This window comes from Streptomyces sp. NPDC005820 (assembly GCF_040630255.1).
Taxonomy (GTDB): domain Bacteria; phylum Actinomycetota; class Actinomycetes; order Streptomycetales; family Streptomycetaceae; genus Streptomyces.
In genome coordinates this window covers 164,943-220,579 of record NZ_JBEXXE010000007.1, presented here as the reverse complement: position 1 = coordinate 220,579, position 55,637 = coordinate 164,943, and the positions used below count along the sequence as shown (strand labels likewise).

General features: G+C 71.0%; 55 protein-coding genes (2 of these 55 cut by a window edge). 30 read left to right on the top strand and 25 right to left on the bottom strand.

Translation table 11 applies throughout. The features are described 5' to 3' along the window. Positions 1–1,210 carry the 5' portion of an alpha/beta hydrolase gene (locus tag ABZ464_RS11285; protein WP_359274238.1) on the bottom strand. The gene continues 392 nt to the left of window position 1, outside the view, so the window shows 1,210 of its 1,602 coding nt (coding positions 1–1,210); it begins with the start codon at positions 1,208–1,210; the stop codon falls past the left edge of the window. A 297-nt stretch (positions 1,211–1,507) separates the two neighbouring features. On the opposite strand from ABZ464_RS11285, the gene ABZ464_RS11280 reads away from it, so the two are divergent. Beyond that, positions 1,508–2,638, top strand: coding sequence for an NAD(P)/FAD-dependent oxidoreductase (locus ABZ464_RS11280; protein WP_359274235.1), 1,131 nt, complete (start codon positions 1,508–1,510; stop codon positions 2,636–2,638). 98 nt (positions 2,639–2,736) lie between these two features. On the opposite strand, the gene ABZ464_RS11275 is transcribed toward ABZ464_RS11280, so the two are convergent. The 3 genes from ABZ464_RS11275 to ABZ464_RS11265 all read right to left on the bottom strand — a co-directional run bounded on the left by ABZ464_RS11275 (position 2,737) and on the right by ABZ464_RS11265 (position 6,117). Continuing rightward, the gene (locus ABZ464_RS11275; protein ID WP_359274233.1) at positions 2,737–4,257 is read right to left on the bottom strand and encodes a cellulase family glycosylhydrolase; all 1,521 of its coding nucleotides are present in this window, start codon (positions 4,255–4,257) and stop codon (positions 2,737–2,739) included. A 147-nt stretch (positions 4,258–4,404) separates the two neighbouring features. Further along, a complete protein-coding gene (locus ABZ464_RS11270) occupies positions 4,405–4,956 on the bottom strand; it encodes a hypothetical protein (protein ID WP_359274231.1) in 552 nt (183 codons plus the stop codon). Between the two features lie 150 nt (positions 4,957–5,106). Further along, on the bottom strand, positions 5,107–6,117 hold the full coding sequence (locus ABZ464_RS11265) for a WD40 repeat domain-containing protein (protein WP_359274228.1): 1,011 nt from the start codon (positions 6,115–6,117) through the stop codon (positions 5,107–5,109). 89 nt (positions 6,118–6,206) lie between these two features. Here ABZ464_RS11265 and ABZ464_RS11260 point away from each other — a divergent pair, with 89 nt between their 5' ends. From ABZ464_RS11260 to ABZ464_RS11250, 3 genes are all read left to right on the top strand, one after another. Then, complete coding sequence (locus ABZ464_RS11260; protein ID WP_359274225.1) at positions 6,207–6,881, top strand: GDSL-type esterase/lipase family protein; 675 nt, start codon at positions 6,207–6,209, stop codon at positions 6,879–6,881. 97 nt (positions 6,882–6,978) lie between these two features. Beyond that, complete coding sequence (locus tag ABZ464_RS11255; RefSeq protein WP_359274222.1) at positions 6,979–7,566, top strand: Uma2 family endonuclease; 588 nt, start codon at positions 6,979–6,981, stop codon at positions 7,564–7,566. A 48-nt stretch (positions 7,567–7,614) separates the two neighbouring features. Then, on the top strand, positions 7,615–8,604 hold the full coding sequence (locus tag ABZ464_RS11250) for an aldo/keto reductase (RefSeq protein ID WP_359274219.1): 990 nt from the start codon (positions 7,615–7,617) through the stop codon (positions 8,602–8,604). Between the two features lie 214 nt (positions 8,605–8,818). Here the strand turns inward: ABZ464_RS11250 and thpR are convergent, their stop codons facing one another. After that, positions 8,819–9,391, bottom strand: a complete 573-nt coding sequence (thpR, locus tag ABZ464_RS11245) for an RNA 2',3'-cyclic phosphodiesterase (protein ID WP_359274216.1) — start codon at positions 9,389–9,391, stop codon at positions 8,819–8,821. Positions 9,392–9,442: 51 nt separating this feature from the next. Here thpR and ABZ464_RS11240 point away from each other — a divergent pair, with 51 nt between their 5' ends. After that, positions 9,443–9,961 (top strand): GNAT family N-acetyltransferase, encoded by a 519-nt coding sequence (locus ABZ464_RS11240; protein ID WP_359274213.1) that lies wholly within the window; start codon positions 9,443–9,445, stop codon positions 9,959–9,961. A gap of 45 nt (positions 9,962–10,006) precedes the next feature. Here the strand turns inward: ABZ464_RS11240 and ABZ464_RS11235 are convergent, their stop codons facing one another. Together ABZ464_RS11235 and ABZ464_RS11230 are read right to left on the bottom strand one after the other, a co-directional pair. Further along, positions 10,007–11,356, bottom strand: coding sequence for an MFS transporter (locus tag ABZ464_RS11235; RefSeq protein ID WP_359274210.1), 1,350 nt, complete (start codon positions 11,354–11,356; stop codon positions 10,007–10,009). A 27-nt stretch (positions 11,357–11,383) separates the two neighbouring features. Beyond that, positions 11,384–11,821: a MarR family transcriptional regulator gene (locus tag ABZ464_RS11230; protein WP_359274207.1), complete on the bottom strand. Its 438-nt coding sequence runs from the start codon at positions 11,819–11,821 to the stop codon at positions 11,384–11,386. Positions 11,822–11,971: 150 nt separating this feature from the next. On the opposite strand from ABZ464_RS11230, the gene ABZ464_RS11225 reads away from it, so the two are divergent. Then, entirely contained in the window at positions 11,972–12,154 is a 183-nt protein-coding gene (locus ABZ464_RS11225; RefSeq protein ID WP_133912014.1) for a ribbon-helix-helix protein, CopG family, read from the top strand. A 22-nt stretch (positions 12,155–12,176) separates the two neighbouring features. Here ABZ464_RS11225 and ABZ464_RS11220 read toward each other — a convergent pair whose 3' ends face one another. Further along, the gene (locus ABZ464_RS11220) at positions 12,177–13,628 is read right to left on the bottom strand and encodes an NCS2 family permease (RefSeq protein ID WP_359274204.1); all 1,452 of its coding nucleotides are present in this window, start codon (positions 13,626–13,628) and stop codon (positions 12,177–12,179) included. 117 nt (positions 13,629–13,745) lie between these two features. Here ABZ464_RS11220 and ABZ464_RS11215 point away from each other — a divergent pair, with 117 nt between their 5' ends. After that, positions 13,746–14,039, top strand: a complete 294-nt coding sequence (locus ABZ464_RS11215; RefSeq protein ID WP_359274202.1) for a DUF2530 domain-containing protein — start codon at positions 13,746–13,748, stop codon at positions 14,037–14,039. 126 nt (positions 14,040–14,165) lie between these two features. Next, positions 14,166–16,532: an HAD-IC family P-type ATPase gene (locus ABZ464_RS11210; protein WP_359274199.1), complete on the top strand. Its 2,367-nt coding sequence runs from the start codon at positions 14,166–14,168 to the stop codon at positions 16,530–16,532. 57 nt (positions 16,533–16,589) lie between these two features. On the opposite strand, the gene ABZ464_RS11205 is transcribed toward ABZ464_RS11210, so the two are convergent. The 3 genes from ABZ464_RS11205 to ABZ464_RS11195 form a co-directional block, all read right to left on the bottom strand. Next, entirely contained in the window at positions 16,590–17,387 is a 798-nt protein-coding gene (locus tag ABZ464_RS11205; protein ID WP_359274196.1) for a hypothetical protein, read from the bottom strand. Positions 17,388–17,543: 156 nt separating this feature from the next. Continuing rightward, positions 17,544–18,356 carry a hypothetical protein gene (locus ABZ464_RS11200; protein ID WP_359274193.1) on the bottom strand — a complete coding sequence of 271 codons (813 nt, stop codon included), beginning with the start codon at positions 18,354–18,356 and terminating at the stop codon, positions 17,544–17,546. A gap of 41 nt (positions 18,357–18,397) precedes the next feature. Beyond that, complete coding sequence (locus tag ABZ464_RS11195) at positions 18,398–19,336, bottom strand: hypothetical protein (RefSeq protein WP_359274190.1); 939 nt, start codon at positions 19,334–19,336, stop codon at positions 18,398–18,400. Positions 19,337–19,531: 195 nt separating this feature from the next. Between ABZ464_RS11195 and ABZ464_RS11190 the strand changes: the two genes are divergently transcribed. Continuing rightward, positions 19,532–19,768 carry a hypothetical protein gene (locus tag ABZ464_RS11190; protein ID WP_359274187.1) on the top strand — a complete coding sequence of 79 codons (237 nt, stop codon included), beginning with the start codon at positions 19,532–19,534 and terminating at the stop codon, positions 19,766–19,768. 22 nt (positions 19,769–19,790) lie between these two features. Here the strand turns inward: ABZ464_RS11190 and ABZ464_RS11185 are convergent, their stop codons facing one another. Both ABZ464_RS11185 and ABZ464_RS11180 read right to left on the bottom strand, forming a co-directional pair. Next, the gene (locus ABZ464_RS11185) at positions 19,791–22,916 is read right to left on the bottom strand and encodes a molecular chaperone Hsp90 (protein WP_359274184.1); all 3,126 of its coding nucleotides are present in this window, start codon (positions 22,914–22,916) and stop codon (positions 19,791–19,793) included. Between the two features lie 80 nt (positions 22,917–22,996). Then, positions 22,997–23,923, bottom strand: a complete 927-nt coding sequence (locus ABZ464_RS11180; protein WP_359274182.1) for a DUF3027 domain-containing protein — start codon at positions 23,921–23,923, stop codon at positions 22,997–22,999. A gap of 304 nt (positions 23,924–24,227) precedes the next feature. On the opposite strand from ABZ464_RS11180, the gene ABZ464_RS11175 reads away from it, so the two are divergent. From ABZ464_RS11175 to ABZ464_RS11160, 4 genes are all read left to right on the top strand, one after another. After that, positions 24,228–25,670 (top strand): MFS transporter, encoded by a 1,443-nt coding sequence (locus ABZ464_RS11175; RefSeq protein WP_359274179.1) that lies wholly within the window; start codon positions 24,228–24,230, stop codon positions 25,668–25,670. Between the two features lie 62 nt (positions 25,671–25,732). Continuing rightward, a complete protein-coding gene (locus ABZ464_RS11170; RefSeq protein WP_359274176.1) occupies positions 25,733–26,221 on the top strand; it encodes a DUF2771 domain-containing protein in 489 nt (162 codons plus the stop codon). Beyond that, a complete protein-coding gene (locus ABZ464_RS11165; protein ID WP_359274173.1) occupies positions 26,191–26,943 on the top strand; it encodes a futalosine hydrolase in 753 nt (250 codons plus the stop codon). The genes ABZ464_RS11170 and ABZ464_RS11165 overlap by 31 nt, the downstream gene beginning before the upstream one ends. Further along, positions 26,933–27,811: a 1,4-dihydroxy-6-naphthoate synthase gene (locus ABZ464_RS11160; RefSeq protein ID WP_359274170.1), complete on the top strand. Its 879-nt coding sequence runs from the start codon at positions 26,933–26,935 to the stop codon at positions 27,809–27,811. Before ABZ464_RS11165 ends, ABZ464_RS11160 begins: the two co-directional genes overlap by 11 nt. A gap of 4 nt (positions 27,812–27,815) precedes the next feature. Here the strand turns inward: ABZ464_RS11160 and ABZ464_RS11155 are convergent, their stop codons facing one another. Beyond that, on the bottom strand, positions 27,816–28,199 hold the full coding sequence (locus ABZ464_RS11155) for a cold-shock protein (RefSeq protein ID WP_189942254.1): 384 nt from the start codon (positions 28,197–28,199) through the stop codon (positions 27,816–27,818). A 179-nt stretch (positions 28,200–28,378) separates the two neighbouring features. Between ABZ464_RS11155 and ABZ464_RS11150 the strand changes: the two genes are divergently transcribed. Then, the gene (locus ABZ464_RS11150) at positions 28,379–28,636 is read left to right on the top strand and encodes a hypothetical protein (RefSeq protein WP_359274166.1); all 258 of its coding nucleotides are present in this window, start codon (positions 28,379–28,381) and stop codon (positions 28,634–28,636) included. On the opposite strand, the gene ABZ464_RS11145 is transcribed toward ABZ464_RS11150, so the two are convergent. After that, complete coding sequence (locus ABZ464_RS11145) at positions 28,624–29,247, bottom strand: haloacid dehalogenase-like hydrolase (protein ID WP_359274163.1); 624 nt, start codon at positions 29,245–29,247, stop codon at positions 28,624–28,626. The genes ABZ464_RS11150 and ABZ464_RS11145 overlap by 13 nt on opposite strands. Before the next feature lie 39 nt (positions 29,248–29,286). Further along, positions 29,287–30,231 carry a hypothetical protein gene (locus tag ABZ464_RS11140; RefSeq protein WP_359274160.1) on the bottom strand — a complete coding sequence of 315 codons (945 nt, stop codon included), beginning with the start codon at positions 30,229–30,231 and terminating at the stop codon, positions 29,287–29,289. Between the two features lie 94 nt (positions 30,232–30,325). Between ABZ464_RS11140 and ABZ464_RS11135 the strand changes: the two genes are divergently transcribed. Continuing rightward, positions 30,326–32,872, top strand: a complete 2,547-nt coding sequence (locus ABZ464_RS11135; protein WP_359274157.1) for a helicase-associated domain-containing protein — start codon at positions 30,326–30,328, stop codon at positions 32,870–32,872. Positions 32,873–32,979: 107 nt separating this feature from the next. On the opposite strand, the gene ABZ464_RS11130 is transcribed toward ABZ464_RS11135, so the two are convergent. After that, entirely contained in the window at positions 32,980–33,519 is a 540-nt protein-coding gene (locus tag ABZ464_RS11130; RefSeq protein ID WP_359274155.1) for a hypothetical protein, read from the bottom strand. 129 nt (positions 33,520–33,648) lie between these two features. On the opposite strand from ABZ464_RS11130, the gene ABZ464_RS11125 reads away from it, so the two are divergent. Beyond that, positions 33,649–34,269, top strand: a complete 621-nt coding sequence (locus ABZ464_RS11125) for a hypothetical protein (RefSeq protein ID WP_359274152.1) — start codon at positions 33,649–33,651, stop codon at positions 34,267–34,269. 105 nt (positions 34,270–34,374) lie between these two features. On the opposite strand, the gene ABZ464_RS11120 is transcribed toward ABZ464_RS11125, so the two are convergent. Together ABZ464_RS11120 and ABZ464_RS11115 are read right to left on the bottom strand one after the other, a co-directional pair. Continuing rightward, positions 34,375–34,740, bottom strand: a complete 366-nt coding sequence (locus ABZ464_RS11120) for a hypothetical protein (RefSeq protein ID WP_359274149.1) — start codon at positions 34,738–34,740, stop codon at positions 34,375–34,377. 14 nt (positions 34,741–34,754) lie between these two features. Then, positions 34,755–36,008, bottom strand: coding sequence for a helix-turn-helix transcriptional regulator (locus ABZ464_RS11115; protein ID WP_359274147.1), 1,254 nt, complete (start codon positions 36,006–36,008; stop codon positions 34,755–34,757). Between the two features lie 407 nt (positions 36,009–36,415). Here ABZ464_RS11115 and ABZ464_RS11110 point away from each other — a divergent pair, with 407 nt between their 5' ends. The 4 genes from ABZ464_RS11110 to ABZ464_RS11095 all read left to right on the top strand — a co-directional run bounded on the left by ABZ464_RS11110 (position 36,416) and on the right by ABZ464_RS11095 (position 39,227). Then, positions 36,416–36,745, top strand: coding sequence for a hypothetical protein (locus ABZ464_RS11110; RefSeq protein ID WP_359274144.1), 330 nt, complete (start codon positions 36,416–36,418; stop codon positions 36,743–36,745). 238 nt (positions 36,746–36,983) lie between these two features. Continuing rightward, positions 36,984–38,108 (top strand): radical SAM protein, encoded by a 1,125-nt coding sequence (locus tag ABZ464_RS11105; protein ID WP_359274141.1) that lies wholly within the window; start codon positions 36,984–36,986, stop codon positions 38,106–38,108. After that, complete coding sequence (locus ABZ464_RS11100; protein ID WP_359274138.1) at positions 38,105–38,269, top strand: hypothetical protein; 165 nt, start codon at positions 38,105–38,107, stop codon at positions 38,267–38,269. The genes ABZ464_RS11105 and ABZ464_RS11100 overlap by 4 nt, the downstream gene beginning before the upstream one ends. An 88-nt stretch (positions 38,270–38,357) precedes the next feature. Next, complete coding sequence (locus ABZ464_RS11095) at positions 38,358–39,227, top strand: GNAT family N-acetyltransferase (RefSeq protein WP_359274136.1); 870 nt, start codon at positions 38,358–38,360, stop codon at positions 39,225–39,227. Between the two features lie 496 nt (positions 39,228–39,723). Here the strand turns inward: ABZ464_RS11095 and ABZ464_RS11090 are convergent, their stop codons facing one another. Both ABZ464_RS11090 and ABZ464_RS11085 read right to left on the bottom strand, forming a co-directional pair. Beyond that, positions 39,724–40,809 carry a recombinase family protein gene (locus tag ABZ464_RS11090; RefSeq protein WP_359274134.1) on the bottom strand — a complete coding sequence of 362 codons (1,086 nt, stop codon included), beginning with the start codon at positions 40,807–40,809 and terminating at the stop codon, positions 39,724–39,726. Then, the gene (locus ABZ464_RS11085; RefSeq protein ID WP_359274131.1) at positions 40,716–41,363 is read right to left on the bottom strand and encodes a recombinase family protein; all 648 of its coding nucleotides are present in this window, start codon (positions 41,361–41,363) and stop codon (positions 40,716–40,718) included. Before ABZ464_RS11085 ends, ABZ464_RS11090 begins: the two co-directional genes overlap by 94 nt. Positions 41,364–41,391: 28 nt before the next feature. Here ABZ464_RS11085 and ABZ464_RS11080 point away from each other — a divergent pair, with 28 nt between their 5' ends. After that, positions 41,392–43,032: a DNA repair helicase XPB gene (locus ABZ464_RS11080; RefSeq protein WP_359274128.1), complete on the top strand. Its 1,641-nt coding sequence runs from the start codon at positions 41,392–41,394 to the stop codon at positions 43,030–43,032. 4 nt (positions 43,033–43,036) lie between these two features. On the opposite strand, the gene ABZ464_RS11075 is transcribed toward ABZ464_RS11080, so the two are convergent. Further along, positions 43,037–43,219 carry a hypothetical protein gene (locus ABZ464_RS11075; protein WP_359274125.1) on the bottom strand — a complete coding sequence of 61 codons (183 nt, stop codon included), beginning with the start codon at positions 43,217–43,219 and terminating at the stop codon, positions 43,037–43,039. Between the two features lie 292 nt (positions 43,220–43,511). On the opposite strand from ABZ464_RS11075, the gene ABZ464_RS11070 reads away from it, so the two are divergent. The 3 genes from ABZ464_RS11070 to ABZ464_RS11060 all read left to right on the top strand — a co-directional run bounded on the left by ABZ464_RS11070 (position 43,512) and on the right by ABZ464_RS11060 (position 49,894). Beyond that, positions 43,512–45,560 carry a UvrD-helicase domain-containing protein gene (locus tag ABZ464_RS11070; RefSeq protein ID WP_359274123.1) on the top strand — a complete coding sequence of 683 codons (2,049 nt, stop codon included), beginning with the start codon at positions 43,512–43,514 and terminating at the stop codon, positions 45,558–45,560. Positions 45,561–45,689: 129 nt separating this feature from the next. After that, complete coding sequence (locus ABZ464_RS11065; protein ID WP_359274120.1) at positions 45,690–46,061, top strand: hypothetical protein; 372 nt, start codon at positions 45,690–45,692, stop codon at positions 46,059–46,061. Beyond that, positions 46,058–49,894, top strand: a complete 3,837-nt coding sequence (locus tag ABZ464_RS11060; RefSeq protein WP_359274117.1) for a WD40 repeat domain-containing protein — start codon at positions 46,058–46,060, stop codon at positions 49,892–49,894. The genes ABZ464_RS11065 and ABZ464_RS11060 overlap by 4 nt, the downstream gene beginning before the upstream one ends. A gap of 28 nt (positions 49,895–49,922) precedes the next feature. On the opposite strand, the gene ABZ464_RS11055 is transcribed toward ABZ464_RS11060, so the two are convergent. Then, the gene (locus tag ABZ464_RS11055) at positions 49,923–50,603 is read right to left on the bottom strand and encodes a copper homeostasis protein CutC (RefSeq protein WP_359274114.1); all 681 of its coding nucleotides are present in this window, start codon (positions 50,601–50,603) and stop codon (positions 49,923–49,925) included. A 107-nt stretch (positions 50,604–50,710) separates the two neighbouring features. Between ABZ464_RS11055 and ABZ464_RS11050 the strand changes: the two genes are divergently transcribed. From ABZ464_RS11050 to ABZ464_RS11040, 3 genes are all read left to right on the top strand, one after another. After that, positions 50,711–51,358: a hypothetical protein gene (locus ABZ464_RS11050; protein ID WP_359274112.1), complete on the top strand. Its 648-nt coding sequence runs from the start codon at positions 50,711–50,713 to the stop codon at positions 51,356–51,358. Beyond that, positions 51,355–51,864 (top strand): GNAT family N-acetyltransferase, encoded by a 510-nt coding sequence (locus ABZ464_RS11045; RefSeq protein WP_359274110.1) that lies wholly within the window; start codon positions 51,355–51,357, stop codon positions 51,862–51,864. Before ABZ464_RS11050 ends, ABZ464_RS11045 begins: the two co-directional genes overlap by 4 nt. A 108-nt stretch (positions 51,865–51,972) precedes the next feature. After that, the gene (locus ABZ464_RS11040; RefSeq protein WP_359274108.1) at positions 51,973–52,725 is read left to right on the top strand and encodes a hypothetical protein; all 753 of its coding nucleotides are present in this window, start codon (positions 51,973–51,975) and stop codon (positions 52,723–52,725) included. Here the strand turns inward: ABZ464_RS11040 and ABZ464_RS11035 are convergent. Both ABZ464_RS11035 and ABZ464_RS11030 read right to left on the bottom strand, forming a co-directional pair. Continuing rightward, complete coding sequence (locus tag ABZ464_RS11035; RefSeq protein WP_359274105.1) at positions 52,715–52,996, bottom strand: DUF4031 domain-containing protein; 282 nt, start codon at positions 52,994–52,996, stop codon at positions 52,715–52,717. The genes ABZ464_RS11040 and ABZ464_RS11035 overlap by 11 nt on opposite strands. A gap of 10 nt (positions 52,997–53,006) precedes the next feature. Continuing rightward, positions 53,007–53,399, bottom strand: a complete 393-nt coding sequence (locus ABZ464_RS11030; protein WP_359274102.1) for a hypothetical protein — start codon at positions 53,397–53,399, stop codon at positions 53,007–53,009. Between the two features lie 54 nt (positions 53,400–53,453). Between ABZ464_RS11030 and ABZ464_RS11025 the strand changes: the two genes are divergently transcribed. From ABZ464_RS11025 to ABZ464_RS11015, 3 genes are all read left to right on the top strand, one after another. Further along, on the top strand, positions 53,454–54,371 hold the full coding sequence (locus ABZ464_RS11025; RefSeq protein ID WP_359274098.1) for a MurR/RpiR family transcriptional regulator: 918 nt from the start codon (positions 53,454–53,456) through the stop codon (positions 54,369–54,371). Positions 54,372–54,432: 61 nt separating this feature from the next. Further along, a complete protein-coding gene (gene murQ, locus ABZ464_RS11020; protein ID WP_359274095.1) occupies positions 54,433–55,368 on the top strand; it encodes an N-acetylmuramic acid 6-phosphate etherase in 936 nt (311 codons plus the stop codon). A 16-nt stretch (positions 55,369–55,384) separates the two neighbouring features. Next, a protein-coding gene (locus ABZ464_RS11015; RefSeq protein ID WP_359274092.1) for a PTS transporter subunit EIIC crosses the window boundary here: on the top strand, positions 55,385–55,637 show its start. Its footprint extends 1,430 nt past the window's final position; the window shows 253 of its 1,683 coding nt (coding positions 1–253); the start codon lies at positions 55,385–55,387; its stop codon lies off the right edge, out of view.

Sequence of the window (55,637 nt, the reverse complement as noted above, 5' to 3'; positions counted from 1 at the left end):
CGCACGGCGCGTTGTACCAGGCGTTGTTCCAGGCCATGAACGGGGCCTTGGAGTACACGGCCCAGTTGTCCTTGCGCCACTGGTTCCAGTCACGCGGCCAGGAGGCGTCACGGCACTGCACGGCGGTGTAGACGCTGTAGCCGTTGTCGCCGGAGGCGTCGATGGCGGCGATGCCCTCGTACGCCTTGACCAGCGGGGCGTCGTTCTTGTCGTTCACGTAGGAGGCGAACGCCGAGGCGAGGATCGGCCAGTAGCCGTTGTAGTAGCCGCCCGGGATGAAGGTGTCCTCCAGCTCGGAGGCGCCCACCTCGCCGCCGGCCGGCTTCTTGGCGAGTTCGGCCCGCATCGCGTACCACTTGGCCTCGATCGCGGCCGGGGAGGTGCCGAGCTTGTACGTGCCGTTGTACTTGGCGATCCACGCCATCAGCGCCTTGTGGCGGGCGTCGAAGGCGTAGTCCTGGGAGATGTTGGCGTCGTACCAGACCCCGCCGGGGTCGACGATCGAGTCCAGGACCAGCCGGCGCACCCGGGTGGGGTAGAGCTTGGCGTAGACCTGGCCCAGGTAGGTGCCGTACGAGTAGCCGAAGTAGTTGATCTTCTTGGCGCCGAGCGCCTTGCGGATCTGGTCCATGTCCTTCACGGCGTTGACCGTGTTGATGAAGGGCAGGACGTCCGCGTACTTCGTGCCGCAGGCCTTGGCGAAGGCCTTGGCGCGGGAGAGGTTGGCCTTCTCGATGGCGGAGGTGCTGGGCACGGAGTCCGGGCGGACCGGGTTGAAGTAGCCCGGCTTGCAGTCCAGCGCGGGCTTGGACTTGCCGACGCCGCGCGGGTCGAAGCCGATGACGTCGTACTGCGACGCGACCGCCTTGGGCAGCGAGGACGCCACGAACCCGGCGAGGGTCAGCCCGCTGCCGCCGGGACCGCCGGGGTTCACCAGCAGGGGACCCTGGTACTTGCGCGCGGTGTGCGGGACGCGGGACAGGGCCAGGGTTATCTTCCGGCCCTGCGGCTTGGCGTAGTCGAGCGGGACCTTCACCGACGCGCACTGGAGCGTCGGGTAGTCGTCCGTCGCGCACTTCTTCCAGGTGACCTTCGCCGCCTGGGCCGCTGGCTGCGCGGACTGCGACGAGGCGGCCTCGGCCGGGACCGCCGTGAGCGACCCGGCCAGCACGACGGTCGCGCCACAGAGCACGGCTGTGCTTCTTCTCATGAAGTTCCTTCACACCATGGGGGGTTGGGCAGGACCGGAAAAGTTCACGATCCTGGCGGGATCTTTCCGAAGAAGCACGCCCACAAGAAGCGTTTCGCCCGAAAATTTGGAACTCATTTGGCTCAGAGGCGTCTCACAGCCCCCGGAAAGCTGTCACCACGTCATGGCTGAGGCTGACGCCACCAGTTGAGCGGGAGGGCTGTCGGTCGGTTGTAGGCCGACTGTCGGTGGGGTTCGGCACCTTTTCGGGGACGGCCGGCCGGAGTTCGCCGGGCGGCCCGATCCCGAGGAGCCTTCATGCACACCCCCGTCACGATCATCGGCGCCGGACTCGGCGGCCTCACCCTCGCCCGTGTCCTGCACGTCCACGGAATCCCGGTCACCGTCCACGAGGCGGAGCCCTCCGCGTCGGCGCGCACCCAGGGCGGGATGCTCGACATCCACGACCACAACGGGCAGCTCGCCCTCGGCGCGGCCGGCCTGATGGACGCGTTCCACGCCATCGTCCCGGAGGGCCGCCAGTCGATGCGGGTCCTCGACCCGGCCGGGACCGTCCTGATGGACAAGGCCGACGACGGCACCGGCGGCCGCCCCGAGGTACAGCGCGCCGAACTGCGGCGGATCCTGCTCGACTCGCTCCCGGCCGGAACCGTCCGCTGGGGCCGGCGGGCCGACGCCGTCCGCGCCCTCGGCGAGGGCCGCCACGAGGTGACGTTCACCGACGGCACCACCGTCGTCACCGGCCTGCTCGTCGGCGCCGACGGCGCCTGGTCACGGGTCCGGCCGCTGCTCTCCCCCGCCGTCCCCGAGTACACCGGCACGTCGTTCGTCGAGACCTACCTGTACGACGCCGACACCCGGCACCCCGCCGCCGCGCAGGCGGTCGGCGGCGGGTCGATGATCGCGCCCGAGCCGGGCAAGGAGATCTTCGCCCACCGCGAGAGCGGCGACACCCTGCACACCTATGTGGCGCTCACCCGGCCGCTGGACTGGTTCGCCGCCGTCGACTTCACCGATCCCGCCGCGGCGACCGCGCGGATCGCGGCCGAGTTCGACGGCTGGGCGCCCCAGCTCACCGCGCTCATCACCGACGGCGACACACCGCCGGTGCTCCGCCCCCACTACGCCCTGCCGACCGGACACCGGTGGGACCGGGTGCCGGGGGTGACCCTGCTCGGCGACGCCGCCCACCTCGCCGCCCCGAACGGCGAGGGCGCCAACCTGGCCATGCTCGACGGCGCCGAACTCGGCGAGGCCCTCGCCGCCCACCCGGACGACGTGGAGGCCGCGCTCACCGCGTACGAGGAGGCCATGTTCATCCGCAGCGCCGAGGCCGTCACCTTCGAGGGCGCCGAGCTCCAGGGGATCGACGCCGAGGGCAACACGGCACAGGACCTGATCGACCTGATCACCGGGGACGGCGGATGACGCCTGGGCCATCTGTCCGGCTGCGGGGCCCTCGTGGCCAGCGTCGAGCGAAGCGGGCGCCCGGGCTCTCCGAGGGCCGGGCGCCCGCCCCGCCGGGGTCAGGTCGCCGTACAGGTCACGGTCGGTGCCGTCCCGCCTCCGGGGGCGCCCCCGAAGCCGAGGCTCGCCGAGGCGCCCACCGGGATCGTGCCGTTGTGGGAGGCGTTCACCACAGTCACGGTCGTGCCGGTCTGGGTGTACGAGGCGTTCCACATGTTCGTGATCTGCCGGCCGCCGCTCCAGCTCCAGGTGACCTTCCAGGAACCGATCGCGGTCGTCCCGGTGTTGGTCACCTTCACCTCGGCGTTGAAGCCGCTGCCCCAGTCGCTGGTGACCGTGTAGGCGGCGGAACAGGCGGCCGTGCTCCCGCCGCCGCCCCCGCCCCCGCCGCCCGTCCCGGTGCCGGGGAAGCCCGGCGCCTTGACGCTCGCGAGATAGCCGTCCTTCACGGTGTCCACGGTCTGCCAGTCGTCCTTGAGGATCCCTCCCGTGTCACCGGAGTTGGGGTTCCAGGACCAGAAGGTCCAGTGGAAGGAGTCGGCGCCGTACGTCGACGTCGGGCGCAGATAGCTCACCAGGGCCGCCAGCCACTGCTGGTCGACCGTCGCGGCGAGCGTCGTACCGAACTCCCCCACCCACACCGGCGCGATGTTCTGCTTGAAGATGTAGCCCCAGTACTTGTCCCAGATCCCCGGCATGTTGGCGGGGAACGTCGGATCGCCGAACCAGCTCTGCTGGGCCACGCTGGTGGCGTAGTCGTGCGCCGAGTAGACGACCCGGTTCGCCACGCTCAGCTGCACCGGGTACTGCGCGACCCCCATCAGGTTGCCGCCCCACCAGCCGGAGACGCCGTTGAAGGTCTGCACGCCCTCGACGAAGATCAGCAGGTCGGGATTGACGGAGAGGACCGCGTTGCCGGCCCGCTGGGCGGCCAGCCGCCAGTCGGTCGCGGTGTCGCCGCAGCCCCAACAGGCCGGGTCGTGGGGCTCGTTGTGCAGATCGATGCCGACGACCGTGGACTGGCCCGCGTAACGGGTCGCCAGGGACTTGAGGTTGGCGATCCACGTCGACTCGGGGACGGCCGAGGTGTACCAGAGGGCCGACTGGCCGCCGGCGTCCGGGCGGTGCCGGTCGAGGATCACCTTGAGGCCGTCCTGACCGGCGTACGAGACGATCTTGTCGAGGATGCCCAGGGAGTTCAGCCCCTGCAGATCCGCGTTCTTGCCGCTGCTGAAGTCGATGCTGTTGGGGACGGTCGAGCTCTTGAAGATGTCGTCGCTGTACGGGATGCGGATCGTGTTGTAGCCCAGCGACTTCATCTGGTCGATCATGCTCTTGTAGTCGCGGGACCACAGGCCGTGGACGACGTAGTTGCCGGTCTCGAAGCCGAACCAGTTGATCCCGGCGATCCGGACCGGCTGCCCGGCCGCGTCGAGGATCTGCCGGCCGCTGGTGTGCCAGTAGCCTGCACCGGCGTCGGCGGCCGTCGGTGCCGCCTGGGCGGACTGCGCGCCCGCCGCCAGGGGGAGCAGCAGGGCCGCGGCGGCGGCGCACAGCGCTCTGCGGAGGTTGCGGAACATGGCGTTGCTTCCTCTCGGGGCGGCGCGGGCCCGGAACATATGGGAGCGCTCCCATACACCGCGCACCACCCAGGAAACTGACACTGCATGAGCGCGTCAAGGAGGGCGGCGGCACGGGCGCGGTGCCGCCGCCGGGAGAGCGCGGGATCAGGGACTGTCGATGCCCCCGAGGTCGACGGTGGCGCCGATGTCCTCGATCTCCCCGGTCGCCGTGACGCCCACGACGACCCGCACGAACCTGATCGGGTTCGGGGGGACGATCGGATTGGGCGGCACGAACGGGTTGATCTGGAGGAAGGCCGGGGAGGCGATCAACGGTGTGATCGGCCCCGGCGGGAAGGCCAGCACTTCGCTGTCCGCCCCGGCGAACAGATACCGCCCCCCGGTCGTCTGCCCCACACCGGTCGTGGGGCCCAGGGCGCTGATGATCCGGGCGGTGCCGCCGCCGCCCGGGTTCGTCCGGGTGACGACGGTGACGGCGAGGCTTCCGGTGACGTCGATGTCTTCCGTCGCGCCCGCGACCACGCCGCTCAACGCCAGGTTGGCGAAGCGCACATGGACGGCCGGGAGGGCGGCGGCCCCGGCCGGCTGGGCGCCGGCGAGGGCCACCGGGAGCGTCAGCGCCAGGGCGGCGAGAAGCAGACGGAGTTGACGAGCGACGCGTTTTCTCGCGGCGCGTATGGCGGCATGACCGCGCATCGGGTCTCCCAACGAGTGAGAGCGGGACCGCCTGCCCAGGACCTGTCCTGGTCCGCCCCCGTCCCGCGGGACACCTCAGCCTGACCGGAGGGCCGGACGGCTGTCGCGCGGTACGGCGCGGACGGGTGACACCGCCGCGCCGCGGGAGGCTCAGTTACGGCGGAGCAGCCGGCGGAAGCCGAAGAAGGCCGCGACGACGACGGCCACGGCGAGGGCGCCGAACTTGACGTTGCCGGTGGTCGCCGAGGAACCGGAGGAGTCCGAGGCGGAGTCGGAACCGCCCTTGCCCGAGGGCGACTTGGAGGCGGAGCCGCCGTCGGGGGCGTCCTCCGCGACGACCGAGCTCCCGGTGCCCTCGGTGCCGTACATCAGCTTGGTGCCGTCGGCCGAGTAGCTGACGGACTCCCCCTGCCGCTGCAGGGGCACGTCGAGCCGGCCCTCGCGCTTGATGTCGCCGCCGTTCCAGTCGTAGGAGATGCCGCCGAAGTAGCCGCGTACGGCGAGCTGGGTGCCGTCCGGGGAGAAGGCGGCGTCGGTGGCCCACAGGTCGACGGTGGCGACGGGCTTGAACACGTTCGTCCCGGAGGCGGACAGCTTGGCGGGCCCTTCGTAGAGATGCCCGCCGTCCTCGTTCTTGTCGATGATGTAGACGCGCCCGGTCCTGGGGTGGACGACCATCGACTCGGCGTCACGCGACCCGTCCGTGTACTTCACGACGTACTGCGTGGCGCGGATGGTCTGGTCGGTGAGGTTCTTGGGCTCGGGCAGCCGGTAGATCCATACGTAGGGCCAGGTCACGCCGTCGTTGTCGCCGATGTCACCGACGTAGATCTGGTTGTCGGGCCCGATGGCGACGGCCTCGACGTCCCGCTGCCGGCCCACTCCGCTCAGGGTGATCCGCGCGACCGTCCTGCCGGTACTGCTGTCGACCGCGTAGAGATAGCTGCCGGTGTCCTGGTCGTTGTGCGTCCAGTAGATGCCGGGGTGCTGGTGGGAGGCGGCGAGGCCGCTCGACTCGGTGATGCGCGCATCCTCGATGGTGAAACCCTTGTCCCCTTTGCCCCCCTTGTCGTCTGCGGCGGAGGCGGGCACGGCGAAGGCGCCCATGAGGAGGGTGGCGGCGAGGAGGGCCCCGGCTCGGGCGGCGAAGGGTCGGCGCATGCCCTCAAGCCTGCCATCCCGCCCGGGCGTTCCGTCGTCGTGGCCGGTCTCACACGCCATGCGCCGTCGTGATCCCTCATCATGAGCGGATGCTCAGGTTCATGCCCGTAGGCGACTCGATGACGATCGGAAGCGCGGGCGAACACACGTGGCGCTACCGCATGTGGCACCACCTGTGCACGACGTACGGCGGCCCGTTCACGCTGGTCGGCCCGCGCGAGACGCTCTACGACAAGGCGGCGGACGCCCCCGCCTCGCACGCGTACGCCGACCCGGGCTTCCCGCGCGCCCATCTGGCCGGCTGGGGCGAGGGCTGGCTGCACATGGCCCCGCTGATCGCCGACGCGGTCCGTGACTCACGGGCGGACGTGCTGCTCGTCTCCCTCGGCCTGATCGACCTCGGTTTCTACACCAACGCGGAGCAGACGGCGGACAACGCCCGCGCGTTCGTGGCCGAGGCCCGCTCGGCCAACCCGCGGATCCGCATGGTCTGGCTGCCGGTGATCCCGAACGTCCGCGCCGCCGACGACGCCGACTTCGCCACCCAGGTGGCCCTCTTCAACGAACTGCTCGCGAAGACCGCCGCCGACCTCGACGAGCCGGCCTCCCCGATCCTGCTGGCGTCGGTCCCGGAGACCTGGGACCTCCACACCGACACCTACGACGGCACCCACCCGAACACCCACGGCGAACACCGCCTGGCGGAGGCCTTCGCGGAGGCCATGCACCAGGGGTGGGGGCTGGGCGGGAAGTACGAGGGCTGAACCGCGGGCGCGGGTCTGCGCGTGTCCTGGTGACCGTGCGTATCGTTGTACTGCGCGGCGGCTCTCGACCGTGAGGCCGCCGGGGAGGAGCGCCAAGATGACCGTCCTTGAAGACAGGATCACGATGGCCGACGCGAACACCCAGCGCCTGGACGAGTGGTTCAAGCGGCTGGAGCACATGCCCGTCCCCGAAGGATTCAGGGTCGAGATCGTCGGGGGCAACGTCCACATGACACCGCAGCGGGACACCCACTGGGAGATCATCTTTCAGATCGCTCTGGCCCTGCGCAGCAGGTTCGGGAAGGGCTTGAGGGTCTTCTCGGACGTCCGCATCGATTTCCCCGGCCATGAGAACGGCTTCTGCCCGGACGTCGTCAAGCTACGCGAGTCCGCTGAGAAGGACGACGAGGGCCGCTGGCATTACGAAGACGTCGAGTTCGTCGCCGAGGTCATCTCCCGGGGCACGGCCGCCAACGACTACGGCCCCAAGAAGACGGCCTACGCGGTCGCCGAGGTCCCCGTCTACCTCATCGCGGATCCCTACCAGGGCCGCTGCTTCGTCTACACCGATCCCAAGGACGGTCACTACGTCACCAGCACGAGGGTCGACTTCGGCGGCGATGTCCACCTGGCGGGAACCGTCGTCGACCTCACCCTCAAGACCGACGACTTCCCCCGCGACTGACCGGTTGCCCTTGCCTGGAGCGCACTCCAAGACGTTGGCTTGAGTTCCATGAAGTACACGCAGCTCGGACGCACCGGACTCAAGGTCAGCCGACTCGTCCTCGGCACCATGAACTTCGGCCCGCAGACCGACGAGGCCGACTCCCACGCCATCATGGACTCGGCCCTGGACGCGGGCATCAACTTCTTCGACACGGCCAATGTCTACGGGTGGGGCGAGAACAAGGGCCGTACCGAGACGATCATCGGCAACTGGTTCGCGAAGGGCGGCGAGCGGCGCGACAAGGTCGTCCTCGCCACCAAGGTGTACGGCAACATGGCCGCCGACGGCGACGCCTGGCCCAACCACGACAAGCTCTCCGCCGTGAACATCCGGCGCGCGGTCGACGCGTCGCTCCAGCGGCTGCAGACCGACTACATCGACCTCTACCAGTTCCACCACATCGACCGCAGCACGCCCTTCGAGGAGATCTGGCAGGCCGTCGACGTCCTGGTCCAGCAGGGCAAGATCCTCTACGCCGGCTCGTCCAACTTCCCCGGCTACAAGATCGCGCAGGCCAACGAGACGGCGGCCCGGCGCGGCTCCTTCGGCCTGGTCAGCGAGCAGTGCCTCTACAACCTCGCCGAGCGCCGCGCCGAGATGGAGGTCATCCCGGCCGCGCAGGAGTACGGGCTCGGCGTCATCCCGTGGTCGCCGCTGCACGGCGGCCTGCTGGGCGGGGTCATCAAGAAGGAGGCCGAGGGCGGGCGCCGGGCGTCCGGGCGGGCCGCCGACACCCTCGCCAACCCCACCGCCCGCGCGCAGATCCAGGCCTACGAGGACCTGCTGGAAAAGCACGGCGTGGAGCCCGGTGAGGCCGCCCTGGCCTGGCTCCTCACCCGCCCTGGCGTGACGGGCCCGATCGTCGGCCCGCGCACGGCGGAGCAACTGGAGTCGGCGATCCGCGCGGCCGGCCTGGAGCTGAGCGAGGAGCTCCTGGAGGGCCTGGACGAGATCTTCCCGGGGACGGGCCCGTCCCCGGAGGCCTTCGCCTGGTAAAGGCTCTGGCTTTTCGCTTTTGGCTTTTCGCTTTTGGCTTTTGGGGGCGCGGGGAACTGCGCGATCAGCCACCTACGGTCCGCACCCGACCGACGACGTGCAGTTCCCCGAACTCCTACCTACCGAGCGCGGCCGCCAGGGCCACGACAACGAACATCAACACAAGCGCACCGGCCATGATCCGGTTCCGGGTCTTCGGGTCCACGCGTCGAGCCTAACCGGCCCCGCCGAGAGCCCATCGCCCGACCGGCTCATACCGGGGCTGCTCCCCCGGCACCCCGGACCTCGGCAGATGGCTGCGGACCAGGACCAGCTCCCGCACGGTCCAGGTCCGCCCCCGGAACCCGTGCAGCGCGTCGACGTACGGCCGTGCGTCCACCGCGTCCCGGCTGCGGGCCAGTGTGAGGTGGGCCTTGTAGCGACGGTGCTCCCCCATGTCGAGGCCCGCCTTCCGGGCCGCCGCCTCCGCCCGGTCGGCCAGCAGGCCAAGGGCCGGCACATCCCCCGCCGCCCCCGCCCACAGCGCCCGCCCGTGCCCGAACTGTCCCCCGCCCCGCACGGCCAGCTCGAAGGGCGCGCCGCGCCCGGCGGCCCGCTCGAGGCGTGCGGACAGCTCCGGTACGACGTCGTCGTCGACCTCGCCGTAGAACGCGAGCGTGAAGTGCCACCCGTCCCGGCCGGTCCACCGCAGGCCCTCGGCACCGGGCAGCCGGCGCAACTCGTTCACCTCGGTGGCGAGTTCATGGACGACGTCATCCGGGGGCAGCACGGCCGCGAAGAGTCTCATGTCCCCGATTTTCCCGGCTCGGGCGGCCGTCCGCCTGCATGATGGGGTGCCATGGAGATCACCATCAGGGACGGCGGGCCCGATGACGTCCCCGCGATGCTCGGCATGCTCGACAGCAGCGTGGCGTGGCTCGTCGCACAGGGGCGCACCGGGCAGTGGGGGACCAAGCCGCTCTCGGAGAGCCCCAGGACCGTGGAGTCGGTCGTGCGGTACATGGAGGAGGGCACGGCGTTCGTCGCCGAGGTCGACGGGGTGCCGGCGGGCACCCTCACCCTGACCGACGCCCCCGGCGCCTACCTCGCGCATCTCCCGCCGCCCGGCGAGCCGGAGCGGTACATCCACTGGCTCGCCTCGGACCGGCGTTTCAAGGGCCTCGGCGTGGGCGGCGCGCTGCTGGCGCACGCGGCCGGGGAGACCCGGCGGGCGGGTGTCGCCCTGCTGCGGGTGGACTGCTACGCCGGTGACGACCGCAAGCTGGTCGCCTACTACGAGGCCAACGGCTTCACCCCGACGCACGCGTTCACCGTGCAGGACGCGTGGCCGGGGCAGCTGCTGGAGCGGCGGGTGTGATCCCGTGGGGGCCGGTCGGGGCCGGTCGGGCCGGTCGGGGGCCGGTCACCCCACGGTGGCCAGTTCCCCGCTCTCGCGCGGTACGAACCGCACCCGGGGGTGGCCGTGGTGCCAGCCGACCGAGAGCCGGAGGTTGCCGACGCGGGCCAGGACGAGGCCGATGGTGACGGCGGCCGTCGCGGCGATCGCGCCGCCCACCGCGAGGCCCGCGCGGACGCCGTACGCATCGGTGACCCAACCCGCTATCGGCGCGCCGACGGGCGAGCCGCCGAGGAACACCATCATGTAGAGGGCCATGACCCGGCCGCGCATGGCGGGGTCGGTGCCCATCTGGATGCTGGTGTTGGCGGTGACGTTGATCGTCATGCCGAACATGCCGATCGGGGCCATGAGCAGGGCGAACAGCCACAGTGAGGGGGCGGTCGCGGCGAGGATCTCCATCGCGCCGAACAGCACGGCCGCCCCGATCATCACCCGCATCCGGGCCGTGCCGCGCCGGGCGGCGAGCAGGGCGCCGGCCAGCGAGCCGACCGCCATCAGGGTGTTGAAGAGGCTGTAGGAGCCGGCGCCGGCGTGGAAGACGTCGTCGGCGAAGGCGGAGAGGTACACGGGGAAGTTGAAGCCGAAGGTGCCGACGAACCCGACCAGGATGATCGTCCAGATGAGGTCGGGGCGGCCCGCCACATAGTGGAGCCCCTCTCTGAGCTGGCCCTTGCCGCGCGGGGCGCGCTCGACGACGTGAAGCTCGCGGGCGCGCATCAGCAGCAGGCCCGCTATGGGCGCGACGAAGGACAGGCCGTTGAAGAGGAAGGCCCAGCCGGTGCCCACACCGGTGATCATCAGGCCGGCGACGGCCGGACCGACCAGGCGGGCGGACTGGAAGTTCGCGGAGTTCAGGCTGACCGCGTTCTGGAGCTGGTCCGGGCCGACCATCTCGGAGACGAAGGACTGGCGGGCCGGGTTGTCGACGACCGTGGCGAGGCCGACGGCGAAGGCGGCCAGATAGACGTGCCAGATCTGGACGTGGCCGGAGAGGGTGAGGAGCGCGAGGGCGATGCCGGTGAGGGCCATCGAGGTCTGGGTGACCAGCAGGGTGCGGCGCCTCGGCAGGCGGTCGACGAGGACCCCGCCGTAGAGGCCGAAGAGCAGCATCGGCAGGAACTGCAGGGCCGTGGTGACGCCGACGGCCGTGGCGGAGCCGGTGAGGCTCAGGACCAGCCAGTCCTGCGCTATCCGCTGCATCCAGGTGCCGATGTTCGAGACGACCTGGCCGGCGAAGAACAGGCGGTAGTTCCTGACCCTCAGCGAGCTGAACATCGAGGATCCGGTCGCAGGGGCGGGGGTGTCGGGGGTGGTCGGTGCGGGGGCGGAGTCTGCTCCGGGTCCCGTACTCAACAGGGTTCGCCTCCTCGTTACTGCGGCTTACAGGTGTGCGAGCTTCTCCAGCACGGGGGCGGCGGCGCGCAGTTTCGCCCACTCGTCCTCGTCGAGGCCGTCGACCAGGGTGGCCAGGAAGGCGTTCCGCTTGCGGCGGGACTCCTCGAGCATGGTCTCGGCCTGCTCGGTCTTGGTGACGACCTTCTGGCGCCGGTCCTCGGGGTGCGGTTCCAGCCGGACCAGGCCCTTGGCCTCCAGCAGCGCCACGATGCGGGTCATCGAGGGCGGCTGGACGTGCTCCTTGCGGGCGAGTTCGCCCGGTGTGGCGCTGCCGCAGAGGGAGAGGGTGCCGAGCACCGACATCTCGGTGGGGCTCAGCGACTCGTCGACCCGCTGGTGTTTGAGCCGACGGGAGAGCCGCATCACTGCGGACCGGAGCGAGTTCACGGCGGCCGCGTCGTCGCCATGGGTGAGGTCAGGCATCTCTTTAGAGTAACTCATTACCCTGGCTAAACAAGCTGGCGCGGGCCAGGATTCCCGTGAGTCCGGCCACGGAAACCGTTTCATCACTCGAACGAGTGAGACGCGCGCGGAAAGTCACTGACGTACGGCACGGGGCGCGACCCTCGACTCATGGGGACCACTGTGCTCAGCCTGCGGATAGACGGGGAGCTGCTCGAACGGCTCCGGCAGCATGCCGCCAAACGCGGAATGAGCGTCCAGGACTATGTCGTCCAGACGCTCATTCGCGATGACTTCGACCAGCGCTTCCAGTCGGCCGTCGAGGAGACCGAGAAGTTCTACGGGCTCACCTGAGGCCCTGGGCCGCGGGCTTCGGTCAGGTCAGACCGAGGGCCGGCATCAGGTAGTAGAACGTGAAGACCGCCGAGACCACGTACATCGGGACCGGGATCTCACGGGCCCGGCCCGCCACCAGGCGCAGCAGCACGAAGGTGATGAAGCCCATGCCGATGCCGTTGGTGATGGAGTAGGTGAACGGCATCATCACCATCGTGATGAAGGCCGGGACGGCGATCGTGTAGTCGGCCCAGTCGATCTCCTTGACCGAGTTCGCCAGGATCATGAAGCCCACCGCGAGCAGCGCGGGGGTGGCGGCCTGGGACGGGACCATCGTGGCGACCGGCGTGAGGAACAGCGCGACGGTGAAGAGGCCGCCCGTGACGAGGTTCGCGAAACCGGTGCGGGCGCCCTCGCCGACCCCGGCGGTGGACTCCACGAAGGCGGTGGTGGCCGAGGAGGAGCTGGCGCCGCCGGCGGCCACGGCGAGACCGTCCACGAAGAGGACCTTGTTGATGCCGGGCATCTCACCCTTGGCGTCGGTCAGCCTGGCCTCGTCGGAGACGCCCATGATCGTGCCCATCGCGTCGAAGAAGCACGACAGCAGGACCGTGAAGACGAACAGGACGCCCGTCAGCACGCCGACCTCGCCGAAGCCGCCGAACAGACTGACGTCGCCGATCAGCCCGAAGTCGGGGGTGGCGACCGGGTTGCCGGGCCACTCGGGGGTGGTCAGGCCCCAGGACGGGACGTGCGCGACCGCGTTGATGATCAGCGCGAGGACCGTCATGGCGACGATCGAGATCAGGATCGCGCCCGGGACCTTGCGGACGATCAGGGCGAGGGTGAGCAGCGCGCCCAGGATGAACACCAGGACCGGCCAGCCGACCAGATGACCGTCGGCGCCGAGCTGGAGCGGGACGGTGGTGTGGGCGGCGTCCGGGATCCGGGAGACGAAACCGGAGTCCACCAGACCGATCAGCATGATGAACAGGCCGATACCGATCGAGATCGCCTTGCGCAGTCCGAAGGGGACCGCGTTCATGACGCGCTCCCGCAGACCGGTGGCCACCAGGAGCATCACGATGAGGCCGGCCAGCACGACCATGCCCATCGCGTCCGGCCAGGACATCCGGGGGGCGAGCTGGAGCGCGACCACGGAGTTCACGCCGAGCCCCGCCGCCAGCGCGATCGGCACATTGCCGATGACGCCCATGAGGAGCGTGGTGAAGGCGGCGGTCACACAGGTGGCGGTGACGAGCTGGCCGTTGTCCAGCTGATGCCCGTACATGTCCTTCGCGCTGCCGAGGATGATCGGATTCAGCACGATGATGTACGCCATCGCGAAGAAAGTGGCGAAACCGCCCCGGATCTCGCGGGGCAGGGAGCTGCCGCGCTCGGAGATCTTGAAGTAGCGGTCGAGTGCGCCGTAGGCGGGCCTGGCTCCCGGCTGATCAGGGGCAGGGACCTTGGCGGGGGCCGAGGTGGGCATATATTTGGTGTTTCCTACGAAGAGAAGCAGTCAGACTCAAACTGTTTCAGTATGAACATATAAGGTTCCGCTCGGCCATCTCCGCGCGTAGATGTGACCACCTCGTAAGCTGTCCCCATGGCGAAGTGGACACCCAAGCATGAGGCTCCGGAGCCCCTTGAAGGGCCCGTGGTCCCGGTCATCACCGGCGGCACGATCATCTGGTTCGTCCTCTTCCTCGTCCAGCTCCCCTTCTACGGCTGGTTCGACGACCACGGCCATCTGTGGTGGCTGTGGACCTGCCTGGCCGGGGGCGCGCTGGGTCTTCTCGGCATCCAGATCACCCGCAGCCGGGACGCGGCGATCAAGCGGGCCGAGGCGGCGGCGCAGGCCGAACGGCCGCAGGAGCCCGAGCAGGCTCCCGCCGAATAGGCGAACAGCCGAACAGCCGAGTAGCCGAGTAGCCGTACACCCCCCGCATTAGCGGCCTCCTCCCCAGGTCGGATCTTCCGCACCTTCGGGGGGTGAACCCCCAAATCCGCACGTACCGTCGATTCCATGACCCATCTCGACGCGACCACCACCGTGCCGGCGGCGACCGGGCTCACCGCCGCCGAGGTCGCGGAGCGCGTCGCACGCGGTCAGGTCAACGACGTCCCCGTGCGCAGCAGCCGGTCCATCGGGGAGATCGTCCGGGCGAACGTGTTCACCCGGTTCAACGCGATCATCGGCGTCCTGTGGCTGATCGTGCTCGTCGTCGCCCCCTTCCAGGACGGCCTCTTCGGGTTCGTCATCCTCGCCAACACCGGGATCGGGATCATCCAGGAGTGGCGGGCCAAGCAGACCCTGGACTCCCTCGCCGTCATCGGCGAGGTCCGGCCCACCGTCCGCCGGGACGGCACGGCGGTCGAGCTGACCACCTCCGACCTCGTCCTGGACGACCTCGTCGAGATCGGCCCCGGGGACAAGGTCGTCGTCGACGGGGTGTGCGTCGAGGCGGACGGCCTCGAGATCGACGAGTCGCTGCTCACCGGCGAGGCCGACCCGGTGGTCAAACGCCCCGGGGACCAGGTCATGTCCGGCAGCTTCGTGGTGGCCGGCGGCGGCGCCTTCCGGGCGACCAGGGTGGGGCGCCAGGCGTACGCCGCCCAGCTCGCCGAGGAGGCCTCCCGGTTCACCCTCGTCCACTCCGAGCTGCGCTCCGGCATCTCCACGATCCTCAAGTACGTGACCTGGATGATGATCCCGGCCGCGATCGGCCTGGTCGTCACCCAGCTGTTCGTGAAGAACAACGACCTCAAGGAATCCATCGCCCGGACCGTCGGCGGGATCGTCCCGATGGTCCCGGAGGGCCTGGTCCTGCTCACCTCCGTCGCCTTCGCCATCGGCGTGATCCGGCTCGGCCGCAAACAGTGCCTGGTGCAGGAACTGCCCGCCATCGAGGGCCTCGCCCGCGTCGACACCGTCTGCCTGGACAAGACCGGCACCCTCACCGAGGGCGGTATGGACGTCACCGGGCTGCGCGCCCTCGACGGCGCCGACGAGACGTACATCCGCCAGGTGCTCGGCGCGCTCGGCGAGTCCGACCCCCGGCCGAACGCGTCCCTGCGGGCCATCCTCGACGCCTACCCCGACGCCGAGGAGTGGCGCTGCACCGAGGCCCTCCCCTTTTCCTCCGCCCGCAAGTACAGCGGCGCCACCTTCAGCGAGGGCAACGGCGAGAGCAGCACCTGGCTGCTGGGCGCGCCGGACGTGCTGCTCGACGACGGCGCCCCCGCCCTCGCCGAGACCGGGCGGCTCAACGAGCAGGGCCTGCGGGTGCTGCTGCTCGCCCGGGCCGTACGGGAACTGAGCGATCCCGGCGTCGCCGAGGGAGCGGGCGCGGTCGCCCTCGTCGTACTGGAACAGCGGCTGCGGCCCGACGCGGCGGACACCCTGCGCTACTTCGCCGAGCAGGACGTCCGCGCCAAGGTGATCTCCGGGGACAACGCGGTGTCGGTCGGGGCGGTCGCCGCCAAGCTGGGGCTCCAGGGCCGTACGGTCGACGCGCGGCGGCTGCCCGGGGAGCCCGACGCGATGGCCGCGGCCCTCGACGAGGGCACGGTCTTCGGGCGGGTCACCCCGCAGCAGAAGCGGGACATGGTCGGGGCGCTCCGGTCCCGGGGGCACACGGTCGCGATGACCGGCGACGGAGTCAACGACGTGCTCGCGCTCAAGGACGCGGACATCGGCGTCGCGATGGGATCGGGCTCGGAGGCGACCCGGGCCGTCGCGCAGATCGTGCTGCTGAACAACAGCTTCGCCACCCTGCCGTCGGTGGTGGCGGAGGGGCGGCGGGTGATCGGCAACATCACCCGGGTCGCGACCCTGTTCCTGGTGAAGACGGTCTACTCGGTGCTGCTGGCGCTGCTGGTGGTGTGCTGGCAGGTCGAGTACCCGTTCCTGCCCCGGCACCTGACCCTGCTGTCCACCCTCACCATCGGCGTCCCGGCCTTCTTCCTCGCCCTCGCCCCCAACAAGGAGCGGGCCCGGCCGCATTTCGTGCGGCGCGTGATGCGGTACTCGATCCCGGGCGGGGTGGTGGCGGGGGCGGCCACCTTCGTGACGTATCTGATCGCCCGTCACCACTACAGCGGCGCGGGGGCGTTGGAGGCGGAGACCAGCGTGGCCACCCTGACGCTGTTCCTGATCTCCCTGTGGGTGCTGGCGATCGTGGCGCGGCCGTACACGTGGTGGCGGGTGGTGCTGGTCGCCTCCATGGGCGCGGGGTTCCTGGTGGTGCTGGTGGTGCCGTGGCTGCAGGACTTCTTCGCGTTGCGGCTGGTGGGGATGACGATGCCGTGGGTGGGGGTGGGGGTTGCGGGGGTGGCGGCGGTCGGGTTGGAGATCGTGTGGAGGTGGGTCGACCGCCGCGGTTCCGTTTAGCTTCGGGTGCGGGTGCGTGGGGCCTTGTCGCGCAGTTCCCCGCGCCCCTCACTTGCGTTACTGGACGTCGATGTAATCCGCTGCGGAGTTCACCGGGGCCGTGGTCGTCGTGCCCGCGAAGACGTAGCGGTAGTAGCCGTCCGCGGAGGCCGTGACCGTGGTCTTCAGGGTGCCCGTCGAGCTGGTCTTGATGGTCTTGACCGTCGTGTAGGCGGTCGCGCCCTTCTTCTTGAACTGCAGCTTGACCGGCTGGGTGGCGTAGCCCGCGTACTTGTTGGTGTCCCAGTTGGCGCGGGAGAGCTTGCCGGTGACCGTGATGGTCTTGCCCTTCTTCACCGGCTCCGGGGTGGCGTCGGTGGTGAGGGTGGCCTTGCGGAGGACCTTGGTGGTGCCGAGGCCGCCCTGGTACGTGACGCCGCCGGCCGCGTTGGCCGCGAGGGCGCCCAGCTTCCAGGTGCCGGCATCGGCGTTGGTCAGATCGAGGTCCGTGTCGGAGGACTTCGGGCGGAACTGGATCTTCGCCGTGCACTTCAGGACGGTCGAGGAGGACTTGGTGCAGGTGGCGACGTCGTCGCCGGCGAGACCGTCGGAGTCGTCGCCGAGGGTGGTACCGCGGTAGAGCACCGGCAGGCTCGCGAAGGTGTTCGGGTCCAGGCTCGCGGGCTTGGTCAGCGTGTAGGTGGCCGTGACGGTGACCGTCGTCGTGGGGCCGACGACGATGTTCTTGCCGCTGTTGACCTTCAGCGCGGAGAAGGTGACGGCGGGACCGGCCGGGGCGGCCTGCGCGGCGGGCACGGCGAGGGCGGTCAGGGCCACGGCGCCGGAAGCGGCGAGGACGAGGGCGCGTATGCGCATGTGCGTTCCCCATGAGGAGAGAAGGATCTCGGGAGTCTGTTGACTCACCTGCTAGATCCGTGGCTCCTGGGGCGAGTTGTACCGGAAAAGGTAAGGAGAGGGGAAGAATGCCTTCCCCTCTCCTTGGGCCTTGCTCCGGGACCTTGCCCGCGCGTCCTACTTCACGTCGATGAAGTCGGCGGCGGAGGTGACCGGAGCGGTCGTGGTGGTGCCGGCGAAGACGTAACGGAAGTAGCCGTCCGCCGTCGCCTTGACCGTGGTCTTGAGCGTGCCGGTGGAGCTGCTCTTGATGGTCTTCACCGTCGTGTAGGCGGTGGCGCCCTTCTTCTTGAACTGCAGCTTGACCGGCTGGGTGGCGTAACCGGCGTTCTTGTTGGTGTCCCAGTTGGCGCGCGCCAGCTTGCCGGTGACCGTGATGGTCTTGCCCTTCTTCACCGGCTCCGGGGTGGCGTTGGTGGTGAGGGTGGCCTTGCGGAGGATTTTGGTGGTGCCGAGGCCGGTCTGCCACTTGAAATCGTCCGGGCTGTCGACGTCGTTGGGGACGGCGAGGGCGCCGACCTTCCAGGTGCCGGCCTGGCTGTTGGTCAGGTCGTCGTAGTCGTCGCTCTCGGTGGGCCGGAACTGGATCTTCGCGGTGCACTTGAGGACCGTGCTCGAGGACGCGGTGCAGGTGCCCGGGTCGTCGCCGAGGATCGAGTCGGTGTTCTCGTTCAGGGTGGTGCCCCGGTAGAGGACGGGACCGTGCAGGAAGGAGCTCGTGCTGAGGTCCGCGGGCTTGGTCAGGGTGTACGACACGCTGACGGTGACCTTGGTCGAGGGACCGACCACGATGCTCTTGCCGGCGTTGACCTTCATGTTGGAGAAGGTCACGTCGGGCGCCGCCGTCGGCGCGGCCTGGGCGGCCGGAACGGCGACGGCGGAGAGGGCGACGGCGCCGAGTACGGCCGTCACCGAAGCGCGAATGCGCATGCTGTTCCTCGGGTGGAGAGAAGTACGGGTGTCTGGGGTGCTCACTTGACGTCGACGAAGTCACCCGCGGCGTTGACCGCCGGGGTCGTCGAGGTGCCCGCGAAGCTGTAGCGGAAGTAGCCGTCCGCCGACGCCTTGACCGTGGTCTTGAGGGTGCCGGTGGAGCTGGTCTTGATGGTCTTCAGGGTGGTGTAGGTGGAGCTGTTCTTCTTGCGGAACTGGAGCTTCACCGGCTGGGCCGCGTAGCCGTGGTACTTGTTGTCGTCCCAGTTGGCGCGGGACAGCTTGCCCGTGACGGTGATGGTCTTCCCCTTCTTCACCGGCTCGGGGGAGGCGTTGACGGTCAGCTTGGAGAGACGCTGGAGCTTGGTGGTGGCGAGCTTGTCCTGCTCGGCGTAACCGACCTTGGACCAGTCGATGTCGTCGATGTCGACGCCCAGCTGGTCGTTGAAGTCGATGACGTAGCCGCCGGCCTTCCAGGAGGTGGCGTCGACGTTGTTCAGCTCCTGGCCGGGGTAGACGTCGATGGTCCCCTTGCAGCTGGCGACGGTGGACGAGGTCGCCGTGCAGGTGGGCCAGTCGTCGCCCCAGAGCAGGTTGGCGGGCGAGTCGTAGGCGGTGCCGCGGTAGATCTCGACGTCCAGGAAGACGTCCGGGGCGGAGAGGTCGAAGCCCGCCTCGTGCGTGACCTTGTACGTGACCGGCACGCTCACGTGGCCGCTGGTGCCCGCGACGATCGGCTTGCCGTTGTTGATCTTCACGGCGGAGAAGGTGACGTTCAGCGGGTACGGGACGCCGTCGGCGGCAGGGGTCGCCCCGGTGAAGGCCGTCTTGCCGGAGGCGGCCTGCGCCGCGGCGGCCGCCTTCTGGACGTCGTCCTTGCCGTACGAGGATCCGCCGGCGGCCTGGGCGGCCGGGACGGCGAGAGCGGAGAGAGCCAGGGCGCCGGTGACGGCGGCCACGGTGGCACGGATGCGCATGCAATCCCCCGGTGAAGAAAAGGACCCTGGCTGCGGTCGATCCCTACGGCTCGTCTCGGACAGGGCCCATGTGTTGGTGAAGCCTGTTGGCTCATGAGGTGAGATCGCCGACGGATGTGAATAGTTGTACGAAGTGAAGAAGATTTTCTGACAGTCTCTCCGCTGGGCGGGGAGTGGCTGAGCGAAAGGCGATCCGTGCAGTTTCTGATCACCCGTTATGCGAAGGACGGGGACTTCCCCGACTCCTCCACCGATGTCACCGCCGCCGGTGCGGAGGCCTTCGCCGGCCTTCTGGGCGTTCCGGCGGACCACCTGGTCGGCGTGTACCCGTTGACGGCGGCCCATGCCGAGCGCGTCCACCGGCTGACCGGTGTCGCGCTCGACCTGGAGCAGTACGACTACTTTCTCGAACCCGAGGCGGACCCCATGTGACGCCCGTGAAGCCGGGACGGCGTCAGTCGAACCAGCGGTCCCGGGCCAGTTCCGCCGTGCGGGACGGGTCCTCCAGCAGGGCCGCCACCTCAAAGCGGCGGGGCCACTGGCCGGCGGCCCAGGCGAGGCCGGCGGCGACGCCCTCCAGGGTGGCGGCGTGCAGGACGCCGTCGTCGGTGAGGCGCCAGTCGAGTTCTACCCCGTCGACGACGAGTTCCTCGTGTTCGACGTAGCCGGACGGGGTGCGGGGGCCGAGGAGGACGCCGACCGGTTCCGGGACGTCGTGTTCCACGCCCTCGGAGTCGACCCGGCCGGTCACGGATTCGCTCAGCCGCCGTACCTGGAACAGTTCGGCCAGCTCCGCGGCGCGGGACGGGCGGACGGGCAGCAGCGGGACGCCTGCCGTGAAGGGGAGGAGGTCGGGGGAGTCGACGACCACCGCGTCGGCGGCGTCCACGACCTCCACCCGGCCGTCCACGACCGCCCGCAGCTCGTCGGGGAGGGTGACCTGCTCGGGGTCCAGGTCGGCCAGCGCGCCGTAGAGACCGTGCAGTTGGGCGGGGCCGACGGGGCGCTCGGGGTCGGCCAGGCGGTCGAGGAGTTCGGCCGCGCCGCCCGGCTCGTCGAGGAGCGCCGCCACCGACGTCCGTACGCCCAGCGCCCGCAGGACCTGCTCGTCGTCGAAGCCGGTCGCGTCGGCCTCGTCGTACAGACCGCGCAGGAGCGGGTCGCCGCCGGCCGCCAGCAGGCCGGCGGGGCGGCGGCCGTCCAGGACGGGGTGGCCGCGCAGCCACCAGGCCGTGTAGGGGCGTACGACCTCGTGGGTGCCGTCGGGGAGCAGGATCCGGACGGGCTGGGTGAGGGCGTCCCGCAGCGGGGGCTGGGAGAGGAGGGCGAGGGCCTGGGGCCAGCGGTCGTCGTCGACCAGGTCGAGGTCGCGGACGGCGACGAGTTCGGTGGCGACGGGCGGGACCGGTGAGTCGGGGAAGCGGTCGAGGATGTCCTCGGACCAGACGTCCACCGCGTCCAGCAGCCCCGCGTCGTCCGGTTCGGCGAAGTCGCCCTCGCGGGGCTCCAGTTCGTCGGGGTCGAGGACGACGTCCGTGGCCCGCACGAGCGCGAAGTTGGCGAGGACGCCGACGGCGGCGAGCGGGCCCTCACCCCATCGCTCGGCCCATTCGGCGTCGACGAAGGCGAGTTCGTCCTCGCGGATGACGGCGGCGAACGGGCTGCCGGGAAGGACGAGTTCGCCCGCCGGGACGAGTTCGCCGTCCTCGTCGGGCAGGGCGAGGGCGCCCAGCCAGGGCTCGTCGCCCGGTTCCAGGGCCGCGTCGCGGACGAGGGTGAGGACGGTGTCGGCGAGTTCCTCGGCGTCGGGGCTGTCCTGGTCGTCCCAGGCGCCGCCGTCGTCGTCCAGGGAGGCGGCGACCGCGGCCCGCACCTGCGGGGTGGTGAGCACCGCCCGGGGCGTGGCGGGCAGGGCGCCGAGCTTCTCCAGCAGGGGGTGCGCGGCGTCCGCGTGGGCGACCTTCAGGCCGAGGCGGGCGAGGATCTCCGGGTCGGCGCCGGCCTCGTCCGCGACGGGCAGCAGGACCTGGCGGGGGCCGATCGTCGTCCGTCCGTCGGCCAGCGGCACGGGCAGCCCGGAGAGCCGGTCCGGGTCGACGCCGGCGAGGCTGTCGTAGAGCCGGTACCACCAGTCCGGGTCCTTCTCCAGTCCGGCGAGCCGGTCGACGGCGTCGGCGAGCGGGATCCGGGCGACCCCGAGGGTGCGCAGCTCGACGCGCCGCTCCAGACCGGCGGGCAGCAGGGTCGGGAGGACCTCGGCGAGGACCCGTACGGTGTCGGCGCCCGCGCCCTCGACCACCTCGGCGTCGCGCGGGCGCAGCACCTCGGGGAGGCCGTCCTCGTCCTTGGGGGGCTCGACGGCGGGCGGCAGGAAGGCGGTGCGCGGCAGCCGCTCCAGGATCGCCCGGCGCAGCGCCCCGTCCAGCTCGCCCTTGCCGAGCGGGCCGGGCACGAGGTCGATGATGCCGGGGGTCACCGGCCGCCAGTCGGCGAGGAGTTCGGCGTAGGCGTCGGCCGCGCGCTCGACCAGGTGGTCGGTGAGCGGGCCGGGGGCCGCGTGCCGACGGGTGGTGTCCAGCGGGAAGGACGCGATGAGCAGGGCGGGCACGCCGAGCGGCTCGTCGCTGGGGGTGGGGGCGTGCACGACGGGGCTGGTGCGGGGCCGGGCGGGCGCGTCCTGCTCGTCCACGGGGACGGCCCAGGTGACCGACCAGTGCGCCCGCTGCCGCTCCTCGACGGGGCGGTCGGCGAGCAGCTCGGGGGTGAGCGGCCCGTGCGCGGCGGCGGTGCGCCAGCGGGTGGTGCCCTCGCGGGAGTCCGTCACGACGGTGAGGGCGCCGTCGGTGGAGCGGCGCAGGGTGCGGGGCGCGTCGCCGCCGGTCTCGATCACGACCTCCGCCAGGCCCGGCAGGGCGAGGAGCAGGGCGTCGTCGACGGCGGCGAGGAGCCGCTCGGCGAGGTCGGCGGCGGCCGCGTCGCGCAGCGGGAGGATGACGGCGGTGTCGTACGGGTCCGGGGCGGTGCCCTGGGCGGCGAAGGGGAGGCGCAGCAGGGGGACGTGTCCGTCGCGGCGGCGCAGCTCGTCGCCGAGGCCGGGGCTGTGCCGGGCGGTGTCGGCGGCCAGCTCGCGGGCCTCGGCGAGGTCCCAGCGGACGCCGCCGTGCCGGCCGACGACGGCGGGCTCGTCGGTGACGGAGAGGACGGCGGCGAAACCGACGCCGAAGCGGCCCACGGACACCTGCTGGGTGTCGCGCTTGGCGGAGGCGCGCAGGGTGGCGAGGGACTCGACACCGGCCGCGTCCAGGGGGGCGCCGGTGTTGGCGGCGACGAGGACGCCGTCGCGCAGGGTGAGCCGCAGCCGGCCGGGCACGCCGGCCCGGGCGGCCGCGTCGGCGGCGTTCTGGGCGAGCTCCACGACGAGACGGTCACGGTAGCCGCCGAGGACGAGGTCCTCCTCGGCGTTGGCGTCCTCACGGAAGCGGGCGGGACTGGTGGCCCAGGCGTCAAGTACACCGCGGCGCAGACGGGCCGTCCCGAAGGGATCGGCTCCTTCGGGGGCCGGCCGCACGAACTGGCTCACTGTCACTCTCCTCGTCGGACGTGACCATGAAGGTACCGCGCGCAGGCGACCGGCCCGTCCGGCGCTGGAGGCCCGGGCTCTCAGGCGTGGCCGAGCTCCGCCGTCGCCTCGTCGGGGACGGCCGGGACCGAGCCCGAGTCCGCCTCCGGGCGGAGCGGGAACGGGTCCACCCTGGTCTCGTCGATGACCGGCGCGGGCGGCTGCGGGGGCTTCGGCATGACCGCGGCCTCGGAGTGGCCGCCGCAGCCGTACGCGAGGGACACGACCCGGCCGTCCGCCGGGGAGAACTCGTTGGCGCAGACCCCGAAGGCCTGGCCGAGGGAGCCGCCGATGGGGGTGAGGAAGCCGCAGCTGACACAGGTCGCGGGGGCCGCCTGGGCCATGGGCGTCTTGGCGCCGAAGGACTCGTCCCAGCGGTCGGCGGCGGTGTGCAGGCCGTAGCGGGACAGGACCCGGGCGCGGCGCAGTCCGAGCTCCTCGGCGATCGCGGAGATCGAGCCGCGTGCCGGGACCGTGGGCAGGGCGGCCGGCGGGGCCGCGGTCACCTCGGCGTCCTCGGCCTCGACCAGTTCCGCCATCTCGTGGGAGACGGGCGCGTTCGCCGTGGGCTCGTCCTCGCCGGAGTACCCGGGCTCCAGCCGGAGGTCCTCGGCGTCGGTGGGCAGGAGGTCGCCGGGGCCCATGTCGCCGGGGCGCAGCCGCTCGCTCCAGGGGACCCACTCGGGGGCGAGGACGGCGTCCGGGCCGGGCAGCAGGACTACCTCGTCGAGGGTGACGATCTTGGCGCGGGAGGCGCGGGCCACGGTCGCCGCCCAGCGCCAGCCCCGGTAGCCCAGTTCCTTGCACTCGAAGTAGTGCGTGACGACCCGGTCACCCTCGGAGAGCAGGCCTACGTGCTCGCCGACCACGCCGGGCGCGGCGGCCTCCTCTGCGGCGGCGCGTGCGAGGTCGACGGCCTCGGCGCACAGGCGGTCGGGGGTGCGGCTTCGCGTGGTCGCTGCGCTCACAGGTATCGCTTCTCTCCTACGCCGTCTCTCTGGTGCGCCGGCCTGAAGGCGGCGGGTGCGGACGGAGCGGACCGAAGGGCCGCGTCTTACGTCCGCGCCCGATCGCGCTCGGGCGCACCTGCTGTCATCCATTCTGCTGGATGCCGGGGAGGCGCGCGGCCGAGAACAATCGCCACGGCGCGCTACGCACGCTACCTGTTCCGCGACGTTCGGCCTACACCGACGGGACGTTTCCCCGTACCGGACCCCCGCCATCCGCGCGGTAACCGCACTACGCGGGCCTTTCTCGGGGCACTATGACGGAGTGGCAGCCGCGAAAGCATCCCATGGTGCCACCGGGACCGGTGGGACGAGGGGATCGAAGGGATCGAAGGCAAGGGGCCGGATCGGCGGTTCGGGCCGGATCAACGGGTCCGTCCGTGCGGTCGGCCGTGCCCTGCATCTTCCGTTCACCGGCACGGCCCGCGGCATCAGGAAGGCCACGCACGCGCACGGCGCCGGGGAGTCCGGCCTCGGCAAGCTGATCGAGCTGCACGCGGTGAACGGCGCGGGGGACGTGATGATCACCGTCGCGCTCGCCTCCACCGTGTTCTTCTCGGTGCCGACGGACGAGGCCCGGGGCCGGGTCGCGCTGTACCTCGCCATCACGATGGCGCCCTTCACCGTCCTCGCCCCCGTGATCGGCCCGCTCCTGGACAAGCTGCCGCACGGCCGCCGGGCGGCGATGGCCGGCGCGATGCTGGCCCGGGCCCTGCTGTCCCTGATCATCGCCGGGGCGGTCGCCAGCGGCAGCCTGGAGCTGTATCCGGCGGCGCTGGGCGTGCTGGTCGCGTCGAAGGCGTACGGCGTGGTCCGCAGCGCCGTGGTCCCCCGGCTGCTCCCCCCGCGCTTCTCCCTGGTGAAGGCGAACTCGCGGGTCACCCTCGGCGGGCTCCTCGCCACCGGTGTGGCGGCTCCCGTGGGGGCCGGGCTGCACGCGATCGGGGAGCGCTGGCCGCTCTACGGCGCCTTCGTGATCTTCATGGCGGGTACGTTCCTGTCGTTCACCCTGCCGCCGAAGGTGGACTCGGCGAAGGGCGAGGACATCGCGCTGCTCGCGGCGGACGAGGAGCATCTGCACGGCCCGCACCGGCAGCCGGTCAAGCGGCCCGGTCTGAGGACCGTCGGCATCGCCGTCACCCATGCCCTCGGCGCGAACGCCGCCCTGCGCTGGCTGTCCGGCTTCCTGACCTTCTTCCTCGCCTTCCTGCTGCGCGAGCACCCGCTGACGGGGTCCAGCGCGGCCGTTTCGCTGGGGATAGTGGCGGTAGCGGCGGGCGCGGGCAACGCGCTCGGCACGGCGGTGGGGGCGTGGCTGCGGGCCCGGGCGCCGGAGATCATCATCGTGACGGTCCTCGCGGTGGTCCTGGGCGCGGCGATCACCGCGGCGATCTTCTTCGGCGCGTTCCTGGTGGCGTGTCTGACGGCGACGACCGGGTTCTGTCTGGCGCTGGCGAAGCTGTCGCTGGACGCGCTGATCCAGCGGGACGTGCCGGAGCCGGTGCGCACCTCGGCGTTCGCCCGCTCGGAGACCATGCTGCAGATGGCGTGGGTGCTGGGCGGCGCGATCGGCATCGTGATGCCGCTCAACGGCACGCTGGGCCTGTGTGTGGCCGCCGGTGTCCTCGCGCTCGGCTGGCTGACGACGGTGCGTGGTCTGATCGGCTCGGCCCGTCACGGAGGGACGCCGAAGGCCCGCGTGGCGTAACACACAGCGGCATGGCCCCCCACATAAGGAGACCGTCGCACGCGCCCGATAGCCTTCGCCCCATGACCACGCTGCAATCCGTATTGCGACGCCGCCGCGCCGTCGCCGCCGCCGGCGCCGTTTCCGCCGGACTGCTCGTCCTGTCGGCCTGTGACAAGCCGACGCCGCTGTCCACGATCACCGTCGGCCGCACCTCGGTGAGCTCCGAGGCCACCTGTGGCGGCGAGGGCAAGGCCCTGAACGCCGCCGCGCTGACGAAGTGCCTGGCCGACAAGGACATCAAGTCCATCGACGTCGACCCGGACGAGACGGTCCGCTTCGGGGTCGACCCCGACATCGCGGACAAGCGCTGGACGATCCTGATGAACGGTCAGCCGCTCACCGAGGACAGCGACAAGACGTACCGCACGATCCCGGGCAGTGTGTTCTTCAACGCCCAGTACGGCGCCCAGGGCGACTCGACGCTCGTCACCATCAAGGCGGGCGACGGCAAGAAGGACAGCCAGAGCGCGACCGGTCTGTGGTCGTTCAAGCTGAAGAAGGACGACTAGTCACGTCCTCCGCCCGCATCCTCGTGGCCACCGCGGTCCCCGCAGAACGGGACGCGGTGGCACGGGCGTTCGTGGAGCCGTGCCAGGTGGTGGTGCCCCTGCCCGGGGTGGTCCTGCACCGCCCCGACGTGGCCTTCGACCTCCTGGCCGCCGGTGTGGGCCCGGCGCGCGCCGCCGCGTCCGTCTCCGCCGCCCTGACCGCCGCCGCCCTGCTCGGGGCGCCGTACACCCTGGTCGTCTCGGCCGGCATCGCCGGCGGTTTCCTCCCCGACGCGCCCGTCGGCTCCCTGGTCGTCGCCGACCGGATCACCGTCGCCGACCTGGGCGCGGAGAGCGCGGACGGCTTCCTGCCGGTCACCGAGCTGGGCTTCGGGACCGTCACCCACCGTCCGCCGGACTCACTCGTACGAGCCGCCGAGGCCGCCACCCGAGGCCGCACCGGCGAGATCCTGACGGTCTCCACGGTCACCGGCACCGCCGCCCGGGCCACCGCCCTGCGGGAGCGCCACCCGGATGCGCTCGCCGAGGCCATGGAGGGGTTCGGGGTCGCCGAGGCGGCCGACGCGCACGGCACGCCCGTCCTGGAGATCCGCGCGGTCTCCAACCCCGTGGGGCCCCGCGACCGGGCCGCCTGGCGCATCGGCGAGGCGCTGGCCGCGCTGACGAAGGCCTTCGGGAAGCTCGTCCCCGCCCTGGAGAGTTGGCACTCACATGACCAGTGACCCGCTGAAGATCGCGTACTCCCCCTGCCCCAACGACACGTTCGTCTTCGACGCCCTCGCCCACGGCCGGGTGCCGGGCGCGCCCGCGCCGGACGTGACGTTCGCGGACATCGACGTCACCAACGGCATGGCCGAGCGCGGCGAGTTCGATGTGCTGAAGGTGTCGTACGCCGTGCTGCCGTACGTCCTCGACACGTACGCGCTGCTGCCCTGCGGGGGCGCGCTGGGCCGGGGCTGCGGCCCCCTGGTCCTGACGCGGGAGGCCGGGCTTGGGGGCACCTCCCACGCTTTCGGCAGTGGGGGACTGACCGGGCGCACGGTCGCGGTGCCCTCCGAGACGTCGACGGCGTACCTGCTGTTCCGCCTCTGGGCGGCGGACACGCTGCCCGGCGGGGTCGGCGAGATCGTGGTCCTGCCGTTCCACGAGATCATGCCCGCCGTACGGGACGGCAAGGTCGACGCGGGACTCGTCATCCACGAGGCGCGCTTCACGTACCGGAACTACGGCCTGCACAAGCTCGCGGACATGGGCGAGCACTGGGAGTCCACCACGGGCCTGCCGATCCCGCTGGGCGCGATCATCGCCAAGCGCTCACTGGGCCCGGACACCCTGACCGCCCTGGCGGCCGCGATCCGCGCCTCCGTCCAGGCCGCCTGGGACGCCCCCGAGATCTCCCGCCCCTACGTCATGGCCCACGCCCAGGAGATGGACCCGGCCGTCGCCGACCAGCACATCGGCCTGTACGTCAACGAGTTCACGGCAGACCTGGGCGAGGACGGCTACGCGGCGATCAGAGGCCTGCTGACACGCGCGGCGGCCGAGGGGCTGGTGCCGCCCCTCGGCCCGGACGCACTGGAATTTCCCTGAGGGCTCAGACGTCCAGTTGGTCGGCGACCGCGCGCAGCAGGCCCGCGATCTTCTTGCCGGAGGCCTTGTCGGGGTAGCGGCCCTTCTCCAGCATCGGGGTGATGTTCTCGAGGAGGGTCGTCAGATCCTGCACGATGGAGGCCAGTTCGTCGGGCTTCTTGCGCTGGGCCGCCGCGACGGAGGGCGTCGGGTCGAGGATGACGACGGAGAGTGCCTGGTCGCCGCGCTGTCCGGCGACTACGCCGAACTCCACTCGCTGGCCCGGCTTCAGTGTCTCGACTCCGGCGGGGAGGACCGAGGAATGGACGAAGACGTCACCGCCGTCGTCACGGGAGAGAAAGCCGAAGCCCTTCTCGCTGTTGAACCACTTGACCTTGCCGGTAGGCACGTCTGTCCTCGTCCTCGTACTCGTCGGAAACTTGCTTCTGGAAAAAACAGTTCGGGAACGGCTCTTGATAGCACTCGGGCGGGTCGACCATGACCCGCCGGTACCAAGGCTAATGCTCTTCGAGCGACTGACAAGACGTCGCCCGGTTGTTCCTTCGCGGTGGGAACTACCCTGGTCCGGTGCGTGACAAAACCCAAACGAATTCCGCCGCTCCCGGTGACCGACTGATCCGTGCCGGAGCCCTCGTCTTCTTCGCCGGCGCCGTGGCCACCCTCGTCACGATCGCCCCGCTGCTCCTCGGCACGACGCCTTTCCCGACGTATATGTTCGGACTGAGCATGCTCATGGGCGTCGGATTCCTCGTCGCGGGCGCCGGAGTGCTCCAGTCGATCGCGGCGGGCCGCCGTCAGGCGCGGGCGGGAGGTCAGCCCTCGTAGTCCGCGAACCACTCCCCGAACCGGGTCAGATCGTCGAGGACGACGTCCGCCCCGGCCTCGGTCAGCTCCGCGGCACTGCACGGCCCCGTGGCCACACCCACCGAGAACGCCTCGGCGAGCCGGGCCCCGCGCACGTCCCCCACATGGTCGCCGACGTACACGGACGCCCCGTGCTCGCGCAGCGCCTCCGCCTTCTGCGCCGCCCACCGGTTGCCGATCACCGCGTCGGGCCGCATGCCCAGGTGCTCCATGTGCAGCCTGGCGTTGGGCTCCCACTTCGCGGTGACGACGATCGCCTTCCCGCCGGCCCGCCGCACCGCCTCCAGCGCCTCATGGGCGCCGGGCATCGCGAGCGTGCCGGTGACCGCGTACGCCGGGTAGATCTCGCGGTAGAGGTCGCCCATGGCCGCTATGTCCTCGGCCGGGAACCAGTGCGCCATCTCCTCCGCCAGCGGCGGCCCCAGCCGGGTGACCACCAGATCGGCGTCGACGTACGTCCCGGTCCGCGCGGACAGCTCCGTCCAGCAGGCGTGGATGCCGGGCCGGGAGTCGATGAGGGTCATGTCGAGGTCGAAGCCGACGGTGCGGGCGCGGGCCGAGGTGGCGGTCATGCGGGACATTGTGCCCGGTCGGGGCGGTCGGCCCGCTGCCTATTTCCGCCGCTGCGACCGCCAGACCAGGAACAGCGCCGACGCCACGGCCGCGCCCCGCACCACCCACGGCCAGGTCTCGCCGATCGCGTCGTTCATGTGCCCCTCGGCGATCGGCGCACCCCAGCGGCCCTCGTTGCGGCCCCACAGCCACACCAGCCCGGCGGCGACCGACAGCCCCGGCAGCCACATCACCGCCAGCTTGGTCTCCCGGTCGGTCAGCCGACGCGAGAGATAGGCGATGGCCCAGCCCACCACCAGCAACAACAACTTCCCGAGCACCGCGCCGACGACGAGGGCGACGGCGGCGAGCAGCAGCAGGGGGTTGCTCCAGCCGCCGCTCGGGAGGGCGGGCAGAAACCGCCGCCGCCCCTTGACCGCGGCCCCGGCCCCGGGCTCGGCCCCGGCCGCCGCGGTCTCCTCCTTCGGCTCCCCCTGTTTCCCCTGCTCCCCCTTCTCCGCCTGCTCCTTCTCGGGCCGCGGTGCCCGCAGCATCTCCGGGATCTCGACCCCGCCGACGAACCCGGGCACCTCGTCGCCCAGCGCGAACGGATCGGACTCCCGCTGCCACCAGTCGGGCACCTGCACCTCGTCGGCGGGCCCGCCCGACCGGGGCCCGGGCACCTTGCGGAGCCCCAGCGGAGCCGGCGGCGGCCGGTCCTCGTCGTCCCGCTGTACGGGCACGGAGGGCGTCGGCGCCTGCGGGGCGCCCCCACCGGTGTCGGCCGCGGCGGCGACGACGTCGTCCGGGCTGCCGAGGCGGTCGATGATGCGGCGGACGGCGGCGGGCGAGTCGACGGTCGCCTTGGACCGGCGCCGGTCGATCTCGTTGCGCAACTCGGACACGAGCCGCATCCGCGTGGCCGACGACAACTGCTGCTGCTGCGCGACGTCACCGACACGGCTCAGATACTCGTAGACGACCTGGTCGCTCTCGATCCCCACGGGGAGACGCTATCGCGCAAGCCCGACGATCCGGGCCGGGACGGGGGTCCGGGGGCGCGGCCCCCCGAGACGGCGACCCGCTAACGTGGGCAAGATGAGCACCGAGGACCACCCGGCCCCCCGGTCCCTCGCGGAAGCGCTCCGCGGCAGGGACGACGCCTCCCTGGCCGCCCTCCTGCGCAGCCGCCCCGACCTCATCACCCCGGTCCCCACCGACCTCACCCAGCTCGCCACCCGCGCCGGCACCCGCGCCTCCGTCGTACGGGCGCTGGAGCGGCTCGACCGGTTCGCGCTGCAGACCGCGGAGGCGCTGGCGGTGGCCGCCGACCCGTCGTCGTACGACGAACTGCTCGGTCTGGTGGCCGGGGACGCCCGCGACCCGGAGGTGTCGGCCGCGCTGCCCGCCGCCCTCGCGGCCCTGCGCGAGCAGGCGCTGGTGTGGGGCGCCGACGACCGCCTCCGTCTGGTCCGCACGGCCCGCGAGCTGCTCGCCCCGTCGCCGCAGCACCCGTCCCCCACCGGCCTCGGCCCGAGTGTGCGGGAGGCGACGGCGGGCATGTCGCCGGGCCGGATCCAGGAGATCGTGGCGACCGTCGGGCTGCCGTCCACGCACGACTCGGTCTCCGCCGTGGACGCGCTCACCGCGCTCTTCACGCACCGCAGGAAGATGAAGGCGCTGCTGGCCAAGGCCCCGCAGGAGTCCCTGGAGGTGCTGGAGCGGCTGGTGTGGGGCCCGCCGTACGGCCAGGTCACCCATGATCCGGCGCCCCGGCTGCGCTGGCTGCTGGACCGCGGTCTGCTGCTGCCGACGGCGCCCGGCACGGTCGTCCTGCCCCGCGAGGTCGCCCTGCATCTGCGGGCCGGCCGGGCGCACCGGACGCCGGAGCCGCTGCCGCCCGCCGTGGAACCGGCCGCCACCCACCGTCCACAGGTTGTGGACAGCACGGCGGCCGGGCAGGCGTACACCGCGCTGGCGACGGTGGAAGAGCTGCTCAAGGACTGGGACGAGGGCGGCCCCGCGGTGCTGCGGGCCGGCGGACTGAGCGTGCGGGACCTGAAGCGGACCGCCGTCGCCCTCGACGTACCGGAGCCGGTCGCGGCGTTCTGGGTGGAGCTGGCGTACGCCACCGGCCTGATCGCCTCCGACGGCGAGGCCGACGAGCGGTACGCGGCGACCCCCGCGTACGACGAGTGGCTGGAGCGGCCCGCCGCCGAGCGCTGGGCACGGCTCGCCCAGGCCTGGCTGACGGCGACCCGGACGTCCGGCGTGGTCGGCGGGCGGGACGCCAAGGAGCGGGCGCTGTCGGCGCTCGGCCCGGGCCTGGACCGCTCCGCCGCCCCCGAGGTACGCCACCGGGTCCTGACCCTCCTGGCCGCCCTGCCGGAGGGCGCCGCCCCGCACCCCGAGGCGGTCCTGGCCCGACTGCGCTGGGAACGCCCCCTGCGCGGACCGCAGGCCTCTCCCCAGGGCGAGGACGATCTCCGCTCCCGCCTCGCCCGCTGGACCCTCACCGAGGCCGAACTGCTCGGCGTGACCGGACGCGGCGCCCTGTCGGCACAGGGCCGGGCCCTGATCGGCGTATCACCGGCCGCCCACGGCCGTCACCCGGAACCGGAGGGCCCCGGCGACAAACTCCCGGTCCACCACCACCGCACGGCCACTCCGCTCACCCCCCTGTCCCCGCCCGAACAGGCCGTGGCCGCCGCGGCCGCCGGCCGCCTGCTGGCGCCGCTGCTGCCCGAGCCCCTGGACCACGTCCTGCTCCAGGCGGACCTCACGGCCGTGGCGCCGGGCCCCCTCCAGCGCCCGCTCGCCGAGGTGCTGAGCGTGCTCGCCGACGTGGAGTCCAAGGGCGGCGCGACCGTCTACCGCTTCACGCCCGGCTCCGTACGCCGCGCCCTGGACGCCGGCCGCAGCGCCTCCGACCTGCACGCCTTCCTCGGCCGGCACTCGCGTACGCCGGTGCCGCAGCCGCTCGCCTATCTGATCGACGACGTGGCCCGCAGACACGGCCGGCTGCGGGTGGGCGCGGCCTCGGCGTACGTCCGCTGCGACGACGACACCGTGCTGAACGAGATCCTCGCCGACAAGCGGGCCGGCACCCTGCGGCTGCGCCGCCTGGCCCCGACGGTGCTGGCCGCCCAGGCCGACCCGGCGGCCCTCCTCGACGGCCTGCGCGCGATGGGCTACGCGCCCGCCGCCGAATCCGCCGAGGGCGATGTCCTGATCACCCGCGCCCACGCCCACCGCACCCCGCCCCGCACGGCCCCCGAGCCGGTCCCCGACGGCCCCCCGATCCCCGACGCGACCCTCCTCACGGCGGCTGTCCGGGCGATCCGGGCCGGCGACCTCGCCTCCACGACCCCCCGCAAACCCACCGACACCGCCACCCCCCTCGCCCCCGGCGAACTCCCCCGCACCAGCTCCGCCGAGACCCTGGCCACCATGCAGGCCGCCGTCCTGACGGGCGAGGCCCTCTGGATCGGCTACGTCAACGCCGAGGGCACCGCCAGCCAACGCGTCATCGCCCCCGTGAGGGTGGAGGGCGGCTTCGTCACGGCGTACGACCACACGGCGGACGAGGTCCGCACGTATCCGCTGCACCGGATCACGGGGGTGGCGGAACTGGCGGACGGTTAACGGCGCCGGGTTCGAGCAGCGCCCCGAGAGGGGCGCGGGGCTGTATCGATATGCGGCTCCGCCGCGTGGGCGCGACCAGCCACGACCAAGCCGCAGTCGAACGACGACTAACAGTCCCCCACTGCTGAATCCGCCCCCAGCCCGAAATGCACCCGCGCCGCACTCTCCAACCCCACCGAACTCACCGCCTCATCCAACCGGGACTCGGCGAACACCGAGAAGTGGTCCTCCTCCCACTCCGCATACCCGGCCCCGTCCGGCGGCTCCTCCTGAGCGACGACCCGGTACCCCTCCCCGTCCCGCTCCAACCGCATCACCTGCGGAGAGTGCGCCCCACCGCACTCCTGCAGCGCCCCGCCCCGCACCCCGTACTCCACACACAACGTGTCGACCCCGGCCCGCACCCGGTCCCCCTCCGCGCGGAGATCCAGCGCCTCCGCCTCACAGAACCACCGCGCCCTCAGCGAGGGCTCGCTCTCACCGACCCCGTCCCCCTGCGCCTGCGCGACGAGCCGCGCCTCGATCGCGGGGCGTACGGAGGCCCACAGACCGGCGTCCACACCGCTCGACCCCCGCGCCCACGTCCCCGTCGCCACCAGCACCACCACGGCGCCCACACCGGGTCCCCAGATGCGTACCGAAGTCACCGCGAGCTCCTCACCGAGCCGCGCGCGCTGCGTGGCTCCACCGGACAAGACCGTCGAGAGGCGCTCGGGGTTGCACGCGGGATGGGGCACACTGGACGTTTGGCCGCCTCGGGAGGATGTGCGTACCACGTGAACGGACCGCTGACCGTCCACTGGGTGACACGCCCTGCGACCCTGGGCACCGCTCTGCGGTTCCTGGAACAGCATGACGCGGAGATCGAGGCACTCAGCCGCTTCCTCATGCTGAAGCAACGCACCGAAGCCCGGCCGCTGGAGACCGTCGAATTCGACGGCGACATGGCCGACCTCCAGGACAACGAGACCGATCGCAGCATGGACTCCTTCCTCGATGACTTGAGGGCGGGCCGCAAGCAAGAGCCGAGCGGCCCCACCATCACCTACGCCCTGGTCACCCCGGAAGGTGAGCTGGAGTTCCACATCGACCCGGTCGACGGCATGCGGGACAAGGTTGGCGCGGCTGGCGCCGGTGTCGTCGACCGGATCCTCGTGCCTTCCCCGTCCACCGTCCACGCCTACGTCGCAGATCTGGTCACAGCGTCACCCGAGCGTTCCAACCCCGTCGCTGACGAGATGCTGCGCTTGCTCGACTGCCACGACGGGCCGTTCTACGGACCTATCTCTTTCTTTGCCGTCAGCGCAGGCGCCTCTCGGCCGCAAAGCCTGGACGAGGACCAGCGCGAGATGCTGCGCGCAGCTCATGAAGTGGCCCGTGGACGCGCTGAACTCTAGGGAGAACCCAGAACTCGTGTCCCGCGAGTTGCCCTCCCTGAGGGAAAAATGGCCTGGCCCAGGCCGTGCTCTCGTCCTTGTATCAGGTCGAGAGCCCACCCGTGATCAGCTCCGTTCCTTCTCGATGGCCTCGAAGATGTCGGCGTCGGTCTCCTGCTGCCACGACGGGAGGTCGGGCCAGTCGGCCACGTATCCCGGCTTCGGGTCCTCGAAGTGCTTGAACATCTGGGCCGTCCAGCACGTCGCAACGAAGCGGCTCTTCTGCTCGCGGGACAGCCGTGACGTGGTGCCGCCGCTGATCTCGATGAAGTGACGGACCTGCTCGTAGACGGAACCTGCTGCCTCGCGCTCCCACTGCGGGGTGTCATCCCACCGGGTCACGTAGCCGGCCTTCGGCTCTCCCGGGAAGTGCTGGCGGACTCCCGCGATCCAGGCTTCCCGGAACAGTCGTGCACCCTCGGTCTGCGACATGCCTACCCCTCTCGTCACGGCGCGCTCAGCGTGGCGATCTCCGCCCCCAATTCCGCCACGCGGTGGTCGCGGCTCAAGGGACCGAACTCGTCGCACAGGGCTTGGAGTCTACGGGTGACGTACCCGGACCCGGAGGAGCGGGCCAGTTCGATGGCTTCCCTGCCATACACCACAAGCTGTTCGACGTCCCGCCGCTTCGCACCGATGGCGGCCAGGTCGGTGAGCACTGCTCCCCGTCGCCGGTACGACTGCCCGGACGCCAGAGCTGTCTGCTCCAGGGCATCCCTCAAAGCGTTCTCCGCCAGGTCGAGACGGCCCAACTGTACGTAACGCGACCCCCGTTCCTCTGCCAGACGCGCTCCGTCGAACCGGAGCCATCCACCGTTGGTGCTGTCCGCGGTGAGGTCGCGAACGGCCTCGGCCCGGTCCATCGCGCGCTCGCACGCATCCAGGTCTCCAAGGCCGGCGCATGCCTCGGCTTGGACGGAAGCGACCCAATGCCGAGTCGAGAGGTTGCTGTCCCCTCGGTCGGCCAGTCGCTCGGCCGCGCCAAGCATCTGCGCGGCCTGCCGGTACCGCTGCTCGGACATGTCCACGTAGGCATGACGGACGAGCGCGCATGCCCACAAGTCGTACGCCTCGGCGTCCTTACTGACCGACGCAGCGAGCGAGTACGAAGCAGCTGCGTCGGAGTACCGATTGCCGTCGAACGCCACCTCCCCGGCCAACTGAAAGAGGTCGGCCACCGCGCTCAGCAGGGCCCGTGCACTTCCACGGTTGCTCGCCAGCGCCTCGTTCAGGGTCGTCAACTGGTCCCGGACGACGGGATAGACAGAGCCCTTGGAGCGAGCCAGTTGGTAGACCTGCCAGAGGTGTCTGTTCATACGCGCGAAGTCGGCAGGCATTCCGCGACGGACGCCCTCGGTCAGGGCCTCGGCCTCCTCGACCGGCAGGACGGTCAAAGCCCCGCTGACAGTCAGTATGCGGAGGAACTCACGGCGGATCATTTCGTCGGGGTCTCCCGCGCTCGGGGCGTCACTGAACTCGTGCCCGGCAGCCTCCTGGCCTGCGGCTCTTGGCGGCTTCAGGAGGATGTCCAGCTCTCGGAGGCTGACTTCGAGAGCGGCGGCCAAGCCCCGTCGCTGGGGCGGCTGAGGAGCGACTTTGCCGCTTTCCCAGCGTCCGACCGTTGTGCGGTCCACGCCGAGTAACTGGGCCAACTTCTCCTGACTGTAGCCCAGAGCCCTGCGCCGTTCCGCCAGTTCCATGGCACCCCTTCCCCGCGGCTTCGGCCCCTTCGGTGCCCGTGCACGGACCTGCGTCAAGACTGCCGCATTGATGCCGTGGAGACCTCCGACTCCTGGCGCTTTCCTGGATGTTGCCCGGACGAGCAGCGGGATTCACAGAGGAGTTCGGTCATGACCACGAGAGGCGAGGCTCTGGCGCGCGAGCCACACAGGAACACGCGGATGCGGGGCCCGGGTGCTGAGCATCGAGTCCTCATGACGCTCAGGGTCTCGCGTGACTCCGGCCGGACATGGAGCCAGGTGACGGAGGTATGGGAGGTCGAGAATCCGGTGATTCCCGACAACCCCATTGGCTTTCCGCCCTGCACGTGCCCGCGCTGCACGGACCAGTGCCCGCACTCCGAAGCCTCCCCTGGGGTGGAGTGGTGATGCGGTGCACGCACTGGCACCAGGTGCTCCTCGACCTGGTGCAGGAAGCACGGGGCAGGTCGGCCGCGGAGTGCGTCGACAGGGCCGTGCAGTGCCAGTTGTCCGCGCACGACGACGGTGAGCACTACGGCCTCCTCGACGACGTCGGCGAGTACGGGACCGCCCTGTGGCTCCGCTGGCTCGGGAGGGCCGAAGTGGAGCTGGTCGTACTGCCGGACTGCCCGGTGGTCGCCCCGGGTCTCGACGGTGAGGGCTGCTGTCTGTTCGCCGACCACACCGAGCAGCACACCTGGGAAGACACCCTGGAGGTGGTCTCGTGCACCAGCTGAGCGCGAACCTGCACAAGAGCTCGTTTCTCGTCGCCCGCCCCGACTCCCATGGCGGAATGCAGACCCGGCGCCTTCGCCCTCCTCTCAACCAGAACTGCGAGGACTGCGGCGGCAGTGGCGCCGACTCGTCCGGCAAGTCCTGCGGCACCTGCAACGGGCTCGGCGAGATCTATTGTCGCGCTGGCCGTCAGGGCGCACGTGAGCCGTCGCGTTCCATGATCCGGAAGGAGGGCCGCTGATGGCCCACGCTCTGATCGCATCCCCGTTCCTCGACGGGCACCTGCTCCTCAAGCCAGGAGCGAGGACAGGCGCCCGCATCCCCTACGGCCACTACGAGGGCATCCGGCAAGCGGTCGCCGATGGTGAGGCACTGCCCGCCTGGGCGGTGCGGACCGCCGCCGATGTCTGGGGCATCGACTTGAACGGCCGACCCGCGCAAGGCACGGTGCTGGTGCGCGATCCGTCCCCGTACGGCTACTGCCGCGCCTCCTGGGAGATCAACCTCGGCTGCAACTTCGGCTGCAAGCACTGCTACCTCGGTGAGCGGCCCTTCTCCGGGCTCGGCTGGGAGGACAAGGTGCGGCTGCTGGACATCATGCGCGAGGCCGGCGTTCTCTGGCTTCAGATCACCGGTGGCGAACCCACCATGGACCCTCACTTCCAGAGCGCCTACCGGTACGCCTGGCAGGCCGGGATGATGCTCACCATCTCCACCAACGGCTCGCTGCTTTGGCGACCGGACCTTCTCAAGCTCTTCCGCGACTGCCCGCCCTACCGGTTGGTCGTCAGCATGTACGGGGCGAGCGAGGAGTCCTTCGACACGCTCACCCAGCGCCGTGGCGCGTGGAAGGCGTTCCGGCGCGGCATGGACGCCGCACGCGAGGCGGGCCTGCAACTGCGTATCAACGTCGTGGTGACCGAGGACAACGCCGCCGAGGCCGACGAGATGGCCGCCCTCGCCAAGGAGTGGAACGTCGAGAACCACGCGTACACGAACATGACGCCCACGATCTACGGCGGCGGTGAGCCGCTGCTCGCCCAGTCCGCCGCCCACCTGCGACAGCGCAAGCCGTTCGCCTGTTGCAACGCGGGACACACCTTCTTCCACGCCGACCCGCACGCCAAGGTGTCGATCTGCAAGGTCGGCCGGGACGACCAGATCGACCTCATGGCCGAAGGCATCGACGGCCTCACCCGGCTCGGCGCCATCGCCGACCGCCTCATGCTTCGCACCGGAGGGTGCGAGGGCTGCGCCTTGTCCGGCACCTGCCGGGTCTGCCGCCCCCTGGCCAAGCACTATCAGGAGGCGAAGGCGCCGCTGCACAGCTACTGCCAACATGGAGACAAGGAGAACGGATCATGACCCCGCCCGTACTGGTGACCCTTCTGCCCGGCCCGCCAGCCTCGGCGCGCCGCGCGGCGCCGCCCGTCGCCGCCCTCTCGGTGACCGCTGTCCCGGACCTGGACGATGTCGTGGAGAGCGCGGAGTGCTCCTGCGACGCAGGCGACGACAATCCCCACTGACCGACGCGATCCAGTCGGTTCCGTTCAGGCCCTGGCGCGTTCGCGTCGGGGCCTGAGCCCTGACCGGCCGACCGTTAGGGTGCCGCTCATGTTCTTCCGCTGGGACTGGCTCCGGCCCGTATTGACCGCGCCGATCGTGCCGACTCTCGGCCCCGTCCACCCTCACGTCCTCACCATCGACCTCTTCGAGGACACGCTGCGAGCGGCCGTCACCGACCGATCCTTCCTCCACTACGACAAGGACCGGCGCTGGGGAAGCGAGAAGGACGAGACGGTCCTTCGCGGCGACGTGGTTCACCAGCCCGGCCACACTCTCATCCCCACCCTGGCCCGGCGCGGACGCGGCACCGTCAAGGTCTTCGCCTACGGGCACCGCGACAGTGTCGCGGATGAAGCCGCCGAACTGGCCGCGAAGCTCGCCGCCGTACACGACGCGGTCAACGCGAGGGTCGTGCGCCCGCTCGGCCCCGAGACCGAATCCCCGCGCGGCACCCGCATCCAGCTCCAGGACTTCACCGCTCGCCTCTGCCCGGACCCCGGCGGCCCGGTCCGCCCCGTCACCGACTGGCCGGCCGCCGTGCAGGAGACCTTCGCCCCGTTCGCCACCGCCATGGCCGCCGACGGCCTGGCCTTCCTCCACGCCCAGATGCAGGCCGGCCGGTGCGGCCCGGTCCTCGCCGCTGCCGTCGAGAACCGCATCGTGGGCGCGATTGGCCCCATGGAAGTACGCCCCGACGCGATCGGATGCCCCCAGCTCTTGCCCCAGTACTTCGCCCTCCTGCCCGAGGCCCGAGGACAGGGCCTGGGCCGCATCCTCTGGCGAGCCGCGATGCACTGGGGCCAGTCCCACGGCGCCGCCTACCAGCTCCTCCAGACCGAGGTCGGTGGACCCTCCGACATGCTGTGCCAATCTGAAGGACTGGCCTCTCTCGGCTTCACCCACACCACACGGGCGTAACCGTCAGATCTCGCCCGCCGTGAGGTCACAACGGATTCAGCGCCTCTGCGCTCTCACGCTAACTACCGTCCGTGCTCTGGCCGTTCGCTCATGCAGGCGAGGGTTACCACGCGGCTGACCGGAGCGGCTTTGGCCGGTGTCCTGTTCGGGTTGGGGTCGGGCATGTTCAGGGGGCCGTACGCTTGCCCGGCAACTCGGGCAGGCATTGCCCCTGCCCGGAATTTGAACATCAGGGCCGGCCTGCTGACAGCCGCACCTCGCTATGAACCCAAGCCCAGCGTTCGCCTCTCGTTCCGCCTCGCCGACGCATACGCCCTCGGCGGCTTCCGCCTCAGTTCCACCTCATGGGACCTGGCAGAATCCGTCCCAACGCTGAGGACGGCACTATCCGAGACAGACGGGGATGCTCTCTGCGAACTCGTTGCAGAGACAGTTGAGTTCACAACGCGTGATGGCGTCGCACTGTCGTATTGCCGCGTGTCCGGTGGCTTCGGTGTCAGCCCTGGCTGTCTGCCGCCTCGGTCTCCTGTCCGCTCGTCTTCACCGCTGCCGCCCGCCGCATGTGCCCCTCCTCGCCGAAGTGCACCGACAGACGCGACGTGTCCAGCTTCTTGCCGCCACGCCGCGCGGGTGCCACCTCCACGTAGCCGCCCGCGTTCAACAACAGGTCTCGCTTGCCGGCTACGTCCGAGCGCTTCCACTGCTCGGCGTGCGTCTCTCCGGTCGGCTCCGCCTGCACGCCGCCGGGCTTCGCCGTTCGCTGCTTCTCCTTCAGGGACGCGAGACGGTTCTCCAGCTTGGCGTACTGCTCCGCGTACCGGATCGCTCGGTCGTCGCCTCTAAATAGGCCCCGGTCGTAGCGATCTTTTTGCAAGTCGGCCAACGCTTCCTCAGCCTGCCGGATCTGCGGGCGGAAGTCCTCTCCGACCTCCTGGACCATCCGCATCACGGGAAGGTGCCCGTACTTCGCGATGAACTGCTCGGTGACGTAATCCTCGGTGGTCACCCCCGCCACGGTCGGCCCGTAGCACTTGACGCCCGGCTTCTCCTCCCCCTTGGCCGCCCGCTGGCGGTACTTCAGGGGACCGATGCACCGGTACCGAAGCTGACCGTTGCGCCCGCTGAAGGTGTACATGCGCTCGGCGCAGACTCCGCAGTGCGGGATGCCGCGCAGCAGCGACGTCCCCTCACGGCGCTTCTCCCCCGGGTTCGCCCGACGCTCCAGCTCGTCCTGGAGTGCCTGCCAGGTGTCCGTGTCGAGGATCGGCGGGCGGTTGACCAGGGGCAGCCCGTCCGTCCGCAGGATCGGCTTTCCGTCCTCGATGACCTGGCCGAGCAACTGTGGGTTGCCCAGCATGCTGCGCAGCGTCGTTGTGTACCACTGCTTGGAGTCGCTGCGCGTACCCATGGTCTGGCGTGAGGCGTGACCGGGCGAGGGGACGCCCTCTTTGTTGAGGTCGTTGATGATCTGCATGAGCGAGTCCTTGGTCAGAACCCGCTCCACGATCCGCTTGATCGCCTTGGCCTCGTCCTCGTTGACCGCAAGGACCTTGCCCGCCCCGTTGGGGTTGGGGACGACCATGTACCCGTACGGGACCCGACCGCCGGTGTAGCGACCCTCGCGACGCAGATGCTCATGCGGCTGGACACCCGCATACCGATGGTGTCGGACTCCAGTTCGGCGAAGACCGCGATCACCTTCGCCATGGCCCGGCCCATGGACGATGTGAGGTCGAGCGGCTCCGTCGCCGACGCAAGCGCGACGCTCTGATGCTCGGCGAGTCGCATGATCTCCGCGAAGTCGACCGTCGAGCGAGCGAGCCGGTCGATCTTGAAGAACACGATCACGTCCAGCTCGGCGAGCCTGGTCAGGATGCGTTGCAGGCCCGGCCGGTCGAGACCCCGCGAGAAACCGGAGACATCGATGTCCTCCTCGACGAATATGACGTCCCAGCCACGTGCCTCACACAACGCCTCGCACGCCGCTCTCTGGCGCTCGGGAGAAGTCGTCTCGTCCGTTTCACGCGATAGGCGAATATAGATAGCGGCGCGCATCCCCGGCGCGTCGGCCGGTACGCCCTTCCGGCGCCGGGCACGGGGCATGGCCCGGGCCGTGGCAGATGTGGTGTCTGTCACGGTGACAATCCTATCCGCGGAGGTATGCGTGTCCTGCCTGATCGTCCAGTCGGACAAAACCCTGCTCCTGGAAGTCGACCACGAGCAGGCCGACGACTGCCGTCGCGCCATCGCGCCGTTCGCCGAGCTGGAGCGGGCGCCCGAGCACATCCACACCTACCGGGTGACCCCGCTGGGCCTGTGGAACGCGCGGGCGGCCGGGCACGACGCCGAGCAGGTGGTGGACGCGCTGGTGCAGTACAGCCGCTACCCGGTGCCGCACGCGCTGCTCGTGGACATCGCGGAGACGATGGACCGCTACGGCCGGCTGACCCTGTCCAAGCACCCGGCGCACGGGCTGGTGCTGACCACGACCGACCGGCCGGTGCTGGAGGAGATCCTGCGTTCCAAGCGGGTCGCCCCGCTGGTCGGCGCCCGGCTCGACCCGGACACGGTCGTGGTGCACCCCTCGGAGCGCGGGCAGATCAAGCAGACCCTGCTGAAGCTGGGCTGGCCGGCCGAGGACCTCGCCGGGTACGTGGACGGCGAGGCGCATCCGATCGAGCTGGCGGAGGACGGCTGGGCGCTCAGGCCGTACCAGAAGCAGGCGGTGGAGAACTTCTGGCACGGCGGGAGCGGGGTCGTGGTGCTGCCCTGCGGGGCCGGCAAGACACTGGTCGGCGCGGGGGCGATGGCCCAGGCGAAGTCGACCACCCTGATCCTCGTCACGAACACGGTCTCGGCCCGGCAGTGGAAGCACGAGCTGGTGAAGCGGACCTCGCTGACCGAGGACGAGATCGGCGAGTACAGCGGGACGCGCAAGGAGATCCGCCCGGTCACCATCGCCACCTATCAGGTGCTGACGACCCGGCGCAAGGGCGTCTATCCGCACCTGGAGCTGTTCGACTCCCGGGACTGGGGGCTCATCCTCTACGACGAGGTGCACCTGCTGCCCGCCCCCGTCTTCAAGTTCACCGCCGACCTCCAGGCCCGCCGCCGCCTCGGTCTGACCGCGACGCTGGTCCGCGAGGACGGCCGTGAGTCGGACGTGTTCTCCCTCATCGGCCCCAAGCGGTTCGACGCGCCGTGGAAGGAGATCGAGGCGCAGGGCTACATCGCGCCGGCGGACTGTGTGGAGGTACGGGTCAATCTCACCGACTCCGAGCGGCTGGCGTACGCGACCGCCGAGGCGGAGGAGAAGTACCGCTTCTGTGCGACGACCGCGACCAAGCGGAAGGTGACCGAGGCGATCGTGCGGCGCTTCGCGGGCCAGCAGATCCTCGTCATCGGCCAGTACATCGACCAGCTGGACGAGCTGGGCGAGCACCTCGGGGCGCCGGTCATCAAGGGCGAGACGTCCAACGCGCAGCGCGAGAAGCTCTTCGACGCCTTCCGGGAGGGCGAGATCAGCGTGCTGGTGGTGTCGAAGGTGGCGAACTTCTCGATCGACCTGCCCGAGGCGACGGTCGCCATCCAGGTGTCCGGCACCTTCGGCTCCCGCCAGGAGGAGGCCCAGCGCCTGGGCCGGGTGCTGCGCCCGAAGGCGGACGGTCACCAGGCCCACTTCTACTCGGTCGTCGCCCGCGACACGATCGACCAGGACTTCGCGGCCCACCGGCAGCGGTTCCTGGCGGAACAGGGGTACGCCTACCGGATCATGGACGCGGACGAGCTGCTGGCCGAGGGCTGACCGGTCACCGCCTGCGGCGGACTCCGGCCTCCTCGCCGTACTCACCGAGGATGACCACGTCGAAGGCGGCGCCCACGAAGACCCTGATCGCGTGCAGGGCGTCGCCGAAGGGGTGACGGGGGGCGTCGGACAGGGGGGTCGCGCCGGACGGGCGACCGGGGGCTGGGGTGAGGGTCGCTGCACTCATGTCTCCATGGTGCGCCGGGTGGCATAAAGGGGGCATCGGTCCCAGGTCCCCACTTGGCGTACTACCTGAGTACTCCGGGGCGGCCCGTCCTCCCCTAGGGGAAGGACAGCCGGACGGACAGCCCGGAGGACAGCCCGGAGGACAGCCGCGGAAGGAAAATGGTTCGCCTTTCCCTCCCCCGCCCCTCTAAAATCTCCGCTCTTGCCCGCCTCCCTCCATGGAGTGCCGCCGCCCGGACGGAAACCGGACGGCATCGCCGTAGCCCACCCCCAGCAGGCCCGGAGGCACCTCCTTGTCCACGTCCGTCCACGACGACCCCCTCGGCCGCGAGCGCGCGCATCTCACCTCCTCCCGGGCCGCCCTGCGGGCCATGCGGGAGGACGTCGAGGCGCTCGACATCAGCGACGTCACCGCGAACTGGGTGAACGCCGAGGTCCTCTCCCGCCAGATCGACGAACGCATCAAGGCGCTCGCCGACCTGAGCGACACCCCGCTGTTCTTCGGCCGCCTCGACTATCTGCACGCCCCGGGCGCCGAGCAGGCGGAAGGGGCGGAGGGCGAGCGCTTCTACATCGGGCGGCGGCATGTGCACGACGGTGACGGCGACCCCATGGTCATCGACTGGCGTGCCCCGGTCTCGCAGCCGTTCTACCGGGCCTCGAAGAAGGACCCGCTGGACGTCGGGCTGCGGCGCCGCTTCGGGTACACCGGCGGCGACCTCACCGCGTACGAGGACGAACACCTCTCCGACCCGCGGGAGGCGGCCCGCACCAGCAAGCTGCTCCAGCAGGAGATCGAGCGGCCGCGTGTCGGTCCGATGCGGGACATCGTCGCCACCATCCAGCCCGAGCAGGACGAGATCGTCCGGTCCGGGCTGGGCGGGACCGTGTGCGTCCAGGGCGGGCCGGGCACCGGGAAGACCGCCGTGGGCCTGCACCGGGTCGCCTACCTGCTGTACGCCCACCGGGAGCGGCTGGCCCGCACCGGCACCCTGGTCATCGGCCCGAACAAGTCCTTCCTCCACTACATCGAGCAGGTCCTGCCCGCCCTGGGCGAGCTGACGGTCCGCCAGGCCACCGTCGACGACCTGGTGGCGCACGTCGAGGTGCGCGGCACGGACGACGCGCCCGCCGCGGTCGTCAAGGGCGACGCGAGGATGGCGGAGGTCCTGAAGCGGGCGGTCTACTCCCATGTACGGATGCCCGCCGAGCCGGTCGTCGTCGTGCGCGGCTCCCGCCGCTGGCGCGTCCCGGCCTACGAACTCGAGGACATCGTCCGCGAGTTGCTCGACCGGAACATCCGTTACGGCGCCGCCCGCGAGGCGCTTCCGCAGCGCATCGCGCATGCCGTGCTGGTGCAGATGGAGCGGGCCGGGGAGGCCCCGGACGACCGGGTGCAGGACGCGGTGGCCCGGGGCAGCGCGGTCAAGGCGGCGGTGAAGGAGGTCTGGCCGCCCGTCGACCCGGCGAAGCTGGTGCTGCGTCTGCTGGCGGACGCCGGCTTCCTGGCCGTGCACGCGGACGGGATCCTCACGGAGGAGGAGCAGAAGACGATCCTCTGGGCGAAGCCGGCGCGGTCGGTGAAGGCGGCGAAGTGGTCGGCGGCGGACGCGGTGCTGATCGACGAGGCGGCCGACATCGTGGAGCGCACGCACTCGCTGGGCCATGTGGTGCTGGACGAGGCGCAGGATCTGTCGCCGATGCAGTACCGGGCGGTGGGACGGCGCTGCACCACCGGCTCGGCGACCGTCCTCGGCGATCTGGCGCAGGGCACCACGCCGTGGGCGACGAGGAGTTGGGGCGAGGCCCTGGCCCACCTCGGCAAGGCGGACGGCGTGATCGAGGAGCTGACGGCCGGTTTCCGCGTCCCGACGGACGTCATCACGTATGCCTCCCGACTGCTGCCGCACATCGCGCCCGGCCTCGCTCCCGTCGCCTCGGTCCGGGAGAACCCCGGGTTCTTCGATCTCCGGCCGGTGGCGGGGGCCGATGAAGTGGTCTCCGCCTGCGGGGAGTTGCTGCGCAACGAGGGGTCGGTGGGGTTGATCGCCGCCGATGCGCGGGTTCCTGCGCTGGCGGAGGCGCTGGCGTCGGCCGGTCTGTCGTATCTGGACCCCGGTGAGGAGACGACCGCCGAGACCCGGCTGACGCTTGTTCCCGCGTCGCTGGCGAAGGGTCTGGAGTACGACTACGTGGTGCTGGACGAGCCTCGGGCGGTCGTGGACGGGGAGCCGGACGAGCGGACGGGGTTGCGGCGGTTGTATGTGGCGCTGACTCGGGCGGTGTCCGGGCTGATCGTCGCGCATGCGGGCCCGTTGCCGTCGCAGCTCACCCAGGAATGATTTCTTCATAATTCAACGAACGGGCCCCACAAATCCGGTAATTGCTATAATTGCCACATACGGGATTTTACGGGGTTGATGGCGATGGACGCCCTCATATCATCGGCCGCCACGGCTTTGGTGGGGGCCATGACCACCGATGCATGGACGCAGGCCCGGACGGCCCTTGTCACTTGGTGGCGTCGTATCCGCCCGCAACAGGCGAACCGGGTGGATGCGGCGCTGGTGGAGTGTCGGAACCGGGTCACGACGGCCCGCCGAGAGGGAGACCGGCAAGCGGAATCCCGCTTGGTCGATGCCTGGGAATCGCGCCTGACGGCTCTGCTCGAGAATGACCCCTCGCTGGCGGACGAGTTGCGGCGGCTGATCGACGAGGAGATCGCTCCCCTCCTGCCCCGGGCAGACGGCACCCGAACCGAATCACACGACTTCCGAGCCGAGGCATCCGGGCACGGCCGGGTGTACCAAGCCGGACACGACCAGCACATCCACGGGCCATGACTTCCGCCGGCAGACTCCCGCCCCATCGGGAGAAGGTCCGACTGGAGGCGCACGCCTCGGATCGGGCAAGGATCTATCAGGCGCGACGTGATCTCTACGTCTCGGAGCGCGACCTGCATCTGCACTACGAGGACGGCGTGCGATCGGCTCGCCGTGTGCATACCGCCGAGATCTCGCAGGAATGCCCGTATCCCGGTCTGGCTGCCTTCAGCACCGAACAGGCACCGTGGTTCTTCGGCAGGGACAGGCTGGTCGCCAAGCTGCTGGTCCGGCTTGACGCCTGCCTCGCGGTGGGCAGGACGCTGGTGGTCGTCGCGCCCTCTGGGGCCGGGAAGTCCTCCCTGCTCAAAGCAGGGCTCCTGGCCGAGCTCGAACGGGGTGCTCTTCCGGGATCCGCGCAGTGGCCCCGCGTGTGGATGACTCCGACCGCCCATCCCTTGGCGGTCCTCCGCAGCCGCCTGTCGGACGTCACGGGCTCAAGCCGGAAGACATCCGGGCACGATTCCGACAGTCCCCTCTGGCAGCCGGCCGCATTGCGCCGCGCACTCGCGGCCGAGGGCGACGGGACCGCCCCGCAGCGGCCCCTGGTACTGGTCGTCGACCAGTTGGAGGAACTCTTCACGCTCTGCGCGGACGAGCACGAGCGGAGGAACTTCCTCGACGCGGTTCTGGGCCTGGCGACCGTGGGCCCCAACGGGGAACCGCCCATCGGCCTGGTCGTCTTCGGCCTGCGCTCCGATTTCTACACCCAATGCGCCGCCCATCCCGGTCTTCTGGACGCCGTGGAACGCAACCAGGTCATCGTGGGACCGCTGTCCCGGACCGGCGTGCGCGAAGCGATCCTCCACCCCTCCCGTACGGTCGGGCTGGACGTGGAACCCGGGCTCGTTCCCGTCCTGATGCGCGACCTGGGCACACCGGAACCGGGTGACGAAGCCGAAGAAGCGGACCAGGCCAACGCCTACGAGGTCGGACGACTACCACTCCTCGCCCACGCGCTGCGGGCCACCTGGCTACGCCGGGCGGGTCACGCCCTCACCGTGGAGGGCTACGAGTCGACCGGAGGCATCGCGCACAGCGTGACAGTCGAGGCGGACCGCTGCTTCGACCAACTGGATGCCCAAGCGCAGGAGACGGCACAGCATGTGTTCCTCCACCTGATCAAGTTCGGCGACGGCACTCACGACACGCGTCGCCCGGTGCGGTACACCCAACTCCTGGGACAGGGCTCACGTTCCCACGAAGTCGCCGAGGTCATCGAAACGTTCACGCGCGGGCGGCTGCTGACCCGTGACCAGGAGACGGTCACCATCACCCACGAGGTGCTGTTGCAGGCCTGGCCGCGCCTGCGCGAGTGGATCGAGGCCCATCGCGCCCAGTACATGGTCCGCCAGCGACTGGACGAGGCGGCAGACGCCTGGCAGGAGTCCGGCCACGACCCCGGGCTGTTGTACCGGGGTCACAGGCTGGACGAGGCCCGCGCTCTGGCCGACGACGAGAGCACCGGCGCGCTGGGACCGGCGGTGTCCGCCTTTCTGACCGCATCGACACGGCAGCGTCACCGCACGCGCCGGATCCGCCAGGGCGTCATTGCCGGTCTGACGGTGCTGGCCGTACTCGCCGCACTCTCCGCCGCCCTCGCTTTCCAGCAGCGCGACACGGCACAACACGAACGCAACACCGCGATCCTCGGCGAGATCACGGCCGAGGCCGACCAAGTACGCGCGAGCAACCCGTCGCTCGCCGCCCAACTCGATCTGGTGGCGCACCGGATGTCTCCGGCCGCGTCCACGACAACTCGGCTGCTGAGCGCCCAGAACATACCGCTGGCCACTGTGCTGACCGGCCACACGGACCATGTGAACGCCGTGGCCTTCAGCCCGGACGGACATCTGTTGGCAAGCGCGGGCGGCGACGGAACCATCCGGCTGTGGAATACCGTTCGGGCTGACCACCCGACCGCCCTGGGCAACCCGCTGCGCGGCGCTCAGGGCGCGATATCGGCCCTGGCCTTCAGCCCCCGAGGGGCCCTGCTGGCGGCAGCAGGCGAGGACGGCACCGTCCGCATGTGGGATCTCAGCCGTCCCCAGAGCCCGGACGTTCCGAGCACCACGGCCGACGACGGCAACGGGCCCCTGAAGACACTTGCCTTCAGTCCGGACGGACGGACACTGGCCACCGCCGGCCACGACGGCGACATTCGCATGTGGGACGCCACCGACCCAGGTCACCTCAGGCTCGTCGCAAAGCCGCTTCCGGCTTCGGCGGGCGAAGTGAACGGGGTGGCTTTCAGCCCGGACGGCAGGTTCCTGGCCTCCGGCGGCACCGATCCGACGGTGCGGTTGTGGCAGGTGACGGACCGGCGGCACCCATCCGAAATCGGACGGACGGAAAGCATTCCCTTCTTCGCCGGGCAGGAAGGTTCCGCCCAGGCGGTCGCCTTCAGCCCGGACAGCCGCACACTGGCTGCCGCCGGGAGCGATCAGGACGCCCATCTCTGGAACATCACCGACCCGGCCGAGCCGAAACCACTCGACGGCGTCTACAGCAACAACGTGGTCAATACCGTCGCCTTCTCACCCAGTAGCCCTCTCATGGCCTCCGGCGGCGACGACAACACCATCTGGCTCGAGAATGTGACGGACCCGGCCCATGTCCGGGATTTCAGCAAGGCTCTCAATGGGCACAGTGGGCATGTACTGGCACTGGCTTTCGACCCGAAGGGCAGGATGCTGGCCAGCGCAGGGGCCGACCACTCCGTCCGGATCTGGACCATCCCGCGCACCATCCTCACCGGACACACGAGTTACGTCGACACCGTGGCCTTGAGTCCTGACGGACAGCTTCTTGCCTCGGGCTCCGAGGACAACACGGTCCGCCTCTGGAACGTCGCGGATCCGACCGCCCCCCACCCGGTCAGCGCTTCGATTCGCGGCGACACCCCGTATCCCAACTGGGTCGCCTTCAGCCCCGACGGAAAGGCCCTGGCCGTCGCGGCCGGACCGGATATCCAGTTGTGGGATGTCACCACACCGGCCAGGCCCAAGCCACTGGGCAAACCGCTCCACAGCCGTCGGAACAGCTTCCTGGTCGTCGCGTACACGCCGGACGGGCGCACCCTCGCAGGCGGCAACGGCGACGGCACGGTCAAGCTGTGGGATGTCTCCGATCCGTCCCACCCCTCGGCTCTCGGGCCGTCATTGGACTCCCACGCGGGCCAGATCAACCGTCTGGCCATCAGTCCCGACGGCCGCACGCTCGCCGCCGTGGCGGACCAGGGCAGCCTCCGGCTGTGGGACATCACCCGGCCCGCGCAGCCCGCTCCCGTAGGTTCCCCCCTCCAGGCGAGTGCGGACCGGCTTGAGACGGTCACCTTCAGCCCGGACGGTCTTTTCCTCGCCGCTTCCGGCGACGACGCCACGATCCGCTTGTGGAACCTCGCCGACCGCACGCATCCCGCACCGACGGGCCCCGCCCTCACCGGCCACAAGGACACCGTCTACACCCTGGCCTTCAGCCCCGATGGGCACACGTTGGTGAGCGGCAGTTTCGATCAGACGATCCGCTTGTGGGACGTCGATGACAAGGGCCGCGCACAAGCCCGCGGAGAGGCGGTGACCGGGATCGTCGACTACGTCAACGCCGTCGTGTTCTCCCCTGACGGACGTTTCCTGTTCATCGGCGACGGCGAGAAAACGGTACGCATCCTGCCGCTGTCCACCCAGGCTGCCATCGATTACGTGTGCCGAGCCACGGGAAACCTCCTGACACCCGCGCTCTGGCACACGTACATGCCGCAATTGCGCTACGACCCTCCCTGCACCCGGCGGTAAGGACGGCACAGCGGAGACGCCGCACGGTTCAGCCGGCGTCCAGCACTCTCCGCCACTCCCGCACCGCCTCCGCCGACACCGGCTTCCCCCAGCCGCCCGGCCGAGCCGCCCCGCCGATATGGAAGGCCGACACCCCCGCCTTCTTCAGCGTCGGCACATGGTCCAGCCGAAGTCCCCCGCCCACCATCAGCTGTGGGTCGCCTGCCCGGCCCGCCTCCGCGAGCAGGGTCGGCAGGCCCTCGTCCACGCCCGCGGGCGAGCCTGCCGTGAGGTAGGTGTCCAGGCCGGGCAGGCCGTCCAGTTGCTTGCGTACTGCGTCGCGGTCGGCGGCGTGGTCGAGGGCCCGGTGGAAGGTCCAGGGGCAGCCGTTCAACGCGGTGACGACCCGCTCCACGGCGTCGAGGTCCGCCCCGCCGTCCGCGGCGAGGAAGCCGAGGACGAACTCCTCGGCCCCGGCGGACCGCAGCTCGCCCGCGACCCGCACCAGCCGGTCCACGTCCCCCGCCGCGAAGCCGTCCGTCAGGCGGAGCATCACGCGCAGCGGGATGTCCACGGCCGCCCGGATCGCGGTGAGGGTCGGCACCGGTGGGGTCAGGCCGTCCGCGGCCATGTCGGTGACCAGTTCGAGGCGGTCGGCGCCTCCGGCCCGGGCCGCGATCGCGTCCTCGGCGTCGAGGGCGATCACCTCCAGCACTGCACGCTCGCTCATGGGACCCCATTCATCGAGAATCATCACGGAGCATCATCACAACAGGTCTAGTCCAGTTGTCTAGTCCAATTGCACCATACGCACGGTCCCCGCGCGAGAATGAGCCCATGGCCGACCTCGACGCCCTGCGCACCCGCTTCGCCCACGCCCTGGAAGCAGCCCGGGCCCCGGCCGCCGACGGCCCCGACCCGGCGTCCTACGCCGACAACCTCCTCACCCGCTGGCGGGAACCCCAGCGCCGGTACCACACCGTCGAGCACCTCACGGCGGTCCTGGACCACATCGACGTACTGGAGGAGCACGCGGACGACCCGGCCGCCGTACGGCTCGCCGCCTGGTTCCACGACGCCGTGTATCTGCCCGACCGCTCCGAGAACGAGGAGCGCTCCGCCCGGCTGGCCGAGCGGGCCCTGCCCGAGGCCGGGGTGGGAGCGGCGAGGACCGCCGAGGTGGCGCGGCTGGTGCGGCTGACCGTCACGCACGATCCCGCCGGCGAGGACCGCGACGGGCAGGTGCTGTGCGACGCCGACCTCGCGATCCTCGCCGCGCCGCCCTCCGCGTACGCCGCCTACACGGCCGCCGTCCGCGAGGAGTACCACTTCGTGCCGAACGACGCCTTCCGCGCCGGACGCGCCGCGATCCTCCGTCAGCTCCTCGAGCTGCCCCGGCTGTTCAGGACGCCGTACGGGGCCGAGCGCTGGGAGGCGACCGCGCGCTACAACCTGCGGTCCGAGCTCGAACTGCTCACGTCATGACCCGTATCCCCGGCCCCCGCCTCACCCTCGAAGGCGCCTCCCCCACCGCCCTCGCCGATCTCTGGTCGGGCGGCGACGGCGGCTTCGACTGGCTCGGGGGCGGACCGTACGACGGCACGCGCGATGCCGCCGGCATGGTGTTCCGGGCCCACGAACGCGGCGTGCTGCGGCCCGACTTCGGGCTCTACGTCGTCGTACGCCAGGACGACCGCCGGGCGATCGGCAGCATGGGATTCCACGCCGCCCCGGACGAGGACGGGCGTACGGAGATCGGCTACGACCTCGTCCCCGGCGCCCGCGGCCACGGCTACGCCACCGAGGCGCTGCGCACGCTGGCCGGCTGGGCGCTCGCCCGGGACGACGTACGACGGCTCTTCGCCACGGTCGAACAGGGCAACGCCCCCTCCCGTGCCGTACTCGAAAGGACCGGGTTCGTCCGGGTCGGGGAGGGCGAGGGCACGTACGCGTATGAGCTGCGCGGCCGACCTCGACCTGGCGTAGCCTGAGGCGATCTTCCGCCCTTCGGGTCCCCCCGCACCCCGCGCGCTTCGGATAATTCCGGCACGGCCGCGCCGCGCACGGGCCGTGTACGCCGGGGGAAGCGGGGAAGCGTCATGAGTCACTACGGCCCGTCCACGCCACCCCAGCCCCCCGGACCACCGGTGCCGGACCCGCACGCCGGCCGGGGCGTCCGCTGGACCATCATCGGGGTGGTGATCAGCACGGTGATCGCCCTGGTGAGCCTCTACCTCCAGGCCCGGCAGTCCCAGGGCGACAGCCCGGACCCGCCCACCGCCGGCAGCAGCACGCCCGTGGAGCCGGTCCGCACGCCGGTGAGCGAGAGCCCGAGCAGCGACCCGCCCCCGCCCTCCCCGACACCGGACGAGTCCGGTCCCACCCCGCAGTCCGGCGACGACGACGGCCTCACCCCCGCCGAGCACGAACTGCGCGACTCGCTCAACACCGACCAGTGGTCGCGCGACAGCTGCTCCCACACCCTGTGGCAGGGCGCCACGGCCGCCCTGTACTGCACGGTCACCACCGTCGACCAGTTCGGCGTCACCGGCACCGGCAAGGCCAGTGTCGTGATGTACGGGACGAAGACCGACCGGGACGGCGTCTTCCAGACCTACGCGGGCAACCTGCCCGAGGGGAACTGCGAGGCCCAGATCAACGTGCGCGGCAGCTGGTCCGAGAACAACACCGGCCGGGCGGCGGGCGATGTCGTCTGCTTCCAGTCGACCACCGGGCAGTACGTCTTCCTCTGCAGCTACTACGACCGTCCCGCCCTGGTCCAGATCACCGGACCCGACCAGAGCAGCCTCACCGCCTGGTGGCACACCATGGAGCCGGTGTTCACCGACTGATCCCGTCCGTCTCCGTACGCTTGCGCCGGCGCAGCCCCGCCGCGTGCAGCAGCCGCACCACCGCACGGCTGTCCACCTCGACCGCGCCCGCGGCGACCACCTCGGCGTACCGGTGCGAGGGGATGTCGTAGTGGTCACGCTCGAAGGCGCGCCGGGGCACGCCCACCCGGTCGGCGAACGCGTGCAGTTCGTCGTACGAGACATCGCTGACGAGGTGGGACCACATCCGGCCGTGGCCCGGCCAGTTCGGGGGGTCGATGTAGATCGTCACGACGGCCTCATCAGGAGCGGGCCCCGCCGGTCGCCGCCCCCAGCGCCCCGACCGCCGCGACCTTCACGCCCGCCTGGTGGCACACCCAGTGCGGGTCGGGGCCCAGTTCGGGCTCCACGTCGAGGGCGTGCGGATCGCCCGAGCCGCAGACCGGGCACAGCGGCCAGCGCCCGTACCGTTCGAGAAGGGCGTCCTGGACGTCCTGGGCGACCAGACCGGCCAGAAACGCCATCCCGTCCGGCCACTGCTCCACCCACCAACGGCGCTGCACGACGGAGTCCTCGACCATCGACACCACGTCCGCCGCGGCCACCTCGCCGGCGGCCAGATCGGCGAGCACCAGGGCGCGGGCGGTGTGCAGCGCCTGTTCGAGGGCGCTGACGGGGATACGGGAGGACTCCATGGTCCTATTGTGCGCGAGCTTGACCTCCCCCCGGGCTGAAAATATCTTTCCCCTGTGCCCCAGGAAGCGAAGGAAACTTTCAGCCCGGCGGCTTTCGGTCCCGCGCCCGCCGCGCCCGCCGCGCTCGCCAGCAAGGTCCGCACCCTCGCGCCCTCCCTGACCCGCTCCATGCGGCGCGTCGCCGAGGCCGTCGCGAACGACCCGGCCGGCTGCGCCGCCCTCACCGTCACCGGGCTCGCCGAACGCACCGGCACCAGCGAGGCGACCGTGGTCCGCACCGCCCGCATCCTCGGCTACCCCGGCTACCGCGACCTGCGGCTCGCCCTCGCCGGGCTCGCCGCCCAGCAGCAGTCCGGCCGGGCGCCCGCCCTCACCACCGACATCGCCGTCGACGACTCCCTCGCGGACGTCGTCGCCAAACTCGCCCACGACGAGCAGCAGACCCTCGCCGACACCGCGGCCTGCCTCGACACCACCCAGTTGGAGGCGGCGGTCACCGCGGCGGCAGGCGCGCGGCGGATCGACGTGTACGGCGTCGGCGCGAGCGGGCTGGTCGCCCAGGACCTCACCCAGAAGCTGCTGCGGATCGGACGCGTGGCGCACGCGCACGGCGACCCGCACCTCGCGGTGACGAACGCGGTGCAGCTCGGGGCGGGGGACGTCGCCGTCGCGATCACGCACTCCGGGTCGACCGGGGATGTCATCGAGCCGTTGCGGGTGGCGTTCGAGCGGGGGGCCACCACGGTCGCCATCACCGGGCGACCGCGGAGTCCGGTCACCCAGTACGCCGATCACGTCCTGACGACGTCGACGGCGAGGGAGAGCGAGCTGCGGCCCGCGGCCATGTCCTCGCGCACCGGGCAGTTGCTGGTGGTGGACTGCCTGTTCGTGGGGGTGGCCCAGCGGACCTACGAGGTGGCGGGGCCCGCGCTGGCCGCGTCCTATGAGGCGCTGGCGCACCGGCACAGGTAGTGATGGTCGTACGTGGTGTCGCACCGGCCCGCCTCAGAAAGATCGGAAAGAACCGTCTGCCATGACCTCCACCTCGCCCTCCGACGATCTGCGCCGCCGGCTCTCCTCCCTCACCACCGAGGCCTTCCGGCCCGAGCTGGCCGACATCGACCGGCTTCCCACCCTCGACCTCGCCCGGCTGATGAACGGTGAGGACGCCGGGGTTCCGGCGGCCGTCGCCGCCCAGCTGCCGCGCATCGCCGCCGTCATCGACGCCGTCGCGGAGCGGATGGCGCGCGGCGGGCGGCTCGTCTACGCGGGCGCCGGGACCGCCGGACGGCTCGGGGTGCTCGACGCCTCCGAGTGTCCGCCGACCTTCAACACCGCCCCCGGGCAGGTCGTCGGCGTCCTCGCCGGTGGGCCGACGGCCATGATCACCTCCGTCGAGGGCGCCGAGGACTCCCCCGAGCTGGCCGTCGCCGACCTGGAGACCCTCCGCCTCACCGCCGACGACACGGTGATCGGCGTCTCCGCCTCCGGCCGTACCCCGTACGCGATCGGCGCCGTGGAGCACGCCCGGGCGCGGGGTGCGCTGACCGTGGGGCTGTCCTGCAACGCGGGCAGCGCGCTCGCCGCCGCCGCCGAGCACGGGATCGAGGTGGTCGTGGGGCCCGAGCTGCTCACCGGGTCCACCCGTCTCAAGGCGGGCACCGCGCAGAAGCTGGTGCTCAACATGGTGTCGACGATCACGATGATCCGGCTTGGCAAGACGTACGGGAACCTGATGGTCGACGTCCGGGCCTCGAACGACAAGCTGCGCGCCCGCTCGCGGCACATCGTCGCGCTGGCGACCGGGGCCGGAGACCGGGAGATCGAGGCGGCGCTCGCGGCCACCGACGGCGAGGTCAAGCACGCGATCCTGGTGCTGCTGGCCGAGGTGGACGGGCCGACGGCCGCCCGCCTTCTGGAGGAGTCCGGCGGTCATCTGCGTGCCGCGCTCGCCGCGGCGGCCGGCTGAGCCGCACGCTCGGTGGGTGAGCACCCCGAAGGACAGCGCCCATGAACTCGCCGCCGCGATCCTCCCCCTGGTCGGCGGCTCCGCGAACATCACCACCGTCGCCCACTGCATGACCCGCCTGCGCCTGGGCCTCGCCGACCCGACCCACACGGACGAGCCGGCCCTGCGGGCCCTGCCCGGCGTACTCGGCGTCGTCGTGACGGACGACACCTGGCAGGTGGTGCTGGGACCGGGGGTGGTGACCAGGGTGACGGCCGCGTTCCAACGCC

Coding starts and splice junctions, on each gene's coding strand:
- ABZ464_RS11105 (WP_359274141.1), top strand. CDS start 36,984: ATGGCCCACGCTCTGATCGCATCCCCGTTCCTCGACGGGCACCTGCTC.
- ABZ464_RS11250 (WP_359274219.1), top strand. CDS start 7,615: ATGAAGTACACGCAGCTCGGACGCACCGGACTCAAGGTCAGCCGACTC.
- ABZ464_RS11120 (WP_359274149.1), bottom strand. CDS start 34,740: ATGTCGCAGACCGAGGGTGCACGACTGTTCCGGGAAGCCTGGATCGCG.
- ABZ464_RS11055 (WP_359274114.1), bottom strand. CDS start 50,603: ATGAGCGAGCGTGCAGTGCTGGAGGTGATCGCCCTCGACGCCGAGGAC.
- ABZ464_RS11205 (WP_359274196.1), bottom strand. CDS start 17,387: ATGCGCATACGCGCCCTCGTCCTCGCCGCTTCCGGCGCCGTGGCCCTG.
- ABZ464_RS11255 (WP_359274222.1), top strand. CDS start 6,979: ATGACCGTCCTTGAAGACAGGATCACGATGGCCGACGCGAACACCCAG.
- ABZ464_RS11265 (WP_359274228.1), bottom strand. CDS start 6,117: ATGCGCCGACCCTTCGCCGCCCGAGCCGGGGCCCTCCTCGCCGCCACC.
- ABZ464_RS11110 (WP_359274144.1), top strand. CDS start 36,416: ATGCGGTGCACGCACTGGCACCAGGTGCTCCTCGACCTGGTGCAGGAA.
- ABZ464_RS11240 (WP_359274213.1), top strand. CDS start 9,443: ATGGAGATCACCATCAGGGACGGCGGGCCCGATGACGTCCCCGCGATG.
- ABZ464_RS11230 (WP_359274207.1), bottom strand. CDS start 11,821: ATGCCTGACCTCACCCATGGCGACGACGCGGCCGCCGTGAACTCGCTC.
- ABZ464_RS11280 (WP_359274235.1), top strand. CDS start 1,508: ATGCACACCCCCGTCACGATCATCGGCGCCGGACTCGGCGGCCTCACC.
- ABZ464_RS11220 (WP_359274204.1), bottom strand. CDS start 13,628: ATGCCCACCTCGGCCCCCGCCAAGGTCCCTGCCCCTGATCAGCCGGGA.
- ABZ464_RS11050 (WP_359274112.1), top strand. CDS start 50,711: ATGGCCGACCTCGACGCCCTGCGCACCCGCTTCGCCCACGCCCTGGAA.
- thpR (WP_359274216.1), bottom strand. CDS start 9,391: ATGAGACTCTTCGCGGCCGTGCTGCCCCCGGATGACGTCGTCCATGAA.
- ABZ464_RS11100 (WP_359274138.1), top strand. CDS start 38,105: ATGACCCCGCCCGTACTGGTGACCCTTCTGCCCGGCCCGCCAGCCTCG.
- ABZ464_RS11225 (WP_133912014.1), top strand. CDS start 11,972: ATGGGGACCACTGTGCTCAGCCTGCGGATAGACGGGGAGCTGCTCGAA.
- ABZ464_RS11195 (WP_359274190.1), bottom strand. CDS start 19,336: ATGCGCATCCGTGCCACCGTGGCCGCCGTCACCGGCGCCCTGGCTCTC.
- ABZ464_RS11065 (WP_359274120.1), top strand. CDS start 45,690: ATGACCACCGATGCATGGACGCAGGCCCGGACGGCCCTTGTCACTTGG.
- ABZ464_RS11200 (WP_359274193.1), bottom strand. CDS start 18,356: ATGCGCATTCGCGCTTCGGTGACGGCCGTACTCGGCGCCGTCGCCCTC.
- ABZ464_RS11040 (WP_359274108.1), top strand. CDS start 51,973: ATGAGTCACTACGGCCCGTCCACGCCACCCCAGCCCCCCGGACCACCG.
- ABZ464_RS11045 (WP_359274110.1), top strand. CDS start 51,355: ATGACCCGTATCCCCGGCCCCCGCCTCACCCTCGAAGGCGCCTCCCCC.
- murQ (WP_359274095.1), top strand. CDS start 54,433: ATGACCTCCACCTCGCCCTCCGACGATCTGCGCCGCCGGCTCTCCTCC.
- ABZ464_RS11115 (WP_359274147.1), bottom strand. CDS start 36,008: ATGGAACTGGCGGAACGGCGCAGGGCTCTGGGCTACAGTCAGGAGAAG.
- ABZ464_RS11075 (WP_359274125.1), bottom strand. CDS start 43,219: ATGAGTGCAGCGACCCTCACCCCAGCCCCCGGTCGCCCGTCCGGCGCG.
- ABZ464_RS11170 (WP_359274176.1), top strand. CDS start 25,733: ATGACCACGCTGCAATCCGTATTGCGACGCCGCCGCGCCGTCGCCGCC.
- ABZ464_RS11090 (WP_359274134.1), bottom strand. CDS start 40,809: ATGGTCGTCCCCAACCCCAACGGGGCGGGCAAGGTCCTTGCGGTCAAC.
- ABZ464_RS11030 (WP_359274102.1), bottom strand. CDS start 53,399: ATGGAGTCCTCCCGTATCCCCGTCAGCGCCCTCGAACAGGCGCTGCAC.
- ABZ464_RS11270 (WP_359274231.1), bottom strand. CDS start 4,956: ATGCGCGGTCATGCCGCCATACGCGCCGCGAGAAAACGCGTCGCTCGT.
- ABZ464_RS11210 (WP_359274199.1), top strand. CDS start 14,166: ATGACCCATCTCGACGCGACCACCACCGTGCCGGCGGCGACCGGGCTC.
- ABZ464_RS11135 (WP_359274157.1), top strand. CDS start 30,326: ATGAGCACCGAGGACCACCCGGCCCCCCGGTCCCTCGCGGAAGCGCTC.
- ABZ464_RS11145 (WP_359274163.1), bottom strand. CDS start 29,247: ATGACCGCCACCTCGGCCCGCGCCCGCACCGTCGGCTTCGACCTCGAC.
- ABZ464_RS11095 (WP_359274136.1), top strand. CDS start 38,358: ATGTTCTTCCGCTGGGACTGGCTCCGGCCCGTATTGACCGCGCCGATC.
- ABZ464_RS11060 (WP_359274117.1), top strand. CDS start 46,058: ATGACTTCCGCCGGCAGACTCCCGCCCCATCGGGAGAAGGTCCGACTG.
- ABZ464_RS11260 (WP_359274225.1), top strand. CDS start 6,207: ATGCTCAGGTTCATGCCCGTAGGCGACTCGATGACGATCGGAAGCGCG.
- ABZ464_RS11215 (WP_359274202.1), top strand. CDS start 13,746: ATGGCGAAGTGGACACCCAAGCATGAGGCTCCGGAGCCCCTTGAAGGG.
- ABZ464_RS11160 (WP_359274170.1), top strand. CDS start 26,933: ATGACCAGTGACCCGCTGAAGATCGCGTACTCCCCCTGCCCCAACGAC.
- ABZ464_RS11275 (WP_359274233.1), bottom strand. CDS start 4,257: ATGTTCCGCAACCTCCGCAGAGCGCTGTGCGCCGCCGCCGCGGCCCTG.